Source organism: Lentibacillus jeotgali (genome assembly GCF_000224785.1).
GTDB lineage: Bacteria > Bacillota > Bacilli > Bacillales > Amphibacillaceae > Lentibacillus > Lentibacillus jeotgali.
Genome location: NZ_AGAV01000003.1, coordinates 1 through 57,671 on the forward strand (window position 1 = coordinate 1; position 57,671 = coordinate 57,671).

Here is a 57,671-nt window from a genome sequence, read left to right on the forward strand (position 1 = left end):
GTTTTTGAAATAATCGGTATTAAGCAATAAGGCGCAATTATTGGAACAACAGGGGTTGAGCCTTACTTTTAATTTGATCATATTTGGAAAGAAATAACGACGGAATCACCACTTATGACAAGCTATTCTTTGAAACCTAAGCATTTGCTTAGGTTTTTTTAAATGTGTCCAGCCACTAAACGCCGGTTATGAATGGATTAACGAAACAAGTGTTGAGGTAATTTTTAGGTTGGTTATTTAATAAAATAATTTGTTCTTTACAATAGTGTATGTCATACACTATAATGACTTCAGGAGATGGTTATATGAGCGATGCACATGAACACATAGACAAATTAATGCAGGAACTAAGACGAGGAACCATTACAATTGGCGCGTTAAGCCAGCTTTACGAACCTCAGTATGGATACTCTCTGGTAACAACATTAAAAGAGAAGGGCGTTCAGGTAGAGCCTGGAACATTGTATCCTCTCTTGAGAAGGCTGGAAAAGCAAGGGGTGTTGGAGAGCAAATGGGATACGAATGAGACACGGCCAAGGAAATATTATGTGTTGAGTCAAACTGGAAAAGAAGTATTCGATTTATTACGAAAGGAGTGGCAAAGCATTGTCGAAAGTATGAATCATTTAATGAGGGAAAGAGGGGAATAAGATGGAAATGATTGGCCGGTATGTATATGCGGTTACTAAGAGGCTTCCGGAAGCACAAAGAAAAGATGTAGCGGATGAACTTAGCGGTTTGATAGAAGATATGCTGGAAGAGCGAGTTCAGGGCAGGGAAATTACTGAGGAAGATGTAGAGGGAGTATTACTGGAACTTGGACATCCAAGGACTCTGGCACGGAAATATAGAGGCGGTAAAAAATATGTTATTGGTCCAGAGCTGTATGATTTGTATATGTTGGTTTTAAAGATAGGTTTGATCTCGGCTGTTTCAGTATTTACGATAATTTTCGTGATTCAAGTCATTTTAAATCCAATGAATATTCTGGATTACTTTGTCAACTTCATTGTTTCTTTCGTCACAATTATTCCAACGGTTATTGGCTGGACGACATTGGGTTTTGCCCTGGTGGAATATTTCGGTGCAGGAAAATTGGAACATATCCACTTAGATAAAGGGTGGAAGCCATCAAGCCTGGCAGCGGTTCCTGACCCGAAGCGGCAAATTAAACGAAGTGAACCCATTGCAGGGATTATATTTTATGTGCTGATTATGGTAATTCTGGCATTTTCAAATGATTATTTTGGCATTTGGATCTTTCAAGATGGAGAGTTTTCCGGTATTGTGCCATTTTTAAATGAAGAATCATACGGATTGTTTCTACTGTTGATTCTGATTGTTTTTGGGTTTGGTATTGTGAAGGAATGTTTGAAATTCATGTATGAAAAGTGGACTTTTTCGTTAGTCGGTTTCACGGCAATTGTTAATCTGATATCGATTGCATTGATTTTGTTCATGATTACAAGTGTTCAGTTTTGGAATCCATATTTCATGAATGAGCTCGTACAACATGGTTTTGTAAATGGAGGAAGCGATGATTTTGAGACTGTTCGGATCATTTGGGAACAGAGTACATTTTGGATACTGATTTTCCTTATGTTTGGCTTAGTTTGGGATATTGTTGCCGGATTTATGAAGGTCCGTAAAGCAAAATAAAAACATCTTCAACTACGGTAGTATAACTTCTTAACTGTATTTAATAAGAAATAGTGTCAATATTGCATTAGGACCAGTTTGTTGAAAGTTGCCCCTCAAGGATTGAGGGGCTTGATTTTTGGGTTTTTAAGTCATGATTTTAAGGATTAATCGTATATTACAGCTTTACCTTGTTCACGTAACTTTTTTAAAGATGTAAGCATATGATTTATTTCTTCGTCGGAATGTCTTTCCCATGAACCTAATTCAGCTATTATTTTCAAAGGAGATTTAGACCTATAAGAACGTGTTGGATTTCCGGGAAATCTTTTGTCAGTTACTTTTGGATCATTTTCAAAATCACCTAATGGTTCTATAATATAAATTCTTTCTTTTGATTTAGATGTTGCTAATTCAGCCCCCCATTTAGCAGCATCTAATGTTGCAGTAAAATATACATAGTTGGATTTTTTGTCTTGGTAATTTGATAAGTGTTGTGGTTCTAATAAATCTCCAATTTTTAGTTCTGCTTTAGTACCATGAAAAAAAGGACCATTATCTAAGACATCTTTTTTGTCATTCATACTTATACACCTCTCATATTTTTAGATTTGTATATAACAGTATAGTATGCGAATTTTAGAAAGAGTAGTCTATAAATAATTTATGAATAATAGTACAATGGAAGTAGAGGGCATAATACCGAACGATAATTACCAATTATTAGTTTTTAATTGGCAGTCAACATTTTTCGTTGCTGAAGTTTTTATGGACTGACATATGGTTTTGTATTTAAAAAGTGATATTAAGCAATCGGGCGCCGGTCGACAAGTTCTGCTATAAACGTGTTCAAACGTGAAAGGCAGTAGATTATACAAGATTATTATCTAAACGTTACAACCGAGGATGGGAATGACGGAACCATGTTTCCCGAAACCATCCCATCAATACTCCTGCATGCGTCATAACTGACAGGTTATGGGGTCTGAAGTACAGGTAGATTCGGCAGAACGAAGGCTGGAGCCACTCCCAAGGAGAAGGTATGCTGACGGATATGCCGCATGGCTGAAAAACTGGATAAGGTGAGAATGGTTTCAGCGGAATGAAACTGACGAACAACTGAACATACGGGTCTAAAGATTGACTATAAGGAAATCTTATAGGTCATCTAACGATGACGTGAGTGGTGTGGAGTAAAAATGCGCCCTCTGAAACACGCTATGCCGAACAAAGGCGGTATCCAGCTCACAGGCTTACAGGGGAACACCTAAGTTCAGAAAGGAAAGCTAGGTTGTAAGGGACTTGGAAAACTAGGAACGTTGTAACAGGGGCTGTCACCCTAAACGGTTACTATAAGGCTTGTGCCGAAAGGTATTTATCCTTTTGAGGGTAGGGGCATGACTGATGAACCTCCTGTAATGGGAGTGGAGGAATAGCCCCAAGTCTAGCGAAATTGAAAGATTATTTTCCATTCGTGTATTGCACCGGTCGGGTAAGAACGTGGGAACATCACTCCGAAAGGAGAGGTGCCACAGTGCAAGCTTTACGATATTGGGATTACTACGAAATGACGGAGACATTTTCAGACTTGTACGATAAAAGCTTAAAACAACAACCCTTTTCTCATCTTTACGGCATTATCACATCAAGAGAAAATATTTTACTAGCTTATCGTACCATTAAATCGAATAAGGGTTCCAAAACACCTGGAACCGATGGGAATACTATCCATGACATGAAAAAGTGGCCTGAAACAAAACTAGTAATGGAAATTCGAAGGCAATTAGAAAATTATCGCCCAAAGAAAGTCAGACGGAAATGGGTAGATAAAGGCAATGGAAAGTGGAGACCTCTAGGTATTCCTTGTATCCTAGACCGCATTATCCAACAAAGTTTTAAACAGGTACTTGAACCAATCGCGGAAGCCAGATTCTATAAGCATAGTTATGGATTTAGGCCTCTCCGCTCGACGCACCATGCGATGGCAAGAATTCAACAACTTATTAATCTATCCCACTTTCACTTTGTGGTTGACGTTGATATTAAAAGTTTCTTTGACCATATTAACCATACGCTGCTTATAAAGCAACTGTGGAACATGGGGATTCAAGACCGGAAGGTATTAGCCTGCATTGACAAAATGCTGAAAGCTGAAATTGATGGGGAAGGCATACCTACAGGGGGCGTACCCCAGGGCGGATTATTATCAACGTTATTGGCAAACATAGTGCTCAATGACCTTGACCAATGGGTTGCTGGACAATGGGAGACGTTTCCTCTTACTAATCCATATAGCTCAGATGATTCTGCAAGGCATGCCAAGAAACGAACGAACCTAAAAGAAGGATATCTCGTCCGCTACGCGGACGATTTTAAAATACTTTGTAAGGACGGCAAAACAGCTCAGAAATGGTACCACGCTGTAAGGCTTTACCTTAAAGACCGTTTGAAATTGGATATATCGCCGGAAAAATCACAAATCGTGAATCTTCGGAAACGGGAATCCGAATTTCTAGGCTTCACTATTCGTGCCAATAAAAAGCGTAAAAAGCGAGTCGCACGTACCGGTATTAAACCGGATAAAAAGCGTAAAATCAAGGAAGAAGCACGGAAGCTGATTCGCAGAATCAGGTCGTCGCCTTCGGCTCTTAATGCTTTGCGTTTTAACAGTTTTGTTCTGGGAATACATTATTATTTCAAAAGGGCTACTAAGGTCAATCTGGAGTTCTCACGTCTTGCCTATGACTTAAGAGCGTTCATATATAATCATCTCAGACCAGTAGGTAAATACGGTCGTCCGGCTAATCCACCGCCAACTTATAAAAAGCTGTATCACAGTAGCTTTAAAACATTTCAAATCGCTGGTGTATATTTATTCCCGCTAGCGGATGTTAAAACGGTTAACACCATGGGATTCAGTCCGGAAATGACTCCTTTTACCAAAGAAGGCAGGGATAAAATACACAAAAAGTTGCGCCCGGATATCCAACGGGAAGTTGGTGAGTTGATGAAATCAACACTTCCGAACCGAAGCGTTGAATATTTGGATAATCGAATCAGCCGGTACAGCATGAAAATGGGTAAATGCGAAATTACAGGTATGGAGCTACCTGCTTCAGATGTCCATTGTCATCACTACCTGCCGCTAAATTTTGGAGGAAGTGATCAATTTAATAACCTTCGCATTATCCATGAAGACGTGCATCGATTGATTCATACTATGGATAAAGAGATGATTGATGAACTCAAAAGGAAATTTCAACTTACTAGCGGAATATCGATTCCGCGAAAAGTGTAAGCTTGAATCCGTGTGAAAATCTCAAATATGAAGTAACGAGGAACTTATAATCGAGTAATTTTGGTAGATGGAACGCGGAGTGCGGGGAAACCTGCACGCTCTGTGTGGAGCAGGGGAAAAGCTGGAGATAACTTCAAAGGCTTACCTATTGCTGACAATTCTGGGACAAGAAACTGAGCCCTGTATTTTAGAAACGGCCATTATGAGGAATAACTCTTAGTTAAGGAGTTGAATTGTTTTGAGTAAAGAAAACCTCCCTAAAATAGATAAATGGGTAGAAAAATACAGCACTTATCGATTGCGGTTGTTTGTTTATTGAGTTTAATTATTAGCTGGGGAGAACATTGGATACTTACAGGTGTTTTTGGAATGGGCGTACTTATCCTCGGAACGGTAGGAGTTTTTGATATAAAACAAATTAATAACGAAAAAAGATAAAGTTGGCTTTGCTTACTTCGCCAATCGGGGCGCTTTTCTTTAATAAGGAATAGCGCCAATACCGCACATAAGGGCTAGCTTGTTAAGTAAATTATGTTACAGTTTTACTATATTTGAAAATTAAGATATGAAAAGGAATTATTATTTATTTATTGACAACGGTAAGTAAAGCAAACCTAGGTGATATGGTTTTTCAATTACTTTTTTTGTTAACTATAATCTCTCTTGTTTCAGGGATTTTGCTGTCGATTATTACGGTGAGAAAAAAAGGTGAATTAAGGAGATCGTCAACAGATATAGTATTCACTGGTGTGTGTGGGGGACTAGCTGAGTCTCTTAAAATGTCTTCTATTTTCGTGCGAGTGGTTTTTATTTTATTTCAGCCAGTTTTTCTTTGGATCTATATAATTTTAGTTTGGTTATTAAAAAGTAAGGAGACTAAAAATTTCAGTAATATTACTTGATGGGTCAAGACTTCATCACCGCATTGATTACTGATTTATATGTTGAGTAACGGCTAAATTTATTCTACCGAACGGGCGCGCTAATAGAATAGTGCGTCCTTTGAATTGGGCCAGATTGTTTAGTAACACATAATTTTAAGAAAGGTGGTAGTAGGATGGGATTTTGGTACTTTCTATTACTTTTTTAGGTAGGTGTCTTCATTTTGGTGAAAATAATTGAACAGGATTACCTGTTTTAGAATAATTGGTATTAAGCAAAAGGCGCGAGAATAAAATAAAAGTCTGCGCTCCACAATGAAACACTAGCTTGCGAATAATGGATGAATATTTTACAGAAAGAGGTAAAAAGATAACTGTAAATGGAAGTTTGGAGTGAATAAAATGGAGAGTAATAAGAATAAGTTAACATCTATAGAAATTGGTTCTCTTTGGTCGACTTATATGAGTGCGAGTTTATCACAGCGTGTCCTTCAACACTTTACTGAAAAAATGGTGGATAAGCAGATGAGACAAATAATAGAGTATGCACTTGATCTCAGTGTTCAACATCTGCAATCCCTAGAAGAAATTTTTATAAGTGAGGGACACCCCATCCCTCAAGGGTTTACTGAAGAGGATGTGAATGCAGGTGTGCCCCGATTATTTTCGGACACTTTTTGTTTGATTTACGTCAAGCATATGGCGAACTATGGATTAAGAAATTATGGAGCGTATTATTCTTATTCTTCTGATCAAAGGACTTTAAATTTTTTTGAACAAGCCTTACAGAAAACAATTAAGTTGCAGGATCAATCAACAAAATTAATGTTGGATAAGGGTGTGTATTCCCATGCCCCATATTTTTCGTATCCTGAACATCCAAGTTTTATTCAAGACGCAAAATATTACTTAAACATCGGGTTGTTTACAAATGATAGGCCCTTAAACGCTGTAGAAATTAGACATCTTTATAAAAGCACGATAACGAATACTATTGGTGGTTACCTGTTGTTGGGATTTAGCCAGGTTGCCGATTCCCAGGAGGTTAGGGATCATATGCTAAAAGGTAAAGATATTACAGACAACCAAAGGGAATCTTTAAACCAAAAGATAAAAAAGGAAAACCTCGATCCGCCTTCTTTCCCAGAATTTGAAGTGACTGACTCAACTGTTTCACCTTTTTCAGACAAGTTGATGATGGGACATGTTGCATTTCTGGCAGGCATTGGTATATCTGATTATGGTATGGCGATGGGACAATCCCAAAGAGCTGACTTAATTTTTCTATATGGAAAGCTAATAACAGGTGCCCAACGTTATGCAAAAAGTAGTGCGGATTTGGCCATTAAAAATAAATGGTTGGAGCAACCACCACAGTTTCCTGATGTTCAACGTTCCCAATAATAAAAGAATGAATCCCCCTTTTTAAGGAAAATGCTACATAAGAAAGTCGGGTAAAAGATCGTAATTAAATGGCGTCCAAAGGAGGATCAAAATGTTTAAACCAGATCGAAATAAAGCTAGGACTGGAGAAATTATCGAGTTTGAACGGGATAGTATTTTAGTGAAAGGCAAAGTTCTGCCATCAAATACAAGGAACAGTATTGTTGTTGATATATCGGCGATGGAAGATTATGATAAGCTGAATCACGGCTACCCCAATGTAGTTGTCTCCCACAAAAATTACAGGGTAATTGATGGGGGTTAGCAATAAACTTTTCGTATTACTCAATCCAGTGCGCTTTTCTCTGACATTAGGATATATGACTCAAAAACCTTGACCCAACTATGAAGCAATACGAACGGGCGCACTTCCGGTGCGAAACGTTCTTAGTTTAAATGGAGGATGGCTAACATCTCTCTGGTAAAGTCTAGGCAATTCCCTATGGAATTGAAGGATTATATCGAAGAATCAAATGAAGAGGTAACGTTTGGAAGGGTTCTCTCTTAGTCGATTAGCACTGAATTTAGTAAGAATGATAGTGTTAAAAGCTCGGTGAAAAGGCGTAAGAATTTACCGTAACAGTGCAGTTTATCTGACGAAAGCTTACCCGCAGGGGTGGTGTAAATCATGACGCTTGAGTTGAACGAGTATGGTGAGAATGCAATACAACCTATAATAAAGGGTTACGCTGACAAACTTCTGAAGGTACGGGTCTAAACGCGCAATACATAGAAACTGTGTATATCACCAAATGTGAGGTTAGCAGTGGATGAGTAAGATTCGGATATATGAAAATCCATGATATGTTACAGGCATATGAACGGCTAACAGGCTTACAGGAAACACCTAAGTTCATTCTATAATAGATATAATTCAACGTTGTAAGCTGATAACGTGGAGGGCTTACTCTTTATGAAGCGTTGATAAGGAAAACAATAATGAGAATAGTTTGTATATGGTAACTTAAAAATCGACCACTATGTTCATTGAAAATCCGGCCAGTAGATTGATAATCTCACTTGTAAAATATACAAGTGGGGGCAGGAGAGATGATCACAATGAACCAGAAATACCAGGCATTAATTCTGTATGCACACGAAGGGAGGTCGATGCGGCAGATTGCGAGGGATACCGGTATCCACCGGGAAACCGTCAGTAAATACGTTAGGGAGTACGAAAAGAAACGTAGTCGTCTTATGGAGGGAGGCCAGCATGTTCATGTCGAGGCCCTGATTGAATCCTTGACGGAGAAACCCACTTATAAAACAGGTAACCGGGCTAAACGTAAGTTAACACCTGAAATCAAACAGCGGGTTCAGGAATTCCTTCAGGAAAACCGGGAAAAGCGTCACAAAGGACAAGCTAAACAACAAAAAACAATCATCGACATGTATGAGGCGTTGGAAGATGAAAAGATGGATATTAGTTACAGTAGCGTTCGGCGATTCGTGAGGCAGCTGGAACGCAGGCCCAAAGAGGCTTTTATTAAAGAGACGTACCTTCCTGGAGATGTTTGCGAATTTGATTGGGGAGAAGTCAAACTGACGATTGGCAGACAGATGCATACATTCCAAATGGCGGTATTTACACCGGCTTATGGAAATTACCGTTGGGCCTGCTTATTTCCCAAACAAACCACGGAGTGCTTCCAAGAAGCACATGCCCGTTTCTTTGACCATATAGATGGTGTTTACACGACCATTACCTATGACAACATGAAAGTGGCCGTCAAACGTTTGGCTGGTGATAAAGAGCCGACTGAGGGATTAATGCAACTTATGCTTTATTATGGTTTTGGATACCGGTTCTGTAATATACGCCGCGGTAATGAAAAAGGCCATGTGGAAAGGAGTGTGGATGTCGTCCGGCGCAAAGCATTTGCCTTTCAGGATACGTTTAATAGTTTGGAAGAGGCCAATCAATACCTGGAGGATGTGTGCCTAAACAAACTGAACGAGAAACCTTTTAGCCAATATGAAGGACAAACCCCCAGGCAGCGACTGGACCAGGAACGTGAACATCTTTTGCCAGCACCACCCAAATGGGACGGGGCTCGTGTTGATTATGTCCGGGTAGATAAATACGCTACCGTGATCATCGATCAAAACCGTTATTCGGTTCCGGATCATTTGGTTGGGGAAATGGTGATGGTGAAAGTTTACGCCGAGCGTATCCGTTGTTTTTATGAAGAAACATGTGTAGCCGATCATGAGCGATTAAGCGGCCACCATCGGTGGAATCTGGAACTCTCGCATATTTTAGAAACACTAAGAAAAAAGCCTGGTGCATTGGCGGGCAGTCTAGCCCTGCATCAGGCCGATCAAAAAATAAAAGAAATTTACAAGTCTTATTATACAGGTAAGGAACGTGATTTCATAGGATTATGTCATTACTTACGGGATGAAGGTAATCTCGATGACGTTTTAGCCAGTATTGACAGACTCGAAGCTATCCATCCGCAACATGTGACGACTGATAAAATTAAAGTGATGTGTGACAAGCATAAGGAGAACCCCGGCCATACAAAACCATCATCGCAGGCCACAAAAACGATTAACGAACAGGCTCGGAATCATATGAAAGATTATGATCAATTATTTCAAATAGCACAACCAACGGAGGTGGCTCATTGACACTCAAAACCCAAAAGGAATGGCTCGCAGATGTTGAAGATTATGCGAAAGAACTAAAGTTGCCGATGATACGCAAACACGTGGCGGAGCATGCTTCAGAAGCCAATCTGCAGGATAGTGGTTATGAAGCGTTTCTGGCCCATCTTCTTCAGAAAGAGCGTGATGCACGCCGGGAATCCGCCCGATACAACCGTGTCCGTCGGGCTGCATTTAGTCAGAAAAAATACTTGGAGGACCTTTCGGTTCCAGACTTGCCAGAAGATGCTCAGAAGAAACTTAAAACCTTGAAATCCCTGGATTTCATCCGTGAAGGACGGAATGTCATTTTTTCAGGAAATTCCGGGACGGGGAAAACGCATCTATCTATCGGTTTGGGGATGAAGGCCTGTTTGGAAGGATTCAAAGTGTGGTTTACGAGTGTCCCCCTCCTTGTGAATCAAATCAAGGAAACACGGGCAGAGAACACCCTTCGAAACTTTCAAAGTCGGTTTGAAAAATATGACCTTGTGATTGCCGATGAAATGGGCTATATTTCATTTGATAAAGAAGGGGCTGAACAGCTCTTCACCCACCTTTCATTGCGGGCAGGTCGTAAGTCGACGATTATTACAACGAATTTATCTTTTGAACGCTGGGGCGAGATTTTTCAGGATGAGGTGATGACAGCAGCGATGATTGACCGGCTTACCCATCAGGCCCATATTGTTAATATGAACGGGAGCTCTTACCGTATGAAAGAAACCAAGGAATGGCTGGGAACTCAGGGTAGTGGCTAACCGTGAATATTACCTGCATAAGCAGCAAGCAGGCTTTAGAGGGGGGATTAGTGTAATAAGACTCAGCTATTCATACACAGATATTGATGCCGATAAAGCCAATGAGATTAACTGTACCTTGAAAATTTCATAGATAGAGAGCTTATTGGACGGTGTTGACATGTAAGATATTTTTTGTGAAAAACACATGTGAACTATTCACAATTGGTCGGAAATTAAATGAACATTTGGCCGGATTTTGAGTTGACAAATACAATAGTTATTGTATAACTTATCTTTATATCGGTGAAAGTGGTGGCAAAGTACCAATGAAATGTCTAATCAACATGGAGGGATAGCCACTAGACTAATGAAGAATCACTCAACCATGTATGGCAGTACTTTATCGATTAACAAGGTTCTTGTAAGACTAATAGAGGTTCAACTCCGAAGGGAGTCACCGACTTGTTGAAACGGAAGAAACTGAGACACAACGAGTATTATGATATGCAACATCGTTTTGATAACTTATACGCTCAAAGTGTCGATGGTCAAAATTTCTATGAATTAATGAATTTAATAAGTTCCAATGATAATATACGTCTTGCTTATCGAAACATCAAAAGAAATAAAGGGAGTAAAACAGCAGGGACAAACAAGTTAACGATTGATGACATTAAAGACTTGCCGATAGAAGAAGTAATGGAACACGTTCAAAGTATGCTTCAATCATATAAGCCGGAAAGTGTTCGACGGGTGTTTATTGACAAAGGTAATGGCAAATTAAGACCATTGGGAATTCCGACAATATGGGATAGAATTGCCCAGCAATGTATCTTACAAGTATTAGAACCTATTTGTGAGGCAAAGTTTCATAAGCATAGCTATGGCTTCAGACCAAACAGAAGTACTCACCATGCTAAAGCGAGATTAGAGTCACTTATCAATATGACAGGTCTCTATCACTGTATAGATGTAGACATAAAAGGATTTTTCGACAATGTTGACCATAGTAAATTACTGAAACAAATCTGGACATTAGGAATAAAAGATAAGTCATTAATCTCCATTGTATCCAAGTTATTGAAAGCTGAGATTGAAGGAGAAGGTGTACCGACAAAAGGAACTCCGCAAGGGGGCATCCTTTCACCTCTGCTTTCAAACATTGTATTAAATGAGCTTGATTGGTGGGTCAGTAATCAATGGGAAACGTTTCAAAGCAACTATAATTACAAACATAATGGGAGTAAAGTAAAAGCACTCAAAAAGTCAAAGCTGAAAGAATGCTACATCGTTAGATACGCAGATGATTTTAAGGTACTATGCCGCACTCGCTCGCAAGCTATCAAAATGAACTATGCCATTAAGGATTTCCTTAAAACCAGACTACACCTTGAGACAAGTGAGGAAAAATCAAAGGTCGTCAACTTGAAGAAGAATTCGTCAGAATTCCTTGGATTTTCTTTCAAAGTAAAAAGAAAAGGTAAAACCAGGTATGGGCATGTTGCCCAATCGAATATGACGGAAAAAGCTAAGTCTAACGCACACATTAAAATTAAGGATTCTTTAAAAGCAATTCAGAAAAAACCATGCAATGAAACAGTATGGCACTATAACACTGTTGTAATGGGGATTCAAAATTATTATGCACCAGCAACTGAAATCATGAACAACTTAAGTGAGTTGGCTTCCTATTTAAACAAGACGCAATATAATCGATTAAAGGATCTTAGAAAAGAAGCAACATTTTCTGACATGACTGCAACATTACAAAAACGTTATAAAGGCTGTAAAGCGAAACTTTACAAAATAAAGAATATGGTATTTGTCCCTATTCATGCCCAAAGGCACAAAACAAATCTATGTTTTTCCCAAGATATCTGTAATTATACGGTAAAAGGGCGCGACAAAATACATCACAAGCTTAAAGAGATTGATAAAAATGTTTTAGCTCATGTCATGAAAAACTTTATTCCAAATCGAACGATTGAGTATAACGACAATCGCATTAGTAAGTTTATTGCCCAATATGGTAAATGTGCCATAACTGGTACAGAGCTGGAGAAACATGATTGGCACTGTCATCATAAAAATCCGTATCAGCACACAAAGGATGACGCATACTCAAATTTGATTATACTACATGAGTCCGTTCACCGGTTGGTACATTTAAAAGACAATGAGAAAATCAAAAGTCTAATCAAAATTTTGGAGCTTAACAGAAAGCAAATTCAAAAGGTAAATGAATTACGGAAACAATGCGAAAATGACTTAATCTTAAATTAGGATAAACAGCTTCATTTCACAATACATAGAACTGAGTGAATTGGACTAGTTGGAACGCCGTATGAGGTGAAAGCCTCACGTGCGGTGTGGGCGAGGGGAAAAGGGAGCGATAACTTCAAACCCTTACCTATTCGTATGAATAAGGATCAGCGCCCGTATTTGTACATATCGGATTAACCCCTTGAAAGGATAATGAGTATGCACGTCACGATTGCCATTTTAACTATTTTAGCTTCTTTAAAGTGGGGGAATTGGAAAAACTGGAGAGAATATCATGCAAGTATGTTTTTTATTGCTACATGTGGTTTGCTTTATGAATATATTGTAAAAGACTATGCCTTATGGAAATTTCATGCTGATTTTCTATATGGTATTGAAATGACAGTCATTGTCTATGCTCTCATTACCATGCCTGTTAGTGTTTTTCTGTTTCTATCCCATTTCCCTAAAAAGTGGTTTAATCGACTGTTTTACATCTTACTTTGGACTGGAATTTACATCTCTGTCGAGTTGATTTTATATGTGTTTGGGAGAATTTCATATCAGCATGGATGGGAAATTGGGTATTCCTTTTTATTTGATATCGTTATGTTCTCCGTCATAGCAATTCATCAGTATTATCCATTCAGGGCATATATCTTATCCGTTTTTATTATCGTTTCCTTGATATTATACTTCAACGTTCCTTTTAATTTTGCTTAATAACCAGAACCTAATCAAATAATGCTTATTGTTCAGCTAAAGGGCGCTTTCGCGGAATGAGAAACAGCGCCCATTTTTGAAAAAACGAAGTAATTGAAAGGTGGTATAGAAGCATATGACAACCAGTAATTCTGCAGAAAAACGTCCTTGGTATTTAAAAAAAGGATGGGTGATTGCAATGTGCTTGGTTACGCCACCAATTGGTTTTATAAATGTTTTATTGAATCGGAACCGTTGGCAGCGTGATGAGAAACAATTATTTTTAGGCATTGCTATAATTATGGGGATGTTTTGGTTGCTAAAATTTTTCCCCTTCTGGGTTTCTATTGTATTTGCTATTGTCGGATATTTAGTTATCGATGTATGGCCTGAAGAGCCTGAAAGAGAAGCATAGCCCAATGTTAAGTAAACGGGCGCGTTTCCCTAATAAAGAATCGCGCCGATATCGCATATGAGGGTGCTTCCGCGGCATGAAGAGTTGGCGTCCTATCTTATGGAAATGAGACATGTATGTTGATATTAATATGTTAAGCTTAAGTATAAATATCGATACTGTATTCGGAAGGGGAAGTTAAGTGATATTACGAATGATTTTATTGGTGTTTGTGATGATTGGCTTTTTCACAGGTATTTTGACCTCAACCTCAATAACAGAATCAGTCATTTGGGTAATAATTGGTATCGCTGGATTACTTGGAGTAGCTACGGTAGGAATTAGCAGTAAACGTACGATTCAAATAATCAAAGATGTTTTTCAAACATCTTGAAAGCTGATTTATTTTAGAATGGTATTCATCAATTGAGCGCTATTCCGGAATTGGAATTTATTATCGGTCGCTTGGGTCATATGCAAAAAACTGGAGTGATTAAGGTTCGATGAAAAAGATAGGATTTGTTTTAGCATTTATAGTAGTTTCTTTATCAGTTTATACCTTAGTAACTGATGAATATGGAATTATGCCCTATATGCAATTGTGCATGGGAGCGATGCTTTTGGCATTTGGAATAAATGAACTACATGAAAAAAGAAAGGGAACAGCTATATTCCTTTTCTTTACAACCGGGTTTATTTTGTTTGTAGGAATTTTTATCTTGTTAAGTTAACGGGCGCTTTCGCGGAATAAGATTGCGCCCAATATTGCTTCATCGGGCCATTTTGCAGCTAACATCATCTTTGTGGAAATACAGAGATTTGAATTATTGTTACTAAGCTAAACGAAAATTGATTAAGGGTTGAACCTATTTATTTTGAAAATCGTACTTAAATTATCAGGGAGGCTTTACTGTTATTAAAAAATATTAGGTATTTCGGTAGTGATTTTGAGGATGGTTAATTCCCAAAAAGGGCGGTTTTAAAAATTTAAAGTTTAAAAACCACGACATACAGAAGTTTATCTATTGTTATAAACACTATATATTGTACCCAAAATGGCTCTATGACCTTTTTGGGTGTGAACCTGAGGATATGCAAGCGATAAAATATTATTTATTTTTCTATATTTTTAGGGGGCGTTTTTGATTGGGTAATTTTCTATTTGTTCTTATTTGTATTGTTAGTTATTTGATTATTAGAAAATACGAAATTGAAAAATTTGGTCACTCTTTAAAAATGAAAGAATCACTAGACCTATCTAATCCCAACAAATTTCATATAATCAGTCGTTTAAAATATGTATCTTTATCTTTTATCGGTTTGTACATAGGTAATTTTTTGCATGAATCTGACAGTATTATTCTTGAGGGATTTGCCTTTTTATTAATTGTAGTATTTTTTTTAGTATTTCTTATGTTTGCAGTTTCTTTAGTTTGGGAGGGGGTTTTTAGATTATTTATTCATTTTTTTGGAGATTAGAGGTTTTAGTTATAGTTAAATATTAGAAGGGATTGTTCCAGAAACGGGCGCGATTCCTTAATAAAAAGCAGCGCCCGTATTGCGTATAAGGGCCAGATTATTGAATAAGATTGGAGTGAAACATAATGGCAACTGTCAATAATATAATTCAAGACATAAAAGAAGAACTAGATGGACTGCCAGGTGTGGTAGGAATCGTGTTAGGTGGATCTAGGGCAAGAGGAACTCATAGTCCGGATTCTGATATAGATATTGGAATTTACTATGATGAATCAAAAGGGTTTAATACCAATGATATCGAAAAATCAGCATTAAATCTTAATGACGAAAAAAAAAGAGCATTTAATCACTTCCTTAGGTGAATGGGGTGAATGGATAAATGGTGGTGGCTGGTTAGTTGTACAGGGTTACCATGTAGATCTTATTTTTCGTGATATTAAACGAGTCAGTAAAGTTATTGATGACTGTTTGTCAGGTCTAGTATCCATTCATTATCAAACAGGACACCCTCATGGTTATTTGAATGCTATGTACATGGGTGAATTAGCTATTTGTAATGTTTTATCTGACCCTGAAGGCACATTAGCTGAATTAAAAAAGAAAACGGAACCCTATCCCGAGAAATTTAGAGAAGCGATGATTCAATACTTTTCTTTTGAAGCTTCTTTTTCCCTGATGTTTATGGAGACCAATGCTAATAAAGATGATATTTCATATGTAATGGGTCATTGTTTTCGAAGTATTTCTTGTTTGAATCAAGTTATTTTTGCGAAAAACAAGGTGTACTGCATCAATGAAAAGAAGGCTGTAGCCATGATTCAAGATTTTCCGATAAAGCCTATGAACTACAAAAAACGTATTGATGAAATTGTTTTTCTTCTCTCAACAGATAGCAATAAGACAAGCCAAGCTGTAGAAAACTTAAAAGAATTAATTTCTGAAACCGAAGCACTATAAATCTTCCGCAATCGGGCGCACTTGCGGAATAAAGGAAATCGCCCAATTTGCCATTGTAAGGCCATATTGCGGAAAAATTTTTTTATGTAAGTGAGGGTCGCATATGAGTAAAAAATTGCAGTCTTTTGGATTTGTTTTATTGGTTTCAGGTACAGTATTATTCGGTATAATGCACCTTGCGATTGCTTTATATATACCTGATCGAGTTTACACAGCTACACCGCCGAGTGCATTCGTGACTGTTTTAAATGAGATCTATTGATGGGTTCCGTATATGTTAAGCATTGTTTTTATGGTCGCTGGTGTATTTTTTAGTATCTATGGTTTTATTAATAAGTCGTTGCAGAAACAAGTGGAAGAAATTAAAGGTAGAGATAGGCAATGGCAGCAAGGGGTAAGCAAAGATCTTAAAGATGAGGATAAGGACGTCCAATAAATTTAATAACGCTTGTTTCAGAAACGGGCGCGAGAATGGAACAAATTCACCCTGTCTTACCATCAAGGAGATTTTGACTTTTAGTGGCATGTCAATTATAATTTAAGATATGTCACTTAGTCGTTTTGAGGAGGATTATTAAAAAATGACACACGCAATGAAACTTCGTTTCCCAACTTTGAACCAGTAACTGAATACGTTCAAAGGCTCTGTTTGTGAATACAGAGTAAACGGGAGTAGTCTGTCCTTTTTTAATAATCTTCATTTCATATTAGAAACCTGTATTGGTAAATAATGTAGTAAGTATATCCAAAAATATGGAATGCACAGAAAGGCGGTTTAGTCTGTCCTTTCTTAAAGTGCCCTTTAAGCAAAGCAGATCTATTTATAGACGACTTCTAACCATAATCGAATAATAATGGCTTCTACCCCTTTACTCTGAATCACAAGCAGATGCTTGTGATTTTTTATTAATTGGAGGCAGGGAATTATGAAAAAATTATCGGTAGAATTCGAAAATATAGAAGTTTCATATTTAGATCGTGTAGTGTTAAGTATCCCACAGCTTGCTGTACATCAGTTTGACCGTATTGGTGTTGTCGGCAGGAATGGTGCAGGTAAGAGCACGCTGTTGAAGCTGATAAATGGTCAAGTCAAGCCTGGGGGAGGCCATGTCAAACGCTTTGCAGATTTTGCATACTTTGGTCAATTAACATCTGCAACAGATAGCGAAATCGACTATGAATTAATGGGAAAGTTATCAATCCCCAAAACAGACATTGACCATTTTAGCGGTGGTGAACAAACAAGGATGAAGTTAGCGCAGATATTTTCTACCTACCATGAAGGCCTGTTGATTGACGAGCCAACAACGCATTTAGACGAAGAGGGCATCAAATTTTTTATCGATGAATTAAGATATTATTATGGTGCACTTATACTTGTCAGTCATGATAGGCATGTATTGGACCAGTTGGTGACAAAAATCTGGGAAGTGGAAGATGGCTGTGTAACGGAATATACAGGGAACTATTCGGATTATGTGGAACAAAAGGAACTAGAGAAAAGGAAGCAGCAAGAAGAGTATGAAAAGCATGTGAAAGAAAAGTCACGTCTAATGAAAGCAGCCGAGGAAAAGATGAAGAAGGCTGATAAAATTAATCGGGCTAGTGGACAGATGTCCAAAAAAGAGGCTAAAGCAAAAGCGAACAAAATGTTTATGACAAAAGAGAAGGGAACCAGTCAAAAATCAGTTCAACGCGCAGCGAAAGCGATTGAGCAAAGAGTGGAACAACTGGAGGAAACAGAGGCTCCAAAAGAAGAGCAAATAATTCGTTTTCACCAGTCAAATGAATTAAAATTGCACAATAAATTTCCGATTATGGCCGACCGGTTAACACTGAAGGCAGGAAATAAACTCTTGCTCAATGAATCAAGTTTCCAATTCCCTTTAGGCAATACCATTGCCATTACAGGTAAAAATGGTTCTGGGAAAACGACGCTGCTTCACCATATTATAAAGTGTGGTGAGGGGATAACGATTTCGCCAAAAGCTGTCATTGGATCTTATGAACAAATGGATTATCAATTTGAAAGAGATGAAACGGTAATTGCCTATATGAAAAATCGGAGCGATCACAATGAAAGTAAAATTAGGGCTGCCCTTAATGCCATGAATTTCAATGGAAATGCTATAAAAAAGAATGTCCGTGAATTGAGTGGCGGGGAAGCCATTCGTTTAGTGCTGTGTCAATTGTTTTTAGGAAGATACAATGTGCTTGTATTGGATGAACCAACAAATTTTTTGGATATTTATTGTATTGAAGCATTGGAGAGTTTTTTAGAAGGATATGTCGGGACCGTCCTGCTTGTTTCGCATGATCGGACTTTTATTGACCGTACAGCTGATCGTATCTATTCAATTGAAGACCAGACCATAAAATTAAAAAGCTAATGCAGTAAACCCAGGAGTATATATAACTGTGCAGATTGAACGGGGCACAGGGTTAAACCCTTGTCCCGTATTATTTTGGACGGGAAAACCTGTATTGCATTTCAATATAGACCTTGCAATAATTAAGTCATAAGATAATCTTCAACGAAGGCTCAGTAATCGATGATTAAGTACATTCTTTTGAATAGGACAATTATGTTGAATAAATGTCCAAAATAGTAAAAATTATATGGAGTGAAAAATAATGACTGTCAATGATACAATCCAAAAAGTAAAAGAAGAACTGGATGGACTGCCAGGTGTAGTTGGGATCGTGTTGGGTGGATCGCGGGCGAGAGGAACCAACAGTCCTGATTCGGATATAGATATTGGGATTTATTATGATGAATCAAAAGGATTTAACACTAATGATATAGACAGAACAGCATTAAATCTTAACGATGTGAAAAAGGATCATTTAATCACCTCTTTAGGTGAATGGGGCGAATGGATAAATGGAGGCGGCTGGTTAGTTGTGCATGGATTCCATGTAGATCTCATATTTCGTGATATCAAACGAGTCAGCAAAGTTATTGATGATTGTCTGTCAGGTGCTGTATCCATTCATTATCAAACAGGGCATCCACATGGTTATTTGAATGTCATGTATATGGGAGAGTTAGCCGTTTGTAATATTTTATCTGATCCTGAAGGCAAACTAAGTGAATTAAAAAAGAAAACGGAGCTCTATCCTGAGAAATTGAAAGAAGCGATGATTCAGTATTTTTCTTTTGAAGCTTCTTTTTCCTTTATGTTTATGGAAGCCAATACTAATAAGGACGATATTTCATATGTTATGGGCCATTGCTTTCGAAGTATTTCTTGTTTAAATCAAGTTCTCTTTGCGAAAAACGAAGTGTATTGTATCAATGAAAAGAAAGCTGTGGCCATGATTCAAGATTTCCCGATAAAGCCTACGGATTATGAAAAAAGAATCGATGATATTGTTTCTCTGCTTTCAACAGATGCTGAAAAGACGGGAAACGCAGTGAAGAAGCTAAAAGAACTAATTACTGAAACAGAAGCATTATAACTATTCAATAAAAGGGCGCTTTTCCCTAATAAGGAATAGCGCCAATATCGCATATAAGGGCCAGTTTGTTGAATAAAAGACCAACTTAATTGTCACTGATTTTTCCGATATTTGGATTATAACTAAGAGAAAATAAGTTTATTTGTGTTAAACATTTCCACGGAAAAAAGCTGATCATGAGGTCAGCTTTTTTGTAAGTATTCTTTTTAATAATAATCCTACAAATAATCCCGGGAGTACGCTCAACATTGGAAGCCAAATAACTCCTAATAATTGACCGAATAACGATATTTTTGATGAATAGATCGTTCCCACCGTCACAAAATAAGCTGAAAAAACAAATGGTAAAAAGGCATAAGGCTCTTTTCCTCCACCTGCATCCTTATACGCATCCCACATCGCAAAAAAGTATAAACAAGGATAAAACATAAGCCACTGATAATTTGCCTGTTCAACTGCCATTTCCACGTTCCCCTGAAAACTTAAAATAATAACTTCGTTAAAATTTCCCAGTACATTAATCAAAAACTCTAATAAAATTAATACCAATCCTTTGATATACATTTTATTTAATAGTTGACCAAATCCCGGTAATGCGATGCTCCATAATAGGACTTCAACCGCTTTCAAATACTAACTTTTCCCTTGATATTTATCCGTGATCGATCTAAAAGGTTATTTTGTGCATTCATAGGAATAGGAACATAACGCATAATGTCACCTTCTTATTTATTTTTCCATTTTAAGTTCATCCTTTTTGTTTGTTCTTCGCTAATTTTTTAGGATCCTTTACTCCAGGAGGCTGTTCCAGCCAATTATGTTTAATCATGATATCTGCTCCGCTTTTGGCAAGCCGAGCAACTTCAAATGATAATCGCTCATAATTAATCATCAAATCACTTCGTTGGCTTGCAGATGCTGCAGTAGAATAATTCCCCATTCCCGCAGATACAAGCAAATCCGTGTGAAACATCACTAATTTATCTGAAAAAGTCTGAGTTGTGGAGTCACTTAAATATACATTCGTCTGTGCAGATTCAATATTATCTTTCATAAGTGTATCTGCAAAAATTTTCAAATGCTTTTTTGAGATGTCTTTACTGCGAAGCATGAAATCCTGTACCTCTTTTGATGGTGATGTTTGAGCAAATGCAATGCATAAGTGCATTCCTATTGAATTTGTTAGGACGTTCTGATACAAATGAGAAATCTCAACAGCATTTAATGGACGTTTATCATTGAAAGGATTTAAGCCACTTAAATACTTTTTACTGTCAACATAGTCTGTTTCTTTGGGAACGTCAATATACGGGTGTCTGGAAACTATCCCCTTGGAAAGACCAGTTTCGAGTGATTGTTTATAAAGGTTACTGGTTTCATTTAACGCCTGTACAAAGTAGTTACATACATCATCCCGGTAACTCATCGAAACAAAACCGCCGTATATTAACATTCCCGCCTTCGCCATATGATTCACATACACCAAACAAAATATGTCTGAAAAAAGCCACGGTGCGTTCATATTCACATCTTGTTCGGTAAACCCATTTGGAATGGTGAATTGTTCATTTTCAAAAATAGCTGTTAATGTGTCCAAATGGTTAGACGAAAGATCATAGGCATGCTGTACAACAGATTTTATATCTGCATCTTGAATATGCTCCAGCATAAAACCCAAGATACATTCCGACATGCTGTCATTCATATACCCAGTCCAAAGAGAACCAATTTCTGCGGATGTTAGGGGGATATTCCTTTCATTCATTAAGCAACCTCCTTGAGAATATGTCAGGATAAGTTTAGTATTCACATTAATATGGATTTTATAATGAATTACAGGTATAAAGAAACAATTTGAAGAGTGAGAGGCACTATAAAAACGAAGTAAAAAATTGTTCCGGAAAAGGGCGCTTTTCTTTAATAAGGGTGAGCGCCTATATTGCATATAAGGTCGAGGATATGGAGTGGAAACTAATTTGTTAAATAAGGGTAGTGGATAATGACAAATTCCTCGAGATTAAAATGTTCTCACGATTCCTATACGATGGAAGCTGACTATAGCGCTGATCCTCTGTGGTGTTCAAAGTGTGGCTGTAACCTTGATATTGATGATTTTCCTCTTTCTGATGAATTGAAATCTGAGTTAATGAATTGGGTAATCGAGTATGGGGAAATTTTAGAACAGACCGATTATGGTGAAAAAATAAAGCGTGATACGGCAATATTAGTGAAATCACATGATGAAAAAGGATTGAGTTTGTATCAAAAGTTAAAATTCGAACTTGGAGATGGACACGAGGTAAATTATGTACATACATCACTTTAAACTCATCAAGATGGGGAGTTTTATTTGTTTACCTTAAATATAATAATAGGTGTTTTGGCCATTTCAGTGGTTTCTGGATCAATTTACAGTTTAATAACCGGTGAATATGGAATTCAGCCTTATATACAATTACTTTCAGGGTTAATGGTTTTTTCTTTAGGACTAAAAATGTTTCAAGAGAATCGACAGAATAGAAAGGCAAAAGCTACTTTTAGTCTTTTTGCTTCTGGATTTGTCTTGTTCGTAAGTATCTTTGTGAGTATCTATGTTTTATTAAGCTAACGGGGCGCGATTATCTAATAAGAATCGCACCAATATCGCATATATGGGCCGATTGTATAAAAGTCATAAGCTTTAATCAAGTACTTGTTATAGTTGATTTTTTATCCTTCATTGCTTATAATGAGAACAAATGTTCTTTTTAGGAGGATTATAAATGAAGATTAAAGATGTAACTGCTAACCGTCAAAACGAAGTAAAAATGGTTAAAATATTTTCGCCTGATGAATCACCAAAGATAAAGGTTTATGATAGTGAATCAACACATTTTTTACACGAAGTCGGCAATAATAGACAGGTTCTCAGCATTTCCTGTAAGCGAGGACGGGTAACGGAAAAAGAATGGCTATTTGGTATCAGGGAAATAATGAAGTTGGAACTTGAAGGAGTTGAAATTGAAACTAAACCTAGCGGGGTCGTATTTATACGTGAAAAAGATGAATCAATGCCCAGAACGGCAGACTGTTATCACTAAGAAGGTGAGTGCTTCATGAATCATAAAATTTGTTAAACCGCCCTTCTCGGAGTATCCAAACTTTTCGAAGTGATTATAAAGTGAACCTTCAAGGTAACAACTAACAATATTGGGATTCGCAAAAAGAACCCACCAGAAATACGAATGGTGCTTTTGTGGAATGAATAGTGGATGTTATTTTCTAAAATGAAAAGAGATACTAATGTTCATTAGAGGTGATTATATGGAGAGTCAAATGAATAAACTTGTCCATCAGTTTATTTTACTTCCTCTTGCTATTCGGGTATTACAACACGATAAAAAGAACTTTTCGGATTTTAAAATGCGTAATGTATATCAGGGCAAGATAGATTCATCCATTACGCAATTACAGCAAGATTTATCTTTCACTAAAAAGCTTATGTACACGCAAAATCATATAGACGTAAAGCAAATCGCACAATGTTCCTATCGATGGTCTAGCAGGCATGATACAGGCGTCATAACGTATACGCCTGGTGAATTAAAAGACATGACAAGGAAGGTTATAGAAGTTTATTTATACGGTAGTAAATCAACAGCTTTTGAGCCTCGAGATCAAGGATGGTAAAACTTTGTATCACAGAAACTTTACGTAAAAGGAAACAAAGTGGATACAAAATAGGGAACAAAAAAGATACAAAATAGGTGACAAAATTTCATAAAAACGGTGTTAAATTATTAGTATCAGGAAGTTTAGTACTTCCCATGAACTCTTTTCTTTCACGGAAAAGGGTTTTTATTTTGGTCAGATAAGGAGGTGTGAATCTTGTCTCATAATGAATTTGGAAAAGCAACGGATAAGAATCAGGATAAAGACATGAAGCAGGACGATAAGGCAGCCACTAAAGATACTACTGAAACATCGAAGAAAGCATCATCATCAAAAAGAAGCCGCAGACCTGTTAGACCTGAAGGATTCAAAGAATTTGAAGCTCTGGCAAAAGGCATTATCGAAGCTGACGGGTCTTCATATTATGAGTGGCTTCATGAACGACACCAAGACATCATCTTGAATTTTAATGTATCGAACCAGAAACAGATCACGAACGTAGCGAAGAAAGGAGAGTGAAATAGGTGCAAGACGCTATTCAAACCATCCAAAATATCACAGATGGGATTAAGCCAATCGCACCAGTCTTAGCCGGGCTGGTGTTAGTTGTCATTGGACTATTATGGACATTTGCCAAAGATCCCCAGAAAAAGGAAATGTATACGGGATGGATGGTCAACGTGGCAATTGGCTTTGGTATTGTTTACTTGGCTGCCAGTCTTGTTTCTTGGCTGGGCGGTCGTGTTGTTGGATTTTAAGGAGGTGAAGTATTGTGAGTGCTGCATACAAATATTTCATAAGCTATCTTTATGAAGATGGCGGCGGTAATGTTGATATAACATTAGCGGAACCCATTCAATCGATCGATGATATTCGTGGTGTTGAAAAGGCCATCAGTGATGAATTTAATCTGGGCGATTCGGTCACCATCCAAAACTTCATACAGTTAAACTATTAATTAAACGGGCTTTCCAATGGATGGAAGCCTTTTTTTATTGAGGAGGATGAATATGTCGGCTATACAAGATTTTGAAACAGAATTGGCAAATAAGTACGCTGACTTTCTGGCGGCAAAGGAAAAGGAAATGCTGAATCCTGATAATGCAGGCTATCAATGGAAACGACAGAAGCTGGAATCCCTGTATCAAGATACGGTTCTGAAATCAAAGTATCCGAAAGAAAAGCTTCAAACAATCGAAGATAAGGTGAAAAAAGAACATGATGACGAGGTGAATCAATCAGAACAGTTTAAGCAGGCTTATAAACAAAATGTACTGGAAAAGCTGCAGCCTACAAAGGAAGAAAACAGTTATAAGGATGCTTATAAGCAGCAAGTGCTGGATTCCTTAGATAAACAACCGGATGAAAAGGAAGCGTCATCTGAAGATGTTCAAAAAAGAAATCAAGAGATGGCGGCATTTGAAGAAAAACACGGTTATGAGAAAGTTTATGAGCTCAAACGAGAGGTGTTGGATGACATAAAAGATATGGACTTAACGCCGGTGCAAAAGGAGAAGTTAGGCCAGATTGAAAAGGACTTGGAACAAGAAAAGAATATGAAACTTGGGAAGAAACAAAACAAGACACATGAACAAGAGATGGATATGTAGGGCTTCCGATCAGGGAGTCTTTTTTTTGGAGGTGATATGAATGCGAATGAAAGATAAACTGCTTGCCAATGTCAAAGCTGTTAAGCAGGGAGATAATGCATTTGAGGCATTCAAAAAACGGTTTTTTACCGTCATGGGCGATCAACTAAACATGACGGACGACCAATTAAGACAAATCTATGTTGGTATGTCACCGTATATTGAAACGAGCATTTATGCGGAAATGGAAGATGTCCTGGCAGCGATCCAAAACGCTTATCATGCGCTTGTGAATTGGATGACAGAAGAGACGGCGAAAGCCTCTGAGAAACATGGGGACCAATCAGACAAGCACTCAGGCGTTCGAACATTGGGAAGTCATAAGTCATTTTCGAAGCACAAACAAGCCAATCACTCGGATACGGAAGAACAGAAAAGCAAAGGTGAGTCATCCAAGCAAGACGCGATTCAACGCTATATGAGCGATGATAAATCGTTCAAGCGATTTGTAACACATGTCGTTACGAATTATCAATCGCTCCCAAAACAGCGAATTGATGTATTGGTGTTCAAATATGAAGGCTATCAGCATCTCGAACTGACGTTATTTGGTGAGTCCTTCATACAACAATATGGATTTAGAACAGCCTATCATCTTCATAACGACTTAATGCATGCATTTCACACGACTTTCGATGACTTGTTAGCTAAGGGAACAGTCCTGACATCAGATCAAGCTATTCAAGAACAAGTCCTTACACCTGTCTTAAAACGATTTGAAGCTAAAATCGTTGTCAAAGGTGGTGACGATGATGAGCAAGCTGAATCCCTATAAGAAACTTGTTTTTCAAAATATCGAAAATGCTTTAAGTGATTTGAATGCTGAAGATAAAGGCCGTTATTTCATCTGTAACTGTCCGGAATGTAACCAGCATGAAGCCTTTATGTATAAAAATAATACGCGGTTCATCCAATGTAATCGGGAAAATCACTGTGGCTCACGGATGATGCTTGAATTTCATGAGAAAGGAGACATGGCAACTTATGAACAAAAGATCGAAAAACAGTACCCAAACCTGACGACAGAACAACGGCAGGCCTTGGACTGGTCACACCGCGTATTCTCATATGCGAAAAATTATTTTAAAAGTGAGATGTTAGATAATGGTTACCGTGGCCTGTCAAAACAGGTAACACGTGATTTTGTAGCTGACTTACAAGATGAGGCTATCGTGCAGCACGTCTTTCAAAAAGTCGAACCCTTATTGAACAAAGATTATTCCAATAATAGCTGGATGTGCAAACGAAACTTAATTTTTCCATTGTACGGCGAAGGGAATACGTTAGACCGTGTTTTACTCCGTTCCAGCATCGATGAAAACCTTGATCCCAAGGAAATACAGCTTATTTTCAATCCCTCCATAGAAACGAGGGATTTTTTTATGGACATTCCGCAGGATGCTGAAAACGTGGTGGTGAGTGAATCCATATTGGATGCGTTGTCCTTTCGTGAAATCGATGAGAATGTTGGCATTATGGCTCTAACAGGCGCAACCAAAACAAGACAAGTCAAAGATTATTTGGCAAAACACAAAGACCAGTTTGCAGATAAAAGCCTTATAATTGCCATGGATGATGATCAGGCCGGATGGAAGGCAACAAGAGATATCGTGAACACCATAGAAGATGACGGTGTAGGCGAAAATTGGTCAGTTTTTGAGTACGCTTCAGGAACTAAAGATGCGAACGAAAACTTGCAGCAAAACCGCAAAACATTCACCAAAGCGTATGAACAGATGGCAACACGTACGAAGCAACATGAAAGGGTGATGGCCGTTGAACACGAACCATAAGCCATTGACCGAGCGTTTAAGTAACTGGCAGTTTATAGTGCCTTCTATACTGCTGATCGTCATATTGGGCTTCTTTCTGGCAAACTTTCTATTACATTTTTTACAGCAAGTGCTGCATTTGGTTGAGGGATTTGCCAACAATCCGGAGCAAATCAACTTGAACACATTCTCAGTTGATTGGGAATACGTGTTCATCTTTCAGAAAGAATGGCTTGCGTTTTATATAGGCTTTTATATCCTGATCGGGATCAGTCTTCTAAAACTCTTGTATAATATCAAAATGAATTATCAAACCATTAACCGTGGTCAACATGGTACGAACGAATTTGAATCCGTGAAAAATATGAAGAAACAGTATCAGATTATACCAGCGTCTAAAAAAGAATATGAAGGTAAAGGTGGCACAATTGTTGGGGGATTGCAGGAGGCAGGTAAACCATACCGCCTTTTACTGGACGATGCCCCTGTTCACACAATGGTCATTGGAATTACACGTTCCGGTAAAGGTGAGACTTTTGTGGTTCCGATGATTGATGTCCAAAGCAGGGCGAAAGAGAAACCCTCCATGGTCATTAATGATCCGAAAGGGGAACTGGCTGGCGCCTCTTATGAAACGTTAAAAAATCGTGGGTATGACGTGTACGTGTTTAATCTGATAGAGCATGCGATGAGCATGGGATTTAATCCCTTGCAGTTAGTGATAGATTCATGGAAACAGGGTAAGGTCAGTGACGCGCAAAAATATGCTAACAGTGTGGCATTCAGTTTGTATCATAATCCAAATGCCAAAGACCCGTTCTGGTCAAACAGTGCAAAATCACTTGTAACAGCTATTATTTTAGCCTTAACGGAGGACATGGTGAAAATCGGTAAAGAAGAACGGGTGACCATGTACTCTGTTGCCAATTTCCTTTCCAGTAAGGGTAGTGAAACGGATGAAGAAGGAAATAATGCGTTGGACGAATTTTTCCAGGCACGGGATGAGAATAATCCAGCACGATTAATGTATGCCACAAGTAATTTTTCAACCGGCAATACACGGGGCAGTATCTTCAGTGTGGCCATGGATAAACTGCAAATCTTTACACTTGAACCGAACGCGAAAGTAACTGCCCATAATAGTTTGGATTTAACTGAAATCGGGTTTGGTGACAGACCAGTAGCTGTCTTTTTAGCGACACCTGATTCGGACAAGTCAAACGATGTGCTAGCAAGTATCTTTGTTAGTCAGTTATACCGTGTCAACTCGGAAAAGGCAACCAAAAGCAAGAATGGCAAAATGAAACGGCATGTGCAATTCATTTTGGATGAGTTTGGGAATATGCCGGCGATCGATGGGATGGCAAGTATGGTAACAGTTGGTGCCGGACGCGGCTTCAGGTATCACTTAATCGTTCAAGCCTATTCTCAAGTGAAGTCGGCTTATGGTGAAGAGTCGGACACGATTATTGGCAACTGTTCCAATCAAATCTATATCCTTACCGAAGATAAGAGTACGGCTGAACATTATTCGAGCATGCTTGGCGCTAAAACGATAACCGATGTGAGTCGAAGTGGTGATTATCATTCATTCGATAAGTCGCACAGTGAATCGACCAAAGAACGCTCGCTTTTAACGTCTGATGAATTGATGCGGTTAAAAGAAGGTCAGTCGGTATTGATACGCGTGAATAAACGGCAGGACAAGAACCGAAAAAAGATTGAGCCAAAACCGATTTTTAACCAAGATAAAACCAGTCATAAATTCCGTTATCAGTATTTAGCCGATGACTTTGATACAGACCATTCCATCATGATGCTCCCAATTATGTCCGAAACGTATCATGATATGAATTTAAACAGTATGGTTTATTCGGCCAAATCAAATGATGATTTATTTTTACGAATGGCTGACGTACTAACAAATAAGGAATTTGAACGATTTAAACGACACATCTTACAGATTGAACAAAGTCAGGGTGAACTGGATGAAGAAAAAACCAAAGCATTGCTTCAAGAGGTTGATCACTGGTCGTTTCTCCATTATATGAGTTTCATTGTCTATCATCCTCATTTTTCACGCATACACTTAAAGATATTGGCAGCGTTACAGAATTATCTGCCGACAAACGTGATGCAAACATGGCAGGATAAAGCAACGAAGCGAATTGAAGAACAGGTTCATCAAAATGAGAAAGCCAGTCAAAGAGCCAATCAACAGGCATTAGATGAACAATCCCATGAAGATCAAGAAGCTGAAAAATTACGGGAACAGGCACTATCTTAATAATGAAGGGGCGTGAGCAAACGTGAAAGAACCAAAATATCGTGTCGATTGGCGTGTAATTGAAGAAATTGCCGTATTGCACGAAAGTCAGGCAGGCTGGACGAAAGAACTTAACATCATTAGCTGGAACGGTGATGAACCGAAATATGATGTGCGGTGGTGGAACCCGGATAAAACGAGGCTGGGCAAAGGTTTTACGTTCACAGATGATGAGCTAAGTAAGTTAAAAGTGATACTCGATACAAAAATACCGTACATTGAATAGGACAAGTTAATCATTTCAAGTGCCAAAGAGGGCTGTTATACTGGTGTCAAAAGGTTATATGGGAGATGATGGTAACTTGGTACGGAAACGAACGTTATTAACCTTGGTATTAATCGCCGTTTTACTGATGTTAAGTGCCTGTGGCGGAACGGATAGTGCTGCAGAAGATAATAGCGATGAATCAACTGAAAAACCGAAACCCGGATTAAATGAAACGACACTGAATGATGTGATGACAAAAAAGGATAATGACGAAGCACTTTATGTGTTGATTTATGATGCGAAACAAGAATATGTGAAAAACACTAAATTGCTTGAAGCCTATGATAAAGCACTAAAAGAAAAGGATATGACGGCATTTTATGTGAATCTTAATACGCTTGATGATGACCAAAAGCAAGAAGTAGATGCTATGAGTGAAGCGTATAACAATCGGACGTCAGGTCACAATCCTTTTGAAGATGGCGGAATGGCTGTTGTTCATGGAGGACAATTTAATTCGGCTTATGCATACCAGGGAACTGCATGGACTTTAAATACGATAATTGGTGATGCTAATACAGAAAGCAATACATTTCTGGATGATGATTTATACAGCGATGTAGAAAAGGAAATACAATATAATATCGACTATATCAACGATCAAGAAATAGAATTGACATACTAATTCAGTAACCATAAAAAGGACTTACCTGTACGCAAGGTAGGTTCTTTTTTTATGTCAAAGAAGGGAGGCAAGTATATTCATGGATGAGTTGAAAAAGCTTTATGAAGATTTAGCTGCCATTTTAGATATCAGTAGTGGCTGGCTTTATGACGACCTCATCCGAAACATTTTATGGGGGATTATTCAAGCGTTAGTTTGGATTAACAATTGGATAGAAGGTGTCGCAACGGATGTTGTCACACTTGGTGGGGTCTATGATAACCCAGCCATGAATCGATTTATTGAAACAATTCAGCCTTATGTGTTTGGCATGTTTGTTGTCACGCTAACCGTTGTAGGCTTTCAGTTTATGCTGAATAAAATTGAAAAACGAAATGAAGTGTTGATGAATGTTTTAATTGCTGTGAGTGTCATTGTCATCCTGCCGACTATGATGAGTATGATGGATGATTTATTGAACGAAGGCATAACCGCATTAGATGAACCCGGAACACTATCCGATAACGTCCTTAAACGGAATATCGCTGATGTGATGTATTACGTTGAAAGTGATTTTAATTATGCCAGTGGGAGTAACGAAGAGACTGTGACGGGTAATGAAAATTTACTACCGCATCCTGCACATCCGACAAAGGATATTGGAACAACGGATTATACGTTCGGAAATCAATTAGAAGAACCTTCTTCAATTGAAGTGAATGAAAAATTGGATGTTCAAAAAGATGAAGGTTGGTTCAGTTGGACCACAAAACCATGGGTGAATGAATTGAAAGAAAAACAAGATAGTGGTGGGCGAGGATATGATTTTTTAACTAAACGTCTTGTTTCAACAGGTGATGGTGATACAAGGATAATAGATTTAAACTCAAACACAGTACCAGCTACCAATCTGGGACAACAAAGCTACTACAGGTATCATGTTAACTGGGGTATTGCCATAGCGACGTTGGCCGTGACGGCTTTTGCATTAGTCATCACAACCATCAAAATCGGACGTGCCATGTTTGATTTGGCGTTTCATCAATTATTTGCCATGTTCACCGCAGCAACGGATTTAACGGGTGGTCAACGCTTGAAAAAAGTGTTAGTCGAGATTGCCAGTACATTCGCTGTCATTTTTGTGATGATGGTGCTATTGCGGATGTTTATCATTTATGCACAATGGGCGAATAACATGGAACAACATATTGGCATTATCGGTACCATTTTATTGTTGATTGCTGGTGCCTGGGCATTAATTGATGCACCGGATATTGTGCAACGGTTGTTGGGAATTGATGCCGGGCTGCGCTCTGGCTGGCAGGCTATGATGGGTGGTTATGCTGCTAGTCGTATGGTTGGTGCAGGTGGCAAAATGGCAGCCGAAGCAGGCGGTAAAACCCTTAAAGCAGGTGGTAAGATTGGCGGTGGTGCGGTTGCTGGTGGCACTGGCATGACAAGAGCATTGAAAAATAACAGCCATGTGAAACCAATGCCTTCCCGTCGACAAGCTGGATCACCACGTCAAGAAGGCCAGTTCTCGACAAATATGATGAACGGAGATGCTTCACGTTATGAAAACAACGGAGGAAGTACGGTTGGGAAAGGCCAACCGACTCAGGAAGCTCGACCGTCATTTGTTAATTCGCAAAGTCAACAATCTTCCACTATGAGTTCCGAGCATTCTGGTGGTGGCACACCATCATCAATTCATGGTGGCCAGTCGCAAGAACCATCTGGCCAAGTTAATATCCCGACATCACCTAAGATGACGAATAAGTCAGGTTCTGGTCATTCAGATGGCCATATTTATCCAAAGCCAAAACATACGTTGTTTGGTGGCAATCGTACAGTGCAGCGAGCCGGCCACTTCCTGACACGGGCACATAACACCGGGTATGATGCAGGGCAGAAAATGAACCATATTCGTGGCAGCATTAAGGATAAAAAGGATGTGCAAAAGCCAAAAGATATGCAAAAGGGGCTGAGAGACAATGACATACGAGATTCCAAAAGAGATTAAGGCCAAACCGAAGATTTTAGGATTGGAAATGCGGGAGCTAGTCATTCTATTGATTAGCTCTCTTTTAGTGTTAACGATTTTGCGGGATTTAGTTCACAGCGTTTTTATGATTCCGTATTTTTTGGCCGTGATCGGCTTCATGATTTATCTGTTTATGCCATCCGGCCACAATCCGAAAAAAAGACATTATGAATCACTCATTCTATATTTTCGTCATAAAAAGACTGGTTACCATGCCATGGATAAACACAAGCAGGAGAATAGTCAATTGCGTGAATAACGTGCAACGGAAAGGAGGTTAGCAGTGACCATGACTCATGAAGAAAACATGACTTCCGGTAAGTCTAACGGCAAAGAGACGAACCAAAGGTCATGGGCAACTAAAATCAAAAAAGTTTTTCAGCGTAAAAAAACTCCGAGCAACAAGAAAGAAAAAATGTTACGGCAAACACCGGAGATCCTGCCGTTTCTTCAAATACACAATGATTATATTTTGTTGAAGAATGGTGTGATGGATATTCTTCAGATTCAAACGAAAAACATTCATGCTTTGAATGATACGGATTTGAATGTTTTATTGCTGAACCGAACCCGTTTTTTACGAAGTTATTTCAGGTCCTATAAAGAGATCATTTTAAACTTTCCAGCGAATACAGAAGCCCAACGTACTTATTGGCTTAAAAAGCGCAAACAGACAACCAGCCCGATTCGATTGGAATATATTGACCAAAAATTACTTGAGTTTGATTTTTTAGAACGTGAACGCTCCAACCGTGAATTTTTTATTTTGGTGTATGCCGATGATAAGCAGGAACTGACTGATCGAAAAAATGATGCCATACAAGGAATGCAGCAGTCTTTTCCATTAACCGAACTCTCGCGGGCGAAAAAGGAACAGATTCTGTTTCTATTAAACAATCAAAACACGAAACTCTAGAAAGGATGATTACGATGCCAATGCAGATGAAACCATCAGGAAAACCGAAACCACCTCAGTTGGACAAGGATTTTCTGACAGCAATCCAACCACAAGGCGGTATTCGTTTTCAAGACAAATATATTAAAAAAGGAGATGGCTATGAAACGTGTATTCATGTTTTTGAATATCCCTCCAGTGTCGATGTGTTGTGGCTCGATAAAATTATGGCCATGTATGATGTAACAGTTGTAACAGATGTTGCAACGATGAATCAGGATGAGACAGTGAGTGCGATTAATAAAAGTATGGTGGAACAGGATGTCCGGTTTAGAAGCTCCAAGCATGAATCGGAACGGATGGATGCGCAACGTGGTTATCAGGAGATGGAAGACTTATATCGCCAAATAAGTGAAATGGGAGAGGTCATTAAATTACTGCATATTCGTTTGTTCGTGGCGTCACCAACCATCTGGGAACTGGAAAAGAAAGTGGAACGAACCATGTCTAAATTACAGTCATTCGGGTTTAAAGGTCAAATCTTTTTGAATGAAACGTATTGGGAATGGCAGTCACTATTTTTACCCTATGAACAACAACTGGCGTTTCCGAACAAACGGGAAGGAAAAGGCATGCCGGCTTTAACACTCGCGTCAGGTCTACCTTATCACTTCTCAGAATTGAATGATCGAACCGGCAGTTATTTAGGGACATCGTTTACCGGAGGTAATGTGCTGTTTGATCTCTTTCATAAGGATAAAATGAGACGTTTTTTTAATGCAGTGGTTGTCGGAAAAATGGGTGCCGGTAAGTCAACGACACTTAAAAAATTATTGATGGATAATGAAGCACGTGGCAATTTTATTCGAGGTTTTGATGTAACGGGTGAATTTAAGACACTTGTTCAGTCTGTGAACGGCCACACGATTAGTCTCGATGGCAGTGATGGCGTCATTAATCCACTGCAAATCTTTCGTACAGAAGACAATAGTAATCCGGAAAAGAATGAGGAAATCAGCTTTATGCAGCACATATCGAAGGTGGCAACCTTTTATATGTTTCTGGCTGGTAACCCTTCTTCTGAGGAAATTGAAGAATTCAAAAAGGTACTGCGCCTATTCTATGATTCACTTGGTTTCACGGATAAAATTCATACAACAGGTATTACGTCACTGGCTAATGAGGATTATCCCATTTTCAGTGACTTTTTAAGGTTCATTCGTGATCAACTCTATGACAATACTGAAAAACGAATCATTCGTTCAGAACTATCATCCACGAGGGTTAAGCGACTCGAAAAAATTGAATTGGTCATTGATAATCTGGTGAACAGTTTTTCGTATTTGTTTAATGGTCATACAACGATTCCTGACATTACGAATGAACAAGTGATTTTCTTTTCCATTCGTAATTTAACCGGACTGGAAAAAAGTGTGTTTAATGCTCAGATGTTTAACGCATTGAACTTAATTTGGGATAACTTAATTCAAATTGGCTCGTCGCAAAAGCAGCTTATGTATGATGATGAATCGTTTGATATTGATGAAGCAACGCGCTTTTTGGTCATGATTGATGAAGCTCATCGACTGGTTAATTCGGAAAATATGCTGGCGGTTAAGTTTTTAACAGACTTTGCACGTGAAGCACGGAAATATTTCGGTGGCCTCATTTTGGCCAGTCAATCCATCCGTGATTTTGTGCCAGACCATTCTGATACAGACACGGTCACCAAAATACGGACGTTATTTGAACTCACCCAATATAAATTTGTGATGCAGCAGGATTCTAATTCCTTGGATACGTTACGGACCGTTTTTGAAGGGCAGCTGACGGATAGTGAATTGGAGCATGTTCCACAACTCCAACAAGGCGAATGTTTATTAAGTATCAGTGGTGTTGGCAACTTAATGCTTTCCATTGAAGCATCTGACGAAGAATTGCATTTGTTTGAGGGGGGCTTGTAATGGAAAAACGGGTTCTTTACAAGTTTATCTTTCTTCTCAGTGTTGCTTTTTTAATCATAGCCGTATATGTCTGGAAATGGACAGCCGATGAAGAACAAGAGCAACAAAATCCAGAGAGTTTATTCGATGAATCACAGCAAGAAACAGAGCAACCACCAGATCTTCAGGAAGACAAAATCGATGAAGCATTAGGTGCTAAACCTGGTTCAAACATTGAAGATGAAACACAGAATGCTACCCAGCAAACGGCTGAAGATGAACATGAAACCACCTATCAAAAACAATTTGGCGAGAAAGCAGTTACCAGTGCAAAGGAGCAGGCTCAGGAAGGACTTGCGCTTTATTTATTGCAAATCACCGACTGGGATAAATGGGAAGGTGTTGTCACAGATTCATTTCTGCAGGAAATCAAACAAGACATTCCGGCAGTGAAGGAATCAAATGTTGAACGACGTATTGAATCGATTGAACTGTTTGCTTCAGATACCTCACAACCAAACAATATGATATTCGGTGCATTTGCTTCATGGCATGTTACATCAAATGAACGACTAACCAATCAGCGCACGCAACTTTTTTACCTGACCATGGTTCAACAAAACGATAAATGGCTGGTGAACAACATGGTAACCCCTGATGAAAGCATGGAAGGAAAGAAGGCTAAATGAAACATATTTGGGGTGCTGTGAAAGCCATTGGCAAGAAAAAGGCGATTGGATGGATGGTTGGGCTAGCTGCAGCAAATATCATTCCTATACTGATTGGTTTAGTTTTAATGGCCATCATGTTTGCGATTATTGGTGCATTAGGTGGCAGTGTTGACGAACAACAATCAAACAAAAATCATCCATCTGCCGGTTATGTATGCTCGGCAACAGGTGAGATTAATCAGGAAAAGTGGACATCTGTTTTTCAAAATAAAGAACGCTCCGGTGCCTTGAAAGGTCATGGTGAGGACATTATTCAATTGTCGGAAGAAAAAGATCTTGACCCTGTTTTGTTTGCTTCTATTGCGCTACATGAAACCGCCTGGGGAAAATCAAATGCCATTCAACAAAAAAACAATCCGGGAGGCTTAATGAACCCGGATGGTAGTGGCCTTTTTTCTTTTCCGACATTGAAAGACGGATTAGAGTCCATGTCGCAAACATTATATAACCGTATTAAAGTTGATGGTTTAGTAACCATTGAACAATTAGGTAGTGTGTATGCACCGGTTGGTGCTGCCAATGATCCAAATAATTTAAATGAACATTGGGTACCGACAACGAAAGAGATTGCCCAAAAGCTAGGCGGATTAACGATGAATTGTGAACCATCTAATCAACCAGACATGGAAGTGATTGGTGATAAATCATGGATAACATCACATACAAAAAGAATTACATCTGGATTTGGTAATCGGAGTTGTGGTGGCTGCTCGTCATTCCATGCTGGCATTGATGTTGCTTCCGGAGATATTACAGGCACACCCATCACGGCTTTTGCGGACGGTGAAATTGTCATTAGTGAAGCAAATGGCACGACTCACAAATCCAGTAGCAACAATATGGGAACAGGATATGGCTGGTATGTGGAAGTTAAACATGACGATGGTTTAAGGACACGATATGCGCACATGATGGAAAAGGGAAAACGAGTAGGCACAAACGTTGAAGCAGGTGAGGTCATTGGCAAAGTTGGTTCAACGGGTGCATCGACCGGTGCTCATTTACATTTTGAAGTCATTGTCAATGGTGAAAAAGTCGACCCAATGCCATACGTTAAACCATTTTTAACCGGTCAACAGTGAACAAGGAAGGTGTGATGATGACGTGAAAAACAAATTGAATCGCGGACGTGAAAACAAAACCTATATTAGTCTGTTGCTGGTCGCCGGCCTAGCGTTTGGCGTTTTTTTTACCTCCAAAACATGGATGTATGATGACAGCGCGATAGCTCAAACAGCATTTAATGAATCAATTGGCGGGCTTAGTCAAACGACATTAACGCTCCGTGACTGGGAATATAATCCGAAAAATGAATTGATGGAGGTAACGCTGGAACGCAATCATACTGGAACAGATGCAGTCGAACCGACATTTTCTTTTTATGCGAAAGAACAAAATGAGAGTCAAAAATACAATGCAGAATTGGTATATCAGTCAGACAATAACATGGTTGTTCAGATTGAAGATGTCCCGGAATCTTTTGAGGTTATCGGGTTATTTGTGACAGAACATCGGGATCAAAACATCCTCAAACAAGAATACAAAAAGCAGCTGGAAAACAAAGATGGTGAAGCTACGGTGACTGATCAGGACATTCAAGAATCTGATCTACCTGAGCCGGAACAAGTGATAATCGTCGGAGACTACCGAAAAATAGACACCAATCAATCATTGGTAACGAAGACAGATAAAGGCTACAAAAAAGAAAGTATTGTAGCCGATATGGAGCGCACAAAACAAGAAATCACCACCATTATTGAGGAAGATATACCGTTTCAGGAAGACCTGATAACGACACTTAAGGAAGAGAAAAAATCATTGGAACAAGACATGGCGTTTGAAACGAAAGAGGAACAAGCTGACACAAAACGTGAGATTGAACAAAAGGATAAAGCTATCGAAGAAGCCAAAAGTGAAATCGAAAAACTGAAAAAGACCGTGAAGGAACTCCAGGATAAATATCAAAATCGTGAAGAAGAACTCAATGCTTTAACACAGAATAACGATGCCAATAAGCAACAAGAACATGACAAAGTGGATGCTGATAATGCGGCAAATGATCAACAAGATGTGAACAAAAACAAACAAGATAAGAACAATAATAGCTCCACCAAGTCATCCAATGATAAGAAAAAAACCGACAAAAAGAATGATGGTTAAGGGATGGCGTTGTACGCCAACTGTACGCCATAGAGGGCGCCAATTGTACGCCTCTGCTCGAAAAAATGACATGCACGGAAAAACTAGGCTCTGCCTAGTCCATCACGTTATGTGATGGCATTTTCCCCTTATCCTGTTCAACAATATTGGCGGTCCCATGAGATACCTGCACGCATTGAAAGAAGTTGACAGAGAGGAAAGACATTTACGACTTATTTTTGAGTGAACATGCAGCAAAATAACGGAAAGGGTGATAAACATGGACTTAAAAATTCGTGATTTAGATGCAGGCGCTATGCAAGTATTAAAAGAAGTAGCAAGAGAACAAAATGTGTCCCGGAATGAATTACTAAAAAGACACATTGAAGATTTAGCACAGTTTAATGGCATTAAACGTGCTGAAAAAGAATTGGATTCAACATTAAGTCGCGTAGGTGATGCATTAGAGGTGACGTACAATCGACTCGACCAATTAGAAAAACAATCCATGAAAATGCATTTGTTGTTAGCCACTGTATTGGACATTGATCCTGCTGAAACAGATGACTATTTGGAAAACATGTTTAACCTAAACGTGAAGGAGGTGAATTAGATTGCATACAACGAAACAACGGTTACATGTTCGGCTGGTACCAGATATAATCGAAAAGATACAAACCATTGCAGCTGAAAACCATTCATCACAAGCAGACGTCATTACAGAAGCGATTGAACACTATGACGCTGAACGTAATGAAAAGTATGTTGTCTTCAAAAACATGATCGCGGATTTATTGGATGAAAAGCTTGAAGCCATGGAAGACAAATTACAGAGCATTCAAGTTACCGGTAATGTGGTTGACCGTGACACAAAAATTCTACTCGAGTTTATGAACCATTACTACCTGATGAATGAGTTTAAAGATTTGATTACCACTGAAAAGTATAAGACGAACGGGATGCAGCAAGCAGAAGACTTAATTCAAAAACGTATCCATAAACATCGTCAGAAAAAATTAGATTATGAAAAACGAAAGGCACAAAAGAAATAGGAAAGTGAGGCTTAATGCATGAACAGTCCTGCGGTTGTGTTACGAAGCAAATTTGTCTCACCTGGGTCCAATACCTTTAACGATTACATTAATTATATCGATCGTGAAGATGCCAAACGACATATTCATGTGAACCAGTCATCCAAAGATAAGGATGATTTTTTTGTCTTTCATAACTTCATGGATTATATGGATGATGAAGCAAAACGAGGTGATTTATTCACAAAAGATAACGATCAATTGAATGCGAATGACAAGAAAACGTTGAAGCAACAATTTGAAAAAGCACAACAGAATGAATCACCTATGTGGCAGGATGTGATTAGTTTTGATAATGAATGGTTGGCGAAACAGGGCCTCTATAACCCGACGACACATTCTGTCGATGAGGCAAGTATGCGCAAGGTTGTCCGTGAAACAATGGACACTGTGCTGCGGTCAGAAGGCATGGAAAAATCAGCAGTATGGACAGCATCGTTACATTATAATACCGACAACATCCATGTCCATATTGCTTCAACTGAAACACATCCAACACGTGAAAAAATGGACGTATTCGATAAGGAAAATCAAACATGGCGAGAAGAATACCGTGCCAAACGTAAACCCAAGACACTCGATAAAATGAAATCCAAAGTGGCCAACATGATTCTGGATAGAACGCATGAACGGAATAAAATTGATGACCTTGTCCGTGGTACAATCCATCATAAAAAAGAAAATGGTGTTTCCTTGGCCACTTATCGCAAAACAAAAACATTATTTCAGGAAGCCATGAATCACCTTCCATCGGATAAGAAACAATGGCGATATGGTTATCAATCGATTAATGAAGCAAGGCCATATATAGATGACATAACAACGATTTATCTGCAGCAATTTCATGGCGATGACATGGAACAGCTGCATCAACAATTGGATGATGAAGTGAACGTGATGAAAGAAATGTATGGTGAAGGAAGTGATTATGAAAGGTATAAACAAACAAAACTGGATGACCTCAAGAAGCGTATGGGGAATGCAGTATTGTCTGAGATGCGGAACTATGCGAAAGCGCAAAACGATTTATCATTTCAGCCATTAAATCGATGGCAATCTTTCAATCAGCAGCAGTCATTTACTAATCCAAACCAGACTGTTTATGCATTTAATGCTTCCATTATGAAATTAAGCAGTGCCATGCGCCGTACGTTTCATGATTATCAAAAGGATCGAAACCTGCAGGAATTTGACCGACTAATGGATGGCTACGAATAAATAAAAAGGTGGTGGTATGGTGAACAATCTATTAATCTTATTCAGTGCTATGTTGATTGTTCTGTGTGTTTTTCCAATGATTATCAAATACATTAAGAAGAAAAAACGATATAACCTGATGAAAAAGTCAGGCATAAGAGATATTGACCGTATGAAAGGCTATCAGTTTGAAGCGTACCTGCAAGTATTATTTAGAGAATTAGGATATAGACCGGTTGTGACACAACAATCAGGTGACTATGGGGCAGACGTGGTGCTTGAAGGCAGAAATAAAATTGTGATTCAGGCCAAGCGCTATGGCTATAAACATCAAGTCAGCATGGATGCCGTACGTGAAGTATTGGCAGCCATGTTTTTTTATAAGGCAGATGAAGCGTGGGTGATTACGAACTCTTTTTTCACGAAACATGCTGAAACATTAGCCAAGGCATGCGATGTAAAATTGTTAAACCGATATGAATTAGAAAAGTTCATTGTAAAGATTAATCCAACGAACCAGCCAAAACAATTTACACGGAAAGGAAGCGAATTATATTGACCGTTACAGTATTAGCTGAGAAACCAAGTCAGGCCAAGCACTATGCAGAAGCATTTCAAGATGTCCGTCAAAAAGATGGCTACATGGAGGTGAATGACCATCGATTCTTTCAAGGCAAAACGTACATCACCTGGGGTTTTGGTCATTTGGTAGAACTGGCTCCACCTGAGAATTATAGTGAATCTTGGAAGAAGTGGCATTTAGACAACTTACCAATCTTCCCTGAATCATTTCAATTTCAAATAAGTAAGGATAAAACAAAACAGTTTAATGTTGTGAAGCAATTATTGAAGGAAACAGATGACATTATTGTCGCAACTGACTGTGATCGTGAAGGTGAAAACAGCGCGACACGTTGCTAGTTGAAAAGACTAGACACACTAACAAATTTTAGTGGAGAACTCTTAGTTCGAGAGGTGGAATGATAGGGTAACGCCTTGAAACGCCCCTTTAATACTCCGACATGCGACAAGTAGATATGTGTAATCGAAAGTGGTATGAAGCTCGGTGAAGACGGCAGAAATTTATCGTAGTAGTGGTAACACCAACCGAAAGGGCGGTGGAGGCATCGTCCATAGATTATATGCCGGAAGTCGTAAAAAGCTTGGCATGGTGAGAATGTGCAGAAGCACTGACGAACTGGCGAATGTACTGTCCTAAACGCCTAAGGCATAGAAATGTGTCGGGTAGAGCCTTGAAATAAGAAGGTTATTCTATTGTATCATGCGGTGGAGTAAGAATTGTTTTTATGAAACTCCGTGGAGTGTTATAGGCACTTGAAGTGGTACAGGGCAAAAGTCAGCACCTAAACCATAGCATTGATAGAACTAAGGGAACGTGGGAAGTCAAGAACGTGGAGTTTACACAGACAATGAAGCGTTACTAGGGAACTAAGAATTATTAATAACCTAGTTTAATCTTGATGAAAGCAGTGACATGAGCTTTGAAACTTCTGTAATGGAAGTAGAGCAACAGTCACAAGTCAACATTATAAAGAAAAGAAACCTAAGTCATTACCATAGATTTCCCGTAAGACCAAAAGGTCACAACCAGGAACTTCTAAGGGGGTGACGAACTATGGACAACATTAGACACAAAGATAGAAAACTCAGACATTCGGAATACTACGGTATGCAAGAAGTGTACGATAAACTCTATCAAAGAAGTGTCGAAAACCAAAATTTCAAATCACTCATGAAAATCATTACATCTGATAACAATATTCTTTTGGCATATAGAAATATAAAACGAAATGGCGGAAGTACAACAACAGGTGTAGATGGTAAAACAATTAAAGATATTGAGATACTGGACACTGATGAATTTCTAAACATCGTGAAAAGAAGGTTTGCGTGTTATAAACCAAGAAAGGTTAAACGAGTAGAAATACCGAAACCAAACGGTAAGAAACGCCCACTGGGTATTCCGTCTATATGGGACAGAATAGCACAACAATGTTTCTTACAGGTTTTAGAGCCAATATGTGAAGCAAAATTCAACTCACATAGTCACGGTTTCAGACCAAATAAATCAACGGAACACGCAATAGCCGACTGTGCAAAGAAGATGAATATCATCAAAATGCAATATGTGGTCGATATAGATATCAAAGGATTCTTCGATGAAGTATGGCATTCAAAACTAATTAGGCAGCTCTGGGCTATGGGAATACGAGATAAACAAGTCCTAGTCATTATCAGGAAAATGTTGGAGTCGCCGATACAATTTCCAAATGGAAAAGTATTCACACCGACGAAAGGAACGATGCAAGGCGGTATTTTATCGCCATTACTTGCTAACGTAAATCTCAATGAGTTCGATTGGTGGATAGCGAATCAATGGGAAAATCGAAGAATGTCGGAGATAAAAACCCAATACAATTCCAATGGGACTGAACACATGGGAAATCACCATAGAAAAATGCGCTCACATACTAATCTTAAGGAATGCTATTTCGTAAGATATGGTGATGATTTCAAGGTTTTCTGCCCAGACAGAAAAACAGCAGAAAAACTATATCATGCTTGTAAGCAGTGGTTAGAAGAACGTTTACGTTTGCCAATATCGGAGGAGAAGTCCAAGATCACTTACCTTCGTAAAGAAGAAAGCGAGTTTTTAGGTTTCTCACTAAAGTTAGAAAGAAAAGGCAAAAATCGCTATGTTATGCATTCCCATATATGCACCAAAGCTATTAATCGAATGAAACAGGAACTAAAAGCACAAATAATACAGATTCAGAAAGCTCCTAGACGTGCTGACGGGATTAGAGCAATTGGCAAGTACAATAGTAAAGTTATAGGAATGCACAACTACTATAGGATAGCCACACATGTCAATAAGGATTTCAAGAAAATTCACTACCCAGTGCTTTTAACAATGAATACCCGATTGATAAATTCTGGACTATCTAAAACTGGAAAATATACCGGAAAGGATAAAGGTATAGTCAGATACACAAATTCGAAGAATATGAGATACCTGCTCGGTAGACCCATAATTCCTGTGAGTTACGTACGGCACCGAAAGCCTATGTACCCTAAAACATACATTAATAAATATACCTCACAAGGTAGAAAACTAATTCATGACAATCAAAAGGCTGTGTCCGAAGCTTCACTTCAATGGCTACGAGAACACCCTGTAATAAATGACCGTGCAACGGTCGAATTTAATGATAACAGGATTTCCTTGTATGTCGCGCAATATGGTAGGTGCTCCGTAACAGAAGAGGAATTAGAAATAACTGATATGCACTGTCATCATAAAAAACCGTACCACCTAACACATGATGACAGCTATGACAACTTGACGCTCATAAAACCCGAAGCACATGCGCTTATACATGCAATAAGAACCGATACTATCAATGAATATCTAGCGATATTAAAGCTTAATGAACAGCAGCTTCATAAGCTTAACAAGTTTCCGGTACCAGTGCTCTTAATTTTCTTGTAGGAAATCTAAAAAATATATTAGATGAAAGTGCAAAATGTATGTTTAATCATATTTTAATTGCTTGAAAAACCTGTAGATAAGTATATGTAATATACAGGTAATATACAAAAATGGTTTCATCCCCTTATTTTACAATGACTAACAGTTCTCAAAACGAAACAATACGTTATCAAAGCTCTCTTTCCTTAACAGGGAAGGGGGCTTTTTTTATACTGCATGTCACGTGCAGTAAGCTCTCCACTGATTGGGGGAGGCCATCTTTCTACAGGATTCTGCAAGGACAGCATTTTTGACTCAAAGAACATTAGATTAAGACATTCCATTTTGGCTCGTTTTCGAGTATCATAAAATATAACAGTAATTGACAGGAGGCGTACATAGTGGCAGAGATTAAACGATTATCTTTAGCAGCAGAAGCTGACAATATTTTTGCCCTGTCGCAATTTGCGTTTCAATATGATTTGACAGAAAATGCGTTGAATAAGAAAAAAGAAGAAGCACAACGTCATATTATTTGGGGCTGGATGGAGAATAATCAGCTGGCTGCCAAACTGCACCTGATTCCATTATCGTGTTATATCAACGGAGAAACGGTTGAAATGGGCGGTATCAGTTCTGTGGCAACATGGCCGGAATATCGCAGACAGGGAGCTGTAAGAGGATTACTGCATCATGCCCTGCACCATATGCGAAAGCACGGACAACCCCTATCCTTTCTCCATCCGTTTTCGTTTGCTTTTTACAGGAAATTCGGCTGGGAGCATACATTTTCAGAAAAAACCTACACCATCCCAATTACTGTCTTGAAACGGAATTGGAAAACTATAGGATACGTTAGCCTTATTGAGAATGATATTGCTGCATTGCATACGGTTTATACTGAATACGCCAAGCAATTCAACGGAACGCTTGTCCGTGACGAAAAGTGGTGGAAACAGCGTGTTTTACGCGGAGATTGGCATAAAGCAGTTGCTTATGACGAAGACGGAAAAGCAGAAGGATATATACTTTATAACGTGAAAGAAGGCAGAGTGACGGTTCATGAACTGGCATTTGCCACGCTTAATGCACAAAAATTACTCCTGCAATTCATCGCGAATCATGATTCAATGGCGGAAACGGTCGAAATGACTGTGCCGGAAAATGACGACCTGGCGTTGCTTGTCGATGAACCCCGGTTTGAGCAAAGAGTCAATCCATATTTTATGGCGAGGATTGTCAATGTATTGAATTTCCTAAAGGCGTATCCGTTTAAACAAGGCCCTGGTGAACCGGTAACTTTACATGTAAATGATGCGTTTTTATCGGAAAACGACGGTGTCTATCAGCTGTCACAAACAACGCCTGGCACGAATGTCACTTATATACAGGCGAACATCGAACAAGGAGAAGGTATTCACTGCAGTGTGCAGCAGCTTACTTCCATGCTGATGGGGTATAGGCGTCCGGCAGAGCTGTATGCTGCGGACCTTATCCAGGGAAAGCCGGACCAGGTAGAGCATCTGGAGAATATCATTCCGAATCGACAAACATTCTTCCCGGATTTTTATTAAATTCTTGGGAAATATGACCTATTATCACAAAAAACATTAAAATTAGTGTGATATTTTCATATACTACGTTAAAATAGATAACATACAGCAAACAACCATTATTTACTAAAGGAATGTCATTCATGCTCTATCATGTTAATCTTATAAAATTCTTCTTTCCAATTGATGACCATTTATTCCGGCTGAGAAAGGCAGAAGCTTTGAAAAATTTGTGGAAAATTTGTCTGCTGCTAATCCTATGCATTGCGGGTTTATATGCTTGGATGGCACTCCTCGGTATAGGATCCAGCATCATTTCTGAGGAAGCGACATCTTTGACGACGTTTCAGTATGAAGCTGGAAAAGTTTGGTTCGTCGTGGGACGGATGGCATTTGCTGTCGTTTTTGCCCTATTGATTTTATTTATTCCGTCGTTATTTTTTTATGCCTTCACTGATATCCCTTATAAAAAACTCGTCCTTTTGCAGCAAATCGTACTTTTTGTCATGCTGATTGAACGGGTTTTATGGATACCGCTTGCCGTCTATGGGGGACTTGACTGGTATGTTTCACCTTGGTCATTTGGTATCATCGCCGCATATTTCACGGAGGCCCAGTGGGTAATTTTCTTCTTCGGCGCAATCTCGCTCTTTCAGCTATGGGTCATCTGGTTGCAAGCGAAATTTTTAAGCTATTTATCACCGGTAAAAAAACGTTGGATTTGGTTGGGTGTGATTTTTATACATATTTTATACTGGGCCGGCGCTGCCGCATTGGCCTTTCTGGATAGTCATTTGATAAGCGGGTGGTTTGCATGAGTCGTCGCAGAAAGCTTATTCTGACAGTTGTTGTCTTATTTATTGGCATTAATAGTTTCCTTGTGTATGCTGATGATGAAGACCGGGTCCCGCGGGTGACGTATATTCAGGAATGGACGCAAACATTTGAACAGGATATGTCCGAAACCATCGAAACAACTGGCGTTTTGGCGACTGCTGAAGAGAAGAATGTTTATTTTGATCAGAAAAAGGGGAGTTTTCAGGAATTTCTTGTTGAAGAAGGCACTGAGGTGGAAATCGGTGATGATCTATTCACGTATAAGGCTGACAGTTATTTTGAAACAATGACTGATCTGGAAAGTAAACAGCAAAAGCTGACTGGTGAAATTCAAGCAATTGAATCGGCGATTGCCTCTATTTCAGCTTATCGAATCCCTGAAACTGACATGGAGACCAACTCTGCTAATCGAATGCCTGAGACTAACATGGAGGCCGATTCTGCTAATTTGCCTCCTGAAATTGATTTGGAGAACGAGGCAGATAGTGTAGAAGGCACAATGGGGATGACTAGCAGATCGGTCGATGCTAATTACATGAAAGAGCAATATCTGGCTGAAAAGGAAAAAGAACTTGCGCAAAAGGAAGCAGAACTTCAGAGTGTACAGGCACAGATATCTGAACTGGAATCAAACGGTGAAACCATAACTGTAGAAAGTCCTTATCAAGGAAAAGTGACCACTGTCTCTGATTCACTCGATAACCCGGTGGTGACCATTTGGGATAATCAGCTGCAGGCAGAAGGTGAATTAACAGAAGCGGAGCGGATGAAAGTTGAGCAGGAAATGCCTGTTGAGGTGGACATCAGGGGAAATGATACTGTTTTAAATGGAACCCTGAGCACCGTAAGCGCTTCACCTGAAAGTGTTGATGTTCATGGGTCAAGTCTGTATCCGTTTGAAGTAAGCTTTGAAGACGAACAGCCGTCACAATCAGAAGAGGCGCCACAAGCAGAAGCATCTGACGTACAGATTAAATTACCACCTTCCGAAGAAACGGTAGAAAACGGACAACCGGATGGCTCACGTGACACAAAGGATACGGCCTCATCCCAGGAAACAGAAGATCCCGGCCAGCCATCGGAGTCACCTGACACAGAGGAGGCGGAGCGGCCATCATCAGACACTCAAGCTGCTGAACAAGGGGAAGCGGACCAGTCAGACATGGAGGACTTATTGCCCGGCTATCATGCAGGTTTGACGATAACTACCAATGAATCCCAAGGTGCAGCGGCGGTGATGAAGAGCCAGCTGTTTAATAAGCATTTATGGAAAATGACAAGTGAAGGCCTGCTGGTTAAACGGCCTGTAAAGACAGGCATTCATATGGATAATATGATTGAGATTACTGAAGGAGCGTCTTCTGGCGAATGGATCGCTGAGTCAGACAACGATCAATTTCACGACGGTGCAGTGTTTATGACACCATTGAAGATCGAGGACATAGAATGGCAAGATTTGAGGAAATATGATAATGTGAATTGGAAACGATATATGATTATAGGGTTATTGTCGAGATAAACAGGGAAAACAAAAACCGCAGTTGCGGAAACAGTTATCATTATTAAACAATTTTTTCCGAAAGGGCGCTTGCCGGAATTTCCACAGTAAAGGAGGGGCATATCTTATGGACTTAGTCTACATAGGTTTATTAATCATTGCTTTGGCGTTTGCGCTTGTAGTCACCTATGCTTCTCTCGCATTGAAGCGTGCAGCAGACACCATGGAAAGTCTCAGTGAAACGTTAAACGAGGTAGAACAAAAATTGCATGACATTACACCGGAATTGCGTAAAACGGTGGAAGAGACTGGCAAAACAGTAGATGACCTCCGTGGTAAGATCAATGCGGTGGACGATTTATTTGCGGGGCTTGAAAATATGGGTATTTCCATTAATGAAGGAAGCCGATTTGTAAATAAGCAAGCAAAGAATGCGTCGTCATATACAACCTCTAAGAATCGAAACAGGGTAACTGAGTCAATTAAATGGGCTGATGTCGTATACAAGCTGTATAAAAAAGTGAAGTGAACATGTCTCACTGCAACTGCCAACAAATCGAAAATCAAGAAATGAGGGATATTTATGAGTTTGACCGGAATTGGTGTCGTACTGATAGGAATAGCTTTTCTGGTAATCGCTGTATATGCGGCTTGGACATTGAATAATCTGGCCAATGTACTTCGTGGAATTGAAAAAACAGTTGAACAGATGCCGCAGCAGCTGGATGATATTTTCAGGGAAACAGGCCAAATGCTAAACCATACAAATGTGACGATTTCAGAAGTGAATGATAAGCTGCATACGTTAAGCCCTTTGTTTTACATGGTTAATGATGTCGGTGAAATGTCCAGAAAATTAACCACCCCGCTGGCCAGGTTCAGCATGAATAAGCGTCAAAAAACAGACAGCAAATCAGAAACGAATGAAAAATAAGAGGCTGAGACAAAATTATTAAAGGCAAAGAAAAATCCGAACGATGATTCAAAATTCCTCAAATAGATTTAGAATCAGTTCGGATTTTCTTTTTATTGTAAATGGATATCCGCGTCAACCATCCGAAGCGGTGGTTAATATCCACCCCAACATTACACCAAAATTTTCTGGTAACTATTCGTCTTCGTCTTGAGTGTTGAACGTTTAGTTGTGTTTTAGCTACTTATTTGCTTGCGTTTTTCGTTGGTAAATACCGTAACCTAAAGCCATTACGCCATAAATTCCTTCAAGATGGTAGCGTTCCATCATTGTGTTCTCCGTTTTGCGCTGCATTTCGTCGTTAATTTTTGTCATAATACTGAACAGATGTTGCAGGGATTTGCCAATGTTTCCGATGACCTGGAAAATCGGGACAAGCTTGCCAAGCTGTTCATTCAGCTGTTTTATCGTGTCGTTCGCTGAGCTTAAGGTGGTTTTTAAATTTGTAATGATATCAGCTACCTGGCCCGGGAGCTTGTTCGTTGTTTTTTGAACACCTGCAAGCACTTCGGCCAAATTTTTGAGCGGTTTGATCAGCACGAAAACAAGCCCGAGCATTGCGAGACCAATGATGATAACGCCTAGTCCAACCCAATCCATAATAATTCTCCTTCCGATTTATTGACGTCGTTTGCCCTTTATTCCTTCTTTTACCCCACATATAACTGGCAGTAACCTGCCAAAATACGGCAGCTGACTGCCAGTAAATGCCCACTAATAATCAGCGGCTTAAAACAATCCTGCTGATTGAAGTTTCACTTTATCTTATCATAAACGATAAACTCGTCCCATACAATAGGAAAAGCATAGTGATAAGGGGCGAAGGGTATGGAACGGTTTAAAAAGGTATTCATGTGGGGAGCGGGGTTTATTGTTCTGGCGCTGCTTATTCAATTTCCGATTCAACAGGTGGACTCGACATGGCAAACATGGTCCCTGCCGCTGTCAGGTAAGACGATTGTTATTGACCCTGGGCATGGCGGTGTTGACGGGGGAGCGGTTGGTAAAGATGAGACGGTGGAGAAGGATATTGTACTGGAGGTTGCCAAAAAAGCACGTGATTTTCTGCAGCAATCCGGTGCTCTTGTATATCTCACCAGAGAAGAAGATAAGGACCTTGCCTCAGAGGACACCAATGGATTGTCACGGCGAAAAGCGGAAGATATCCGTGAGCGGCTGGAATTCATTCATGAAAAAGAGGCGGATTTTTTTATTACGCTTCATTTAAATGCATTGTCATCTGAAAAATGGCATGGGGCACAGACCTTTTACCATCCTAAAGAAGAAAAAAGCAAACACCTGGCCGAGATGATTCAGACTGAGATTATCCGTAATCTGGAGAATACAACACGCAAGCCGCTGGCGCTCAATAATGTTTATTTGCTGAAGCATGCTGAAGTGCCTGGTGCCCTTGTTGAAATGGGTTTTTTATCAAATGAACATGAACGCGACCACCTGAAACAGGATTCATATCAGCGGAAAATGGCCGGAAGCATTTATGAAGGAATACTCCGATATAGTACCGAGGAGCCTGAAGAGGAATAACGCTATCCCTGAAATCAATGATTCATATTACTTAGAAATTAAGTGATTTGTGTTATACTAGCGTTGTATGCAAATTACTGCAAACTTCGTTGTATATATATGCTAGGAAAAGGATGGTGACCAACCGTGTTGTCAAAAGAGGAAATAACAGAACTCCTGAACCCCGTTCAAGATCCGTTTTTACATAAAACATTGGAAGAAACTGATGGGATTAAAGGGATTAATATTAAAGAAGAGAAAAATCATGTCAGTGTAAAAATTGGCATTGCGAAAACAAATACTGCAGAACAAATGAATATGCAGCAGGAGATTGTCGGAATTTTAAAGAAAAATGGTGCATCAACCGTCGGGCTCCGTTTTGAACAATTGCCTGATGAAGTCATTCAGAGATACCAGCCAGCTGCTGAAGCGGAAGAGGAAAAATCACTGCTGGGTGTCAGCAAGCAGCCTAGCTTCATTGCTGTTTCAAGCGGCAAAGGCGGCGTCGGAAAATCAACAGTAACCGTCAACCTGGCAGTATCATTGATGCGGCTGGGCAAAAAAGTCGGTATCATTGATGCGGACATTTATGGGTTCAGTGTACCGGATATGATGGGGATTGAGAACAGACCGCAAGTTCGCGGCGAAAAGATTATTCCGGTCGAGCGTTTCGGTGTACAAGTTATCTCTATGGGCTTCTTTGTGGAAGATAATTCCCCGATTATCTGGCGGGGTCCAATGCTCGGAAAAATGCTGAACAGTTTTTTCAAAGAGGTTGAGTGGGGCGATTTGGACTACCTCCTGCTTGACCTTCCTCCGGGAACAGGGGATATTGCCATGGACGTCCATGAATTGATTCCGTCGGCCAAAGAGGTGATTGTGACGACACCACACCCTTCAGCTGCATTTGTTGCGGCCCGTGCTGGTCAGATGGCCATTAAAACGGAGCATGAAATTCTTGGTGTGATTGAAAATATGGCTTATTTTAAAAGCAAAAAGACTGGTGAAAAAGAGTACGTCTTCGGTAAAGGTGGCGGACAGAAACTTGCTGATGTCCTGCAAACAAAAGTGATGGGACAGCTGCCACTGCAGCAGCCTTATGAAGAAGAGGATGAATTTGCGCCGTCCGTTTACCAGGAAGATCATCCGCTAGGTAAGGAATACCATAAAATCGCGTCAAAAATCGTTGCTAAAGTAGAGGAATAATAGAAGTAGCGGCATGCATATTTTTGAGTTAAAAAGAGGTGGCATTGAAGTGCTGATCCCAATAACAGTTGAGGTTCACTCCAATTTGTCACCTCTTTTTATGGTTAGTGATTAAACTGTGCGGGTTCACTGGTTATGCTAATGAGGCGTTACGGTCCGCCGCCGGATCCACCGCCCCCACCGGAGCCGCCTCCTCCGCCGGAACCGCCAGAACCACCACTGCCGGATCCGCCTTGCTTTTGTGAACCCTGTCCTTGTTGTTTGCCTTGTTCTTCAGCCGCTTTTAACAATATTTGACTTATTTTTTCCTGGAACAGCGGTGTTTCAAGTGTTTGTTGAATTTGGTCCTCCAAGTGCTTGCTGAATTCCTGGCTTTTCAAAACACTGGTCATCTGTTCGGTCATTTGAGGATCCTTCAACAGATCAAGCATTTGCTGCTGGTATTCGGAGTCTTTCATCAGATCCTTCATCAGCTTTTTTTGTTGGTCAGCCATGGACTGGGCAAATGTTTTAACAAACGCCGGATCTTCAAATAATTTCTTCCACATGTCAGTCGCTTTATCCGAAGAAAGCACTTCCTTCACCGATTTTTTAACAGCTTCAGAATCCATGATTAGCTGCTGTTTCATTTGTTTGTCGGTCATAATTTCCTGAAGGGCTTTTTTTCCGTCCTCTGTTTGTAATATGTCAACGACCATTTTTTTCGTTGTGTCATAATTGGCTTCTTCACCGGAAGCCCCTTGGCCTGCGCAACCGGAGATGAATGCAGCGGAAAGTAGGAAAAGGGAAATTAAAATGAATCGAAGCATGTGCAAATCCTCCTTCCTGTCACGGTTAATATGTGTCAAAACGCGAAAAAATATGTATATATAGAGGTAAAAAGGACGCGTTCATGCTAAAATATACGATGGGTGCGAACATATTTTTAGGAGGAAATGTCTTTGAATAGCCGAAAGTGGACAGGATTGTTTTTAAAAACGTTAATAATTGGCGGCGTGGCAGGTTTATTCACCAGTTTTTTTGTCAAACCGGCATATTATACAACTAATTTTAACCCATTCAATGCGTTTGAATTACTCGGCGTCGTTCTCTTTTTTCTTGGGCTGGGCTTCGTATTCAGTGTGGTCAGTCAAACCGGATTTTTTGCTTATTTATTTATAAACCGGTTCGGGCTCAGTCTGTTTCGGACGTTTTGGCCGACCGTACAAGTGCTGCTGATTGCATTTGTTTTATTTGATCTGATTTACTTTCCATATAATGCTTTGGATGGTGAGACTTCGATATTTTGGTTTATTTTGATAGCTGCTGCCATTCTCGGGTACGGCTGGATTATATCGGAAATCAAAGCGCGTGAGACGAACCGGAGAGCATTTATTCCGGCTCTGTTTCTGATGGTTGTCATTACGGCAGTCGAATGGGTGCCGGGACTACGTACAAGCGGCACGGATTATGCATGGCTTATGATTATACCGCTGCTCGCATGTAATACGTACCAGCTGCTTATGCTGCACCGTTTAACGGGAAGTGATAAATCGGGCAGTAAAACAGAAGCAAGCCCGTCCGCCAAAACAAACACCAATAAGGCATAAAAAAGCCCCAATTGTGCTCTGAACATCGGGGCTTTTTGCGTGCATTGGAAAAGCTCAGGAGCTTCCGGTCTTTGGGCCTTACTCTGCAAGTTTCGATTTGGCATGTGCCTGGTTGATCAGCTCTGAAATTGTGACGTACTGGAACCCTTTATTCTTCAGTCCGGGCAATATCGTCTCCAATGCTTCAGCTGTTTGTTTAACAGAGTCTGATGCATGCATCAAAATGATGTCCCCGTTTGTTGTCTCCTCCATAACTGCATTCGTAATTTTTTGGGTGCCCGGGTTTTGCCAATCATTTGGATTAACATTCCAATGCGTGACCGTAAAACCCTGATCCTCAGCCAATTCAATAATTTCCTTGTTAAATTGCCCACTTGGCGGACGCAAGAGATCCATATCCTCATAGCCCAGTTTGCCAAATACCTCCTTTGCTTCCAGTAGGTCATCCCGTACCTGGTCCAACTCCTGATCGAGGTAACTTTTATAGCGATAGCCGAGCATGCCAAGTTCATGCTCTTGCTCTGTTATTTTTTCCAGAATCTCAGGATGGCGTTCAGCCCACTCGCCGCTCACAAAAAAAGTGGCTTGTACCTGGTGCTGCTCCAGTTTTTCCAAAATATCATGAACCTTTTCTTCCCCCCAGCTGATATTAAACGTTAATGCAATGTCTGATTCATTTGCATTGCCTTTTGTCAGGGCTGAGGGTTCGCTTCCGGATAAAACGGAAAATGTCCCATCACGTTCAAACCAAAGAAACAAAGCAGCAAATAATGCCAAAAATATGACAATTGTATAGCGTTTCCATTTTTTAAACGTCATCACGTAAAAATGATCCATAATATCATTCCTCTCAAGCAATCCTTAATCTATTCTATGAATGAAAATGTTAAATATGAACAAGCTATTATACAGAGGTAAAGTAAAATTTCATTCAAGGGTGTTTTAGCCTGTTGAGTGTTACTTACTCGAATAGAATCGGCATATAGGGACAGTTAGCCACCGTTATATGGCGGCTTACTGACCATTACACGCGAGATAATACATAAACATTGGAAAATACCCGTTCCATAATATGAAAGTAGCTATTATTTCTGAACTAGAAGGTCAGGTGGTACTATGCTTGGATTTTTAATTAATAATGAAGAACAAAGAGAAATGGAATATTTAATAAAACGGGAGTTAGAAGAGCTATTAATGGATATGGAAGATCACCGCATCGACCAAATGGTCAAAAGTTCAATGAAAGATCGGTATCAAACCGTTTTTAATTTATACCGTCGAATCGCAAGTAAAGAGAACTGTATGAAGTACATGCCTAAGCGCACCGGAAATCAATAATGCCGGGTGGTAAAAACCAGCATGTGGCGGGTCACCTATGTCTGATTCACCTGGATATAATGCCAGTTGAAGACTAATTTTATAATTTCATTTGAAATTTTTTTGTTTTCCTATTGAACGAAGTAAATAATTGTGCTATATTATTTTTTGTTGTCAGCAAAACAAAACACTTTTCAGCAACAAATTCATGCTGAAAAAATGCTTTAAAAGTTATTGACATTTTGTTGAAACCATGATAAATTATAATTCGTCGCTAAAAACGACGAGGGAAATTGATCTTTGAAAACTGAACAAAACAACCAGTATGATAAAGATGTCAGAGGTAAGAGGTCGGAAGCCGGAACTTGGTTTTGGCAGAAGACCAATGAAACCCTGTATCAATTTTTGAAGCAAAGCCATGAAAGAGATTGATCGGTGTCAATCTCTTAACAAACTTTATTGGAGAGTTTGATCTTGGCTCAGGACGAACGCTGGCGGCGTGCCTAATACATGCAAGTCGAGCGCGGGAAGCAGGTAATCGCCCTTCGGGGCGAGCGCCTGTGGAACGAGCGGCGGACGGGTGAGTAACACGTGGGCAACCTGCCTGTAAGACTGGGATAACTCCGGGAAACCGGGGCTAATACCGGATAATACACAGCATCGCATGGTGCCGTGTTGAAAGGCGGCTTTTAGCTGTCACTTACAGATGGGCCCGCGGCGCATTAGTTAGTTGGTAAGGTCAAAGCTTACCAAGGCGACGATGCGTAGCCGACCTGAGAGGGTGATCGGCCACACTGGGACTGAGACACGGCCCAGACTCCTACGGGAGGCAGCAGTAGGGAATCATCCGCAATGGACGAAAGTCTGACGGTGCAACGCCGCGTGAGTGATGAAGGTTTTCGGATCGTAAAGCTCTGTTGTCAGGGAAGAACACGTGCTGCTCGAAGAGGGCAGCGCCTTGACGGTACCTGACCAGAAAGCCCCGGCTAACTACGTGCCAGCAGCCGCGGTAATACGTAGGGGGCAAGCGTTGTCCGGAATTATTGGGCGTAAAGCGCACGCAGGCGGTCTTTTAAGTCTGATGTGAAATCCCGCGGCTCAACCGCGGGCGGTCATTGGAAACTGGAGGACTTGAGTGCAGAAGAGGAGAGTGGAATTCCACGTGTAGCGGTGAAATGCGTAGAGATGTGGAGGAACACCAGTGGCGAAGGCGACTCTCTGGTCTGTAACTGACGCTGAGGTGCGAAAGCATGGGTAGCGAACAGGATTAGATACCCTGGTAGTCCATGCCGTAAACGTTGAGTGCTAGGTGTTAGGGGGTTTCCACCCCTTTGTGCTGAAGTTAACGCATTAAGCACTCCGCCTGGGGATTACGGCCGCAAGGCTGAAACTCAAAAGAATTGACGGGGGCCCGCACAAGCGGTGGAGCATGTGGTTTAATTCGAAGCAACGCGAAGAACCTTACCAGGTCTTGACATCCTCTGATGGCGGTAGAGATACCGTGTTCCCTTCGGGGACAGAGTGACAGGTGGTGCATGGTTGTCGTCAGCTCGTGTCGTGAGATGTTGGGTTAAGTCCCGTAACGAGCGCAACCCTTGATCTTAGTTGCCAGCATTCAGTTGGGCACTCTAAGGTGACTGCCGGTGACAAACCGGAGGAAGGCGGGGATGACGTCAAATCATCATGCCCCTTATGACCTGGGCTACACACGTGCTACAATGGATGGAACAAAGGGCAGCGAAGCCGTGAGGTGAAGCAAATCCCATAAAACCATTCCCAGTTCGGATTGCAGGCTGCAACTCGCCTGTATGAAGCCGGAATCGCTAGTAATCGCGGATCAGAATGCCGCGGTGAATACGTTCCCGGGCCTTGTACACACCGCCCGTCACACCACGAGAGTTGGCAACACCCGAAGTCGGTGAGGTAACCTTAGGGAGCCAGCCGCCGAAGGTGGGGCCAATGATTGGGGTGAAGTCGTAACAAGGTAGCCGTATCGGAAGGTGCGGCTGGATCACCTCCTTTCTAAGGATTATGAGAAAGCGTAGGTGCCTGTTTATCAATTTGATAGGCGCCGGAGCTGGATTATACGGAACATACTGGGTTGTTTGGTTCAGTTTTGAGGGAGCAAATCTCTCAGTTGTACCTTGAAAACTAAATAAGAGCAAAGACATTCAATGCGATAAGCGAGATGCGTTCATCAGATGGACGCATGAATTAGTTAAGTGAAGAAGGGCGCACGGTGAATGCCTTGGCACCAGGAGCCGAAGAAGGACGGGACTAACACCGATATGCCCCGGGGAGTCGTAAGTAGACTGAGATCCGGGGATTTCCGAATGGGGCAACCCGCTGTCCGTAATGGGGCAGCGCCTGTGTCTGAATCAATAGGGCACAAGCGGCAGACCCGGGGAACTGAAACATCTCAGTACCCGGTGGAAAAGAAAGCAAATGCGATTTCCCGAGTAGCGGCGAGCGAAACGGAAGCAGCCCAAACCGGAAAGCTGAGCTTTCCGGGGTTGGAGGACACTCCATTGGAGTTATCAAGAAACGTCTTAGACGAATCGATCTGGAATGATCAGCCACAGAAGGTAAGAGCCCTGTAGTCGAAAAGAGGTTTCCTCCGGAGTGGATCCTGAGTACGGCGGAACACGAGGAATTCCGTCGGAATCCGGGAGGACCATCTCCCAAGGCTAAATACTCCCTGGTGACCGATAGTGAACCAGTACCGTGAGGGAAAGGTGAAAAGCACCCCGGAAGGGGAGTGAAAGAGAACCTGAAACCGTGTGCCTACAAGTAGTCGGAGCCCGTTAATGGGTGACGGCGTACCTTTTGTAGAATGGACCGGCGAGTTGCGATCATATGCAAGGTTAAGTGGCAGACACGGAGCCGCAGCGAAAGCGAGTCTGAAGAGGGCGTTAAGAGTATATGGTCGCAGACCCGAAACCGTGTGATCTACCCATGTCCAGGGTGAAGGTCAGGTAACACTGACTGGAGGCCCGAACCCACGTATGCTGAAAAATGCGGGGATGAGGTGTGGGTAGGGGTGAAATGCCAATCGAACACGGAGATAGCTGGTTCTCTCCGAAATAGCTTTAGGGCTAGCCTCAAGGTATGCGTGCTGGAGGTAGAGCACTGATTGGACTAGGGGCCCTCACCGGGTTACCGAATTCAGTCAAACTCCGAATGCCAGAGATGCAAGCCTTGGGAGTCAGACTATGGGTGATAAGGTTCATAGTCGAAAGGGAAACAGCCCAGACCGCCAGCTAAGGTCCCTAAGTATACGTTAAGTGGAAAAGGATGTGGAGTTGCCCAGACAACCAGTATGTTGGCTTAGAAGCAGCCATCATTTAAAGAGTGCGTAATAGCTCACTGGTCGAGTGACTCTGCGCCGAAAATGTACCGGGGCTAAACGTATCACCGAAGCTGCGGATTGTTCTGACGAACAATGGTAGGAGAGCGTTCCAAA

At 40.0% G+C, this 57,671-nt stretch carries 61 protein-coding genes, 2 rRNA genes and 1 pseudogene (1 of these 64 running past the window's edge); 58 read left to right on the top strand and 6 right to left on the bottom strand.

Annotation, left to right across the window (positions count from 1 at the left end; genetic code table 11):
• Positions 1-305: 305 nt before the first annotated feature.
• Positions 306-650: a PadR family transcriptional regulator gene (locus ON01_RS00420; protein WP_010529040.1), complete on the top strand. Its 345-nt coding sequence runs from the start codon at positions 306-308 to the stop codon at positions 648-650.
• Position 651: 1 nt separating this feature from the next.
• Complete coding sequence (locus ON01_RS00425) at positions 652-1,659, top strand: hypothetical protein (RefSeq protein WP_010529041.1); 1,008 nt, start codon at positions 652-654, stop codon at positions 1,657-1,659.
• Positions 1,660-1,805: 146 nt separating this feature from the next.
• Here the strand turns inward: ON01_RS00425 and arr are convergent, their stop codons facing one another.
• Positions 1,806-2,222: an NAD(+)--rifampin ADP-ribosyltransferase gene (gene arr, locus ON01_RS00430; RefSeq protein ID WP_010529042.1), complete on the bottom strand. Its 417-nt coding sequence runs from the start codon at positions 2,220-2,222 to the stop codon at positions 1,806-1,808.
• Positions 2,223-3,172: 950 nt separating this feature from the next.
• On the opposite strand from arr, the gene ltrA (ON01_RS00435) reads away from it, so the two are divergent.
• The 18 genes and pseudogenes from ltrA (ON01_RS00435) to ON01_RS00510 all read left to right on the top strand — a co-directional run bounded on the left by ltrA (ON01_RS00435) (position 3,173) and on the right by ON01_RS00510 (position 19,908).
• Complete coding sequence (gene ltrA, locus ON01_RS00435; RefSeq protein ID WP_010529043.1) at positions 3,173-4,936, top strand: group II intron reverse transcriptase/maturase; 1,764 nt, start codon at positions 3,173-3,175, stop codon at positions 4,934-4,936.
• Positions 4,937-5,559: 623 nt separating this feature from the next.
• Entirely contained in the window at positions 5,560-5,838 is a 279-nt protein-coding gene (locus ON01_RS00440; RefSeq protein ID WP_083838329.1) for a PspC domain-containing protein, read from the top strand.
• Between the two features lie 381 nt (positions 5,839-6,219).
• Complete coding sequence (locus ON01_RS00445; RefSeq protein WP_010529045.1) at positions 6,220-7,221, top strand: DUF3231 family protein; 1,002 nt, start codon at positions 6,220-6,222, stop codon at positions 7,219-7,221.
• A gap of 91 nt (positions 7,222-7,312) precedes the next feature.
• Complete coding sequence (locus ON01_RS00450) at positions 7,313-7,525, top strand: YkvS family protein (RefSeq protein ID WP_010529046.1); 213 nt, start codon at positions 7,313-7,315, stop codon at positions 7,523-7,525.
• 785 nt (positions 7,526-8,310) lie between these two features.
• The gene (istA, locus tag ON01_RS00455) at positions 8,311-9,894 is read left to right on the top strand and encodes an IS21 family transposase (RefSeq protein ID WP_029328928.1); all 1,584 of its coding nucleotides are present in this window, start codon (positions 8,311-8,313) and stop codon (positions 9,892-9,894) included.
• Positions 9,891-10,670, top strand: a complete 780-nt coding sequence (gene istB / locus ON01_RS00460) for an IS21-like element helper ATPase IstB (RefSeq protein WP_010529048.1) — start codon at positions 9,891-9,893, stop codon at positions 10,668-10,670. The genes istA and istB overlap by 4 nt, the downstream gene beginning before the upstream one ends.
• A 447-nt stretch (positions 10,671-11,117) precedes the next feature.
• Positions 11,118-12,935: a group II intron reverse transcriptase/maturase gene (gene ltrA, locus ON01_RS00465; RefSeq protein WP_010529049.1), complete on the top strand. Its 1,818-nt coding sequence runs from the start codon at positions 11,118-11,120 to the stop codon at positions 12,933-12,935.
• A gap of 198 nt (positions 12,936-13,133) precedes the next feature.
• Positions 13,134-13,637, top strand: coding sequence for a CBO0543 family protein (locus ON01_RS00470; protein ID WP_010529050.1), 504 nt, complete (start codon positions 13,134-13,136; stop codon positions 13,635-13,637).
• Positions 13,638-13,752: 115 nt separating this feature from the next.
• Complete coding sequence (locus ON01_RS00475; protein ID WP_010529051.1) at positions 13,753-14,031, top strand: hypothetical protein; 279 nt, start codon at positions 13,753-13,755, stop codon at positions 14,029-14,031.
• Positions 14,032-14,212: 181 nt separating this feature from the next.
• Entirely contained in the window at positions 14,213-14,404 is a 192-nt protein-coding gene (locus tag ON01_RS00480) for a hypothetical protein (protein WP_010529052.1), read from the top strand.
• 109 nt (positions 14,405-14,513) lie between these two features.
• Positions 14,514-14,741, top strand: coding sequence for a DUF3953 domain-containing protein (locus ON01_RS00485; RefSeq protein ID WP_010529053.1), 228 nt, complete (start codon positions 14,514-14,516; stop codon positions 14,739-14,741).
• Between the two features lie 415 nt (positions 14,742-15,156).
• The gene (locus ON01_RS00490) at positions 15,157-15,489 is read left to right on the top strand and encodes a hypothetical protein (protein WP_010529054.1); all 333 of its coding nucleotides are present in this window, start codon (positions 15,157-15,159) and stop codon (positions 15,487-15,489) included.
• Positions 15,490-15,614: 125 nt separating this feature from the next.
• Positions 15,615-16,446, top strand: a pseudogene (locus ON01_RS00495) (nucleotidyltransferase domain-containing protein).
• Between the two features lie 103 nt (positions 16,447-16,549).
• Positions 16,550-16,708: a hypothetical protein gene (locus ON01_RS19350; protein ID WP_010529055.1), complete on the top strand. Its 159-nt coding sequence runs from the start codon at positions 16,550-16,552 to the stop codon at positions 16,706-16,708.
• 12 nt (positions 16,709-16,720) lie between these two features.
• Positions 16,721-16,882, top strand: coding sequence for a hypothetical protein (locus ON01_RS19355; RefSeq protein WP_175284913.1), 162 nt, complete (start codon positions 16,721-16,723; stop codon positions 16,880-16,882).
• Between the two features lie 145 nt (positions 16,883-17,027).
• Positions 17,028-17,072: an erythromycin resistance leader peptide gene (locus ON01_RS20145; RefSeq protein ID WP_135111488.1), complete on the top strand. Its 45-nt coding sequence runs from the start codon at positions 17,028-17,030 to the stop codon at positions 17,070-17,072.
• Between the two features lie 300 nt (positions 17,073-17,372).
• Positions 17,373-18,836: an Msr family ABC-F type ribosomal protection protein gene (locus tag ON01_RS00505; protein WP_010529056.1), complete on the top strand. Its 1,464-nt coding sequence runs from the start codon at positions 17,373-17,375 to the stop codon at positions 18,834-18,836.
• Positions 18,837-19,080: 244 nt separating this feature from the next.
• Complete coding sequence (locus ON01_RS00510; RefSeq protein WP_010529057.1) at positions 19,081-19,908, top strand: nucleotidyltransferase domain-containing protein; 828 nt, start codon at positions 19,081-19,083, stop codon at positions 19,906-19,908.
• A gap of 174 nt (positions 19,909-20,082) precedes the next feature.
• Here ON01_RS00510 and ON01_RS00515 read toward each other — a convergent pair whose 3' ends face one another.
• A complete protein-coding gene (locus tag ON01_RS00515) occupies positions 20,083-20,538 on the bottom strand; it encodes a hypothetical protein (RefSeq protein WP_010529058.1) in 456 nt (151 codons plus the stop codon).
• Positions 20,539-20,656: 118 nt separating this feature from the next.
• The gene (locus ON01_RS00520) at positions 20,657-21,673 is read right to left on the bottom strand and encodes a DUF3231 family protein (RefSeq protein ID WP_010529059.1); all 1,017 of its coding nucleotides are present in this window, start codon (positions 21,671-21,673) and stop codon (positions 20,657-20,659) included.
• Positions 21,674-21,952: 279 nt separating this feature from the next.
• Here ON01_RS00520 and ON01_RS00525 point away from each other — a divergent pair, with 279 nt between their 5' ends.
• The 31 genes from ON01_RS00525 to ON01_RS00675 all read left to right on the top strand — a co-directional run bounded on the left by ON01_RS00525 (position 21,953) and on the right by ON01_RS00675 (position 48,533).
• Entirely contained in the window at positions 21,953-22,234 is a 282-nt protein-coding gene (locus tag ON01_RS00525; RefSeq protein WP_245183632.1) for a hypothetical protein, read from the top strand.
• Positions 22,235-22,300: 66 nt separating this feature from the next.
• Positions 22,301-22,516, top strand: a complete 216-nt coding sequence (locus tag ON01_RS20150) for a DUF3953 domain-containing protein (protein WP_425339536.1) — start codon at positions 22,301-22,303, stop codon at positions 22,514-22,516.
• Between the two features lie 154 nt (positions 22,517-22,670).
• Positions 22,671-22,988, top strand: coding sequence for a hypothetical protein (locus tag ON01_RS00535; protein ID WP_010529061.1), 318 nt, complete (start codon positions 22,671-22,673; stop codon positions 22,986-22,988).
• 223 nt (positions 22,989-23,211) lie between these two features.
• On the top strand, positions 23,212-23,577 hold the full coding sequence (locus ON01_RS00540; protein ID WP_010529062.1) for a YhjD family protein: 366 nt from the start codon (positions 23,212-23,214) through the stop codon (positions 23,575-23,577).
• A gap of 198 nt (positions 23,578-23,775) precedes the next feature.
• Positions 23,776-24,078 (top strand): hypothetical protein, encoded by a 303-nt coding sequence (locus ON01_RS18430; RefSeq protein ID WP_010529063.1) that lies wholly within the window; start codon positions 23,776-23,778, stop codon positions 24,076-24,078.
• A gap of 5 nt (positions 24,079-24,083) precedes the next feature.
• The gene (locus tag ON01_RS00550; RefSeq protein WP_010529064.1) at positions 24,084-24,317 is read left to right on the top strand and encodes a pilin; all 234 of its coding nucleotides are present in this window, start codon (positions 24,084-24,086) and stop codon (positions 24,315-24,317) included.
• A gap of 14 nt (positions 24,318-24,331) precedes the next feature.
• On the top strand, positions 24,332-24,517 hold the full coding sequence (locus tag ON01_RS00555) for a hypothetical protein (RefSeq protein WP_010529065.1): 186 nt from the start codon (positions 24,332-24,334) through the stop codon (positions 24,515-24,517).
• 52 nt (positions 24,518-24,569) lie between these two features.
• The gene (locus tag ON01_RS00560) at positions 24,570-25,169 is read left to right on the top strand and encodes a hypothetical protein (protein WP_010529066.1); all 600 of its coding nucleotides are present in this window, start codon (positions 24,570-24,572) and stop codon (positions 25,167-25,169) included.
• 40 nt (positions 25,170-25,209) lie between these two features.
• Positions 25,210-25,983 carry a hypothetical protein gene (locus ON01_RS00565; protein WP_010529067.1) on the top strand — a complete coding sequence of 258 codons (774 nt, stop codon included), beginning with the start codon at positions 25,210-25,212 and terminating at the stop codon, positions 25,981-25,983.
• Positions 25,961-27,001 (top strand): toprim domain-containing protein, encoded by a 1,041-nt coding sequence (locus ON01_RS00570; RefSeq protein ID WP_010529068.1) that lies wholly within the window; start codon positions 25,961-25,963, stop codon positions 26,999-27,001. Before ON01_RS00565 ends, ON01_RS00570 begins: the two co-directional genes overlap by 23 nt.
• On the top strand, positions 26,985-29,267 hold the full coding sequence (locus tag ON01_RS00575; protein WP_010529069.1) for a VirD4-like conjugal transfer protein, CD1115 family: 2,283 nt from the start codon (positions 26,985-26,987) through the stop codon (positions 29,265-29,267). Before ON01_RS00570 ends, ON01_RS00575 begins: the two co-directional genes overlap by 17 nt.
• Before the next feature lie 22 nt (positions 29,268-29,289).
• Positions 29,290-29,532, top strand: a complete 243-nt coding sequence (locus ON01_RS00580; RefSeq protein ID WP_010529070.1) for a YdbC family protein — start codon at positions 29,290-29,292, stop codon at positions 29,530-29,532.
• A 43-nt stretch (positions 29,533-29,575) separates the two neighbouring features.
• Positions 29,576-30,199, top strand: a complete 624-nt coding sequence (locus tag ON01_RS00585; RefSeq protein WP_010529071.1) for a hypothetical protein — start codon at positions 29,576-29,578, stop codon at positions 30,197-30,199.
• Between the two features lie 79 nt (positions 30,200-30,278).
• Positions 30,279-32,201, top strand: coding sequence for a pLS20_p028 family conjugation system transmembrane protein (locus ON01_RS00590; RefSeq protein ID WP_010529072.1), 1,923 nt, complete (start codon positions 30,279-30,281; stop codon positions 32,199-32,201).
• The gene (locus ON01_RS00595) at positions 32,173-32,481 is read left to right on the top strand and encodes a DUF5592 family protein (RefSeq protein WP_010529073.1); all 309 of its coding nucleotides are present in this window, start codon (positions 32,173-32,175) and stop codon (positions 32,479-32,481) included. The genes ON01_RS00590 and ON01_RS00595 overlap by 29 nt, the downstream gene beginning before the upstream one ends.
• A 30-nt stretch (positions 32,482-32,511) precedes the next feature.
• Positions 32,512-33,138: a hypothetical protein gene (locus ON01_RS00600; RefSeq protein WP_010529074.1), complete on the top strand. Its 627-nt coding sequence runs from the start codon at positions 32,512-32,514 to the stop codon at positions 33,136-33,138.
• Between the two features lie 14 nt (positions 33,139-33,152).
• Positions 33,153-35,081 (top strand): VirB4 family type IV secretion system protein, encoded by a 1,929-nt coding sequence (locus tag ON01_RS00605; protein WP_010529075.1) that lies wholly within the window; start codon positions 33,153-33,155, stop codon positions 35,079-35,081.
• Positions 35,081-35,749, top strand: coding sequence for a hypothetical protein (locus ON01_RS00610; RefSeq protein ID WP_010529076.1), 669 nt, complete (start codon positions 35,081-35,083; stop codon positions 35,747-35,749). The genes ON01_RS00605 and ON01_RS00610 overlap by 1 nt, the downstream gene beginning before the upstream one ends.
• Positions 35,746-36,873, top strand: coding sequence for a M23 family metallopeptidase (locus ON01_RS00615; RefSeq protein ID WP_010529077.1), 1,128 nt, complete (start codon positions 35,746-35,748; stop codon positions 36,871-36,873). Before ON01_RS00610 ends, ON01_RS00615 begins: the two co-directional genes overlap by 4 nt.
• Positions 36,874-36,895: 22 nt before the next feature.
• Positions 36,896-37,951 carry a hypothetical protein gene (locus ON01_RS00620; RefSeq protein WP_010529078.1) on the top strand — a complete coding sequence of 352 codons (1,056 nt, stop codon included), beginning with the start codon at positions 36,896-36,898 and terminating at the stop codon, positions 37,949-37,951.
• A 259-nt stretch (positions 37,952-38,210) separates the two neighbouring features.
• On the top strand, positions 38,211-38,543 hold the full coding sequence (locus tag ON01_RS00625) for a hypothetical protein (RefSeq protein WP_010529079.1): 333 nt from the start codon (positions 38,211-38,213) through the stop codon (positions 38,541-38,543).
• Position 38,544: 1 nt separating this feature from the next.
• Positions 38,545-38,982 carry a hypothetical protein gene (locus ON01_RS00630; protein WP_010529080.1) on the top strand — a complete coding sequence of 146 codons (438 nt, stop codon included), beginning with the start codon at positions 38,545-38,547 and terminating at the stop codon, positions 38,980-38,982.
• An 18-nt stretch (positions 38,983-39,000) separates the two neighbouring features.
• Positions 39,001-40,239, top strand: a complete 1,239-nt coding sequence (mobP2, locus tag ON01_RS00635; RefSeq protein WP_010529081.1) for a MobP2 family relaxase — start codon at positions 39,001-39,003, stop codon at positions 40,237-40,239.
• Positions 40,240-40,258: 19 nt separating this feature from the next.
• Entirely contained in the window at positions 40,259-40,777 is a 519-nt protein-coding gene (locus tag ON01_RS00640) for a restriction endonuclease (protein ID WP_010529082.1), read from the top strand.
• Positions 40,774-41,139, top strand: a complete 366-nt coding sequence (locus tag ON01_RS00645) for a toprim domain-containing protein (protein ID WP_010529083.1) — start codon at positions 40,774-40,776, stop codon at positions 41,137-41,139. Before ON01_RS00640 ends, ON01_RS00645 begins: the two co-directional genes overlap by 4 nt.
• A 715-nt stretch (positions 41,140-41,854) precedes the next feature.
• Positions 41,855-43,732: a group II intron reverse transcriptase/maturase gene (gene ltrA / locus ON01_RS00650; protein ID WP_010529084.1), complete on the top strand. Its 1,878-nt coding sequence runs from the start codon at positions 41,855-41,857 to the stop codon at positions 43,730-43,732.
• A 380-nt stretch (positions 43,733-44,112) separates the two neighbouring features.
• Positions 44,113-45,285, top strand: coding sequence for a GNAT family N-acetyltransferase (locus ON01_RS00655; RefSeq protein ID WP_010529085.1), 1,173 nt, complete (start codon positions 44,113-44,115; stop codon positions 45,283-45,285).
• Positions 45,286-45,407: 122 nt separating this feature from the next.
• Complete coding sequence (locus ON01_RS00660; protein ID WP_010529086.1) at positions 45,408-46,082, top strand: hypothetical protein; 675 nt, start codon at positions 45,408-45,410, stop codon at positions 46,080-46,082.
• Positions 46,079-47,620, top strand: coding sequence for an efflux RND transporter periplasmic adaptor subunit (locus ON01_RS00665; RefSeq protein WP_010529087.1), 1,542 nt, complete (start codon positions 46,079-46,081; stop codon positions 47,618-47,620). Before ON01_RS00660 ends, ON01_RS00665 begins: the two co-directional genes overlap by 4 nt.
• A 106-nt stretch (positions 47,621-47,726) precedes the next feature.
• On the top strand, positions 47,727-48,128 hold the full coding sequence (locus ON01_RS00670) for a DUF948 domain-containing protein (protein WP_010529088.1): 402 nt from the start codon (positions 47,727-47,729) through the stop codon (positions 48,126-48,128).
• Positions 48,129-48,182: 54 nt separating this feature from the next.
• Positions 48,183-48,533 carry a DUF948 domain-containing protein gene (locus ON01_RS00675; RefSeq protein ID WP_010529089.1) on the top strand — a complete coding sequence of 117 codons (351 nt, stop codon included), beginning with the start codon at positions 48,183-48,185 and terminating at the stop codon, positions 48,531-48,533.
• 219 nt (positions 48,534-48,752) lie between these two features.
• On the opposite strand, the gene ON01_RS00680 is transcribed toward ON01_RS00675, so the two are convergent.
• Positions 48,753-49,172, bottom strand: a complete 420-nt coding sequence (locus ON01_RS00680; protein ID WP_010529090.1) for a DUF948 domain-containing protein — start codon at positions 49,170-49,172, stop codon at positions 48,753-48,755.
• A 228-nt stretch (positions 49,173-49,400) separates the two neighbouring features.
• Between ON01_RS00680 and cwlD the strand changes: the two genes are divergently transcribed.
• Positions 49,401-50,117 (top strand): N-acetylmuramoyl-L-alanine amidase CwlD, encoded by a 717-nt coding sequence (gene cwlD / locus ON01_RS00685; RefSeq protein ID WP_010529091.1) that lies wholly within the window; start codon positions 49,401-49,403, stop codon positions 50,115-50,117.
• Positions 50,118-50,243: 126 nt separating this feature from the next.
• Positions 50,244-51,302: an Mrp/NBP35 family ATP-binding protein gene (locus tag ON01_RS00690; protein WP_010529092.1), complete on the top strand. Its 1,059-nt coding sequence runs from the start codon at positions 50,244-50,246 to the stop codon at positions 51,300-51,302.
• A gap of 149 nt (positions 51,303-51,451) precedes the next feature.
• On the opposite strand, the gene gerD is transcribed toward ON01_RS00690, so the two are convergent.
• Entirely contained in the window at positions 51,452-52,111 is a 660-nt protein-coding gene (gene gerD, locus ON01_RS19360) for a spore germination lipoprotein GerD (RefSeq protein ID WP_010529093.1), read from the bottom strand.
• 132 nt (positions 52,112-52,243) lie between these two features.
• Here gerD and ON01_RS00700 point away from each other — a divergent pair, with 132 nt between their 5' ends.
• Entirely contained in the window at positions 52,244-52,891 is a 648-nt protein-coding gene (locus ON01_RS00700; protein ID WP_010529094.1) for a KinB-signaling pathway activation protein, read from the top strand.
• Between the two features lie 78 nt (positions 52,892-52,969).
• On the opposite strand, the gene pdaB is transcribed toward ON01_RS00700, so the two are convergent.
• Positions 52,970-53,728, bottom strand: a complete 759-nt coding sequence (gene pdaB, locus ON01_RS00705; protein WP_010529095.1) for a polysaccharide deacetylase family sporulation protein PdaB — start codon at positions 53,726-53,728, stop codon at positions 52,970-52,972.
• Positions 53,729-54,007: 279 nt separating this feature from the next.
• Between pdaB and ON01_RS00710 the strand changes: the two genes are divergently transcribed.
• The 4 genes from ON01_RS00710 to ON01_RS00720 form a co-directional block, all read left to right on the top strand.
• Positions 54,008-54,229 carry a hypothetical protein gene (locus tag ON01_RS00710; protein WP_010529096.1) on the top strand — a complete coding sequence of 74 codons (222 nt, stop codon included), beginning with the start codon at positions 54,008-54,010 and terminating at the stop codon, positions 54,227-54,229.
• A gap of 279 nt (positions 54,230-54,508) precedes the next feature.
• Positions 54,509-54,640, top strand: a complete 132-nt coding sequence (locus ON01_RS20015; RefSeq protein ID WP_280990975.1) for a hypothetical protein — start codon at positions 54,509-54,511, stop codon at positions 54,638-54,640.
• Between the two features lie 24 nt (positions 54,641-54,664).
• Positions 54,665-56,230 (top strand): 16S ribosomal RNA (locus ON01_RS00715).
• Between the two features lie 194 nt (positions 56,231-56,424).
• Positions 56,425-57,671, top strand: a 23S ribosomal RNA gene (locus tag ON01_RS00720) (it continues 1,679 nt past the right edge of the window).
• Together the 16S and 23S rRNA genes form the textbook arrangement of a ribosomal RNA operon.

Bases quoted from the DNA above. Each gene is read 5' to 3' on its own strand.
- cwlD (WP_010529091.1), top strand. From the start codon at position 49,401: ATGGAACGGTTTAAAAAGGTATTCATGTGGGGAGCGGGGTTTATTGTT.
- ON01_RS00520 (WP_010529059.1), bottom strand. From the start codon at position 21,673: ATGAATGAAAGGAATATCCCCCTAACATCCGCAGAAATTGGTTCTCTT.
- ON01_RS00565 (WP_010529067.1), top strand. From the start codon at position 25,210: ATGCGAATGAAAGATAAACTGCTTGCCAATGTCAAAGCTGTTAAGCAG.
- ltrA (WP_010529084.1), top strand. From the start codon at position 41,855: ATGGACAACATTAGACACAAAGATAGAAAACTCAGACATTCGGAATAC.
- ON01_RS00595 (WP_010529073.1), top strand. From the start codon at position 32,173: ATGACATACGAGATTCCAAAAGAGATTAAGGCCAAACCGAAGATTTTA.
- ON01_RS19350 (WP_010529055.1), top strand. From the start codon at position 16,550: ATGAGTAAAAAATTGCAGTCTTTTGGATTTGTTTTATTGGTTTCAGGT.
- ON01_RS00670 (WP_010529088.1), top strand. From the start codon at position 47,727: ATGGACTTAGTCTACATAGGTTTATTAATCATTGCTTTGGCGTTTGCG.
- ON01_RS00440 (WP_083838329.1), top strand. From the start codon at position 5,560: ATGGTTTTTCAATTACTTTTTTTGTTAACTATAATCTCTCTTGTTTCA.
- ON01_RS00590 (WP_010529072.1), top strand. From the start codon at position 30,279: ATGGATGAGTTGAAAAAGCTTTATGAAGATTTAGCTGCCATTTTAGAT.
- ON01_RS00525 (WP_245183632.1), top strand. From the start codon at position 21,953: ATGGAAGCTGACTATAGCGCTGATCCTCTGTGGTGTTCAAAGTGTGGC.
- ON01_RS00505 (WP_010529056.1), top strand. From the start codon at position 17,373: ATGAAAAAATTATCGGTAGAATTCGAAAATATAGAAGTTTCATATTTA.
- ON01_RS00600 (WP_010529074.1), top strand. From the start codon at position 32,512: ATGACTCATGAAGAAAACATGACTTCCGGTAAGTCTAACGGCAAAGAG.
- arr (WP_010529042.1), bottom strand. From the start codon at position 2,222: ATGAATGACAAAAAAGATGTCTTAGATAATGGTCCTTTTTTTCATGGT.
- ON01_RS00485 (WP_010529053.1), top strand. From the start codon at position 14,514: ATGAAAAAGATAGGATTTGTTTTAGCATTTATAGTAGTTTCTTTATCA.
- ON01_RS00665 (WP_010529087.1), top strand. From the start codon at position 46,079: ATGAGTCGTCGCAGAAAGCTTATTCTGACAGTTGTTGTCTTATTTATT.
- ON01_RS00710 (WP_010529096.1), top strand. From the start codon at position 54,008: ATGCTTGGATTTTTAATTAATAATGAAGAACAAAGAGAAATGGAATAT.
- ON01_RS00680 (WP_010529090.1), bottom strand. From the start codon at position 49,172: ATGGATTGGGTTGGACTAGGCGTTATCATCATTGGTCTCGCAATGCTC.
- ON01_RS00510 (WP_010529057.1), top strand. From the start codon at position 19,081: ATGACTGTCAATGATACAATCCAAAAAGTAAAAGAAGAACTGGATGGA.
- ON01_RS00560 (WP_010529066.1), top strand. From the start codon at position 24,570: ATGTCGGCTATACAAGATTTTGAAACAGAATTGGCAAATAAGTACGCT.
- ON01_RS00470 (WP_010529050.1), top strand. From the start codon at position 13,134: ATGCACGTCACGATTGCCATTTTAACTATTTTAGCTTCTTTAAAGTGG.
- ON01_RS00540 (WP_010529062.1), top strand. From the start codon at position 23,212: ATGGAGAGTCAAATGAATAAACTTGTCCATCAGTTTATTTTACTTCCT.
- ON01_RS00605 (WP_010529075.1), top strand. From the start codon at position 33,153: ATGCCAATGCAGATGAAACCATCAGGAAAACCGAAACCACCTCAGTTG.
- ON01_RS00450 (WP_010529046.1), top strand. From the start codon at position 7,313: ATGTTTAAACCAGATCGAAATAAAGCTAGGACTGGAGAAATTATCGAG.
- istA (WP_029328928.1), top strand. From the start codon at position 8,311: ATGATCACAATGAACCAGAAATACCAGGCATTAATTCTGTATGCACAC.
- ON01_RS00535 (WP_010529061.1), top strand. From the start codon at position 22,671: ATGAAGATTAAAGATGTAACTGCTAACCGTCAAAACGAAGTAAAAATG.
- ON01_RS00660 (WP_010529086.1), top strand. From the start codon at position 45,408: ATGCTCTATCATGTTAATCTTATAAAATTCTTCTTTCCAATTGATGAC.
- mobP2 (WP_010529081.1), top strand. From the start codon at position 39,001: ATGAACAGTCCTGCGGTTGTGTTACGAAGCAAATTTGTCTCACCTGGG.
- ON01_RS00625 (WP_010529079.1), top strand. From the start codon at position 38,211: ATGGACTTAAAAATTCGTGATTTAGATGCAGGCGCTATGCAAGTATTA.
- ON01_RS00425 (WP_010529041.1), top strand. From the start codon at position 652: ATGGAAATGATTGGCCGGTATGTATATGCGGTTACTAAGAGGCTTCCG.
- ON01_RS00610 (WP_010529076.1), top strand. From the start codon at position 35,081: ATGGAAAAACGGGTTCTTTACAAGTTTATCTTTCTTCTCAGTGTTGCT.
- ON01_RS00675 (WP_010529089.1), top strand. From the start codon at position 48,183: ATGAGTTTGACCGGAATTGGTGTCGTACTGATAGGAATAGCTTTTCTG.
- ON01_RS00445 (WP_010529045.1), top strand. From the start codon at position 6,220: ATGGAGAGTAATAAGAATAAGTTAACATCTATAGAAATTGGTTCTCTT.
- ON01_RS19355 (WP_175284913.1), top strand. From the start codon at position 16,721: ATGTTAAGCATTGTTTTTATGGTCGCTGGTGTATTTTTTAGTATCTAT.
- ON01_RS00475 (WP_010529051.1), top strand. From the start codon at position 13,753: ATGACAACCAGTAATTCTGCAGAAAAACGTCCTTGGTATTTAAAAAAA.
- ON01_RS00615 (WP_010529077.1), top strand. From the start codon at position 35,746: ATGAAACATATTTGGGGTGCTGTGAAAGCCATTGGCAAGAAAAAGGCG.
- ON01_RS00570 (WP_010529068.1), top strand. From the start codon at position 25,961: ATGAGCAAGCTGAATCCCTATAAGAAACTTGTTTTTCAAAATATCGAA.
- ON01_RS00420 (WP_010529040.1), top strand. From the start codon at position 306: ATGAGCGATGCACATGAACACATAGACAAATTAATGCAGGAACTAAGA.
- pdaB (WP_010529095.1), bottom strand. From the start codon at position 53,728: ATGGATCATTTTTACGTGATGACGTTTAAAAAATGGAAACGCTATACA.
- gerD (WP_010529093.1), bottom strand. From the start codon at position 52,111: ATGCTTCGATTCATTTTAATTTCCCTTTTCCTACTTTCCGCTGCATTC.